58 protein-coding genes and 3 pseudogenes (1 of these 61 cut by a window edge) are annotated in these 53,695 nt (G+C 63.3%); 31 read left to right on the top strand and 30 right to left on the bottom strand.

From position 1 onward, the window contains the following. A protein-coding gene (gene rsmI / locus NKJ55_RS23145; protein WP_352451878.1) for a 16S rRNA (cytidine(1402)-2'-O)-methyltransferase crosses the window boundary here: on the bottom strand, positions 1-154 show its start. Its footprint begins 773 nt before the window's first position; the window shows 154 of its 927 coding nt (coding positions 1-154); it begins with the start codon at positions 152-154; its stop codon lies off the left edge, out of view. 176 nt (positions 155-330) lie between these two features. Here rsmI and NKJ55_RS23140 point away from each other — a divergent pair, with 176 nt between their 5' ends. Next, the gene (locus NKJ55_RS23140) at positions 331-516 is read left to right on the top strand and encodes a hypothetical protein (protein WP_023678975.1); all 186 of its coding nucleotides are present in this window, start codon (positions 331-333) and stop codon (positions 514-516) included. A gap of 7 nt (positions 517-523) precedes the next feature. Next, positions 524-709 (top strand): hypothetical protein, encoded by a 186-nt coding sequence (locus NKJ55_RS23135; protein WP_023678976.1) that lies wholly within the window; start codon positions 524-526, stop codon positions 707-709. Between the two features lie 70 nt (positions 710-779). Here NKJ55_RS23135 and NKJ55_RS23130 read toward each other — a convergent pair whose 3' ends face one another. Genes NKJ55_RS23130 through rph form a run of 5 tightly spaced genes read right to left on the bottom strand, consistent with a single transcriptional unit; the run spans position 780 to position 4,089 of the window. Then, positions 780-1,103 (bottom strand): low molecular weight protein tyrosine phosphatase family protein, encoded by a 324-nt coding sequence (locus NKJ55_RS23130; protein ID WP_023678977.1) that lies wholly within the window; start codon positions 1,101-1,103, stop codon positions 780-782. 4 nt (positions 1,104-1,107) lie between these two features. Then, a complete protein-coding gene (hemW, locus tag NKJ55_RS23125) occupies positions 1,108-2,271 on the bottom strand; it encodes a radical SAM family heme chaperone HemW (RefSeq protein ID WP_352451877.1) in 1,164 nt (387 codons plus the stop codon). Then, positions 2,268-2,930, bottom strand: coding sequence for an RdgB/HAM1 family non-canonical purine NTP pyrophosphatase (gene rdgB, locus NKJ55_RS23120; RefSeq protein WP_352451876.1), 663 nt, complete (start codon positions 2,928-2,930; stop codon positions 2,268-2,270). The genes hemW and rdgB overlap by 4 nt, the downstream gene beginning before the upstream one ends. After that, positions 2,930-3,340, bottom strand: a complete 411-nt coding sequence (locus NKJ55_RS23115) for a VOC family protein (RefSeq protein ID WP_023678980.1) — start codon at positions 3,338-3,340, stop codon at positions 2,930-2,932. Before NKJ55_RS23115 ends, rdgB begins: the two co-directional genes overlap by 1 nt. Positions 3,341-3,372: 32 nt before the next feature. Continuing rightward, positions 3,373-4,089, bottom strand: a complete 717-nt coding sequence (rph, locus tag NKJ55_RS23110; protein WP_352451875.1) for a ribonuclease PH — start codon at positions 4,087-4,089, stop codon at positions 3,373-3,375. 146 nt (positions 4,090-4,235) lie between these two features. Here rph and hrcA point away from each other — a divergent pair, with 146 nt between their 5' ends. The 6 genes from hrcA to NKJ55_RS23080 all read left to right on the top strand — a co-directional run bounded on the left by hrcA (position 4,236) and on the right by NKJ55_RS23080 (position 9,644). Next, complete coding sequence (gene hrcA, locus NKJ55_RS23105; protein WP_036239090.1) at positions 4,236-5,348, top strand: heat-inducible transcriptional repressor HrcA; 1,113 nt, start codon at positions 4,236-4,238, stop codon at positions 5,346-5,348. A gap of 36 nt (positions 5,349-5,384) precedes the next feature. Next, positions 5,385-5,582 carry a hypothetical protein gene (locus NKJ55_RS23100; RefSeq protein ID WP_352451874.1) on the top strand — a complete coding sequence of 66 codons (198 nt, stop codon included), beginning with the start codon at positions 5,385-5,387 and terminating at the stop codon, positions 5,580-5,582. Between the two features lie 99 nt (positions 5,583-5,681). Next, the gene (locus NKJ55_RS23095; protein ID WP_352451873.1) at positions 5,682-7,037 is read left to right on the top strand and encodes a PQQ-dependent sugar dehydrogenase; all 1,356 of its coding nucleotides are present in this window, start codon (positions 5,682-5,684) and stop codon (positions 7,035-7,037) included. 87 nt (positions 7,038-7,124) lie between these two features. Further along, complete coding sequence (locus NKJ55_RS23090; RefSeq protein ID WP_352451872.1) at positions 7,125-7,742, top strand: LysE family translocator; 618 nt, start codon at positions 7,125-7,127, stop codon at positions 7,740-7,742. 166 nt (positions 7,743-7,908) lie between these two features. After that, entirely contained in the window at positions 7,909-8,889 is a 981-nt protein-coding gene (gene cysK, locus NKJ55_RS23085; RefSeq protein ID WP_352451871.1) for a cysteine synthase A, read from the top strand. A 134-nt stretch (positions 8,890-9,023) separates the two neighbouring features. Further along, positions 9,024-9,644 carry a glutathione S-transferase family protein gene (locus tag NKJ55_RS23080; RefSeq protein ID WP_352451870.1) on the top strand — a complete coding sequence of 207 codons (621 nt, stop codon included), beginning with the start codon at positions 9,024-9,026 and terminating at the stop codon, positions 9,642-9,644. A gap of 15 nt (positions 9,645-9,659) precedes the next feature. Here the strand turns inward: NKJ55_RS23080 and NKJ55_RS23075 are convergent, their stop codons facing one another. Beyond that, entirely contained in the window at positions 9,660-10,916 is a 1,257-nt protein-coding gene (locus NKJ55_RS23075; protein ID WP_352451869.1) for an RNA polymerase sigma factor, read from the bottom strand. Then, a complete protein-coding gene (locus NKJ55_RS23070) occupies positions 10,916-11,269 on the bottom strand; it encodes a YciI family protein (protein ID WP_352451868.1) in 354 nt (117 codons plus the stop codon). The genes NKJ55_RS23075 and NKJ55_RS23070 overlap by 1 nt, the downstream gene beginning before the upstream one ends. 253 nt (positions 11,270-11,522) lie before the next feature. Here NKJ55_RS23070 and NKJ55_RS23065 point away from each other — a divergent pair, with 253 nt between their 5' ends. The 3 genes from NKJ55_RS23065 to NKJ55_RS23055 all read left to right on the top strand — a co-directional run bounded on the left by NKJ55_RS23065 (position 11,523) and on the right by NKJ55_RS23055 (position 15,120). Beyond that, complete coding sequence (locus tag NKJ55_RS23065; RefSeq protein WP_352451867.1) at positions 11,523-12,482, top strand: TAXI family TRAP transporter solute-binding subunit; 960 nt, start codon at positions 11,523-11,525, stop codon at positions 12,480-12,482. A gap of 161 nt (positions 12,483-12,643) precedes the next feature. Then, positions 12,644-14,740 carry a TRAP transporter permease gene (locus NKJ55_RS23060; protein ID WP_352451866.1) on the top strand — a complete coding sequence of 699 codons (2,097 nt, stop codon included), beginning with the start codon at positions 12,644-12,646 and terminating at the stop codon, positions 14,738-14,740. After that, on the top strand, positions 14,737-15,120 hold the full coding sequence (locus tag NKJ55_RS23055) for a DUF1850 domain-containing protein (protein ID WP_352451865.1): 384 nt from the start codon (positions 14,737-14,739) through the stop codon (positions 15,118-15,120). The genes NKJ55_RS23060 and NKJ55_RS23055 overlap by 4 nt, the downstream gene beginning before the upstream one ends. On the opposite strand, the gene NKJ55_RS23050 is transcribed toward NKJ55_RS23055, so the two are convergent. From NKJ55_RS23050 to NKJ55_RS23035, 4 genes are all read right to left on the bottom strand, one after another. Continuing rightward, the gene (locus tag NKJ55_RS23050) at positions 15,009-16,031 is read right to left on the bottom strand and encodes a DUF4166 domain-containing protein (RefSeq protein WP_352451864.1); all 1,023 of its coding nucleotides are present in this window, start codon (positions 16,029-16,031) and stop codon (positions 15,009-15,011) included. The genes NKJ55_RS23055 and NKJ55_RS23050 overlap by 112 nt on opposite strands. Then, a complete protein-coding gene (locus NKJ55_RS23045; protein ID WP_352451863.1) occupies positions 15,989-16,744 on the bottom strand; it encodes a saccharopine dehydrogenase NADP-binding domain-containing protein in 756 nt (251 codons plus the stop codon). Before NKJ55_RS23045 ends, NKJ55_RS23050 begins: the two co-directional genes overlap by 43 nt. Positions 16,745-16,793: 49 nt before the next feature. Continuing rightward, positions 16,794-17,174 carry a thiol-disulfide oxidoreductase DCC family protein gene (locus tag NKJ55_RS23040; RefSeq protein ID WP_245274773.1) on the bottom strand — a complete coding sequence of 127 codons (381 nt, stop codon included), beginning with the start codon at positions 17,172-17,174 and terminating at the stop codon, positions 16,794-16,796. 257 nt (positions 17,175-17,431) lie between these two features. Continuing rightward, positions 17,432-17,578 carry a hypothetical protein gene (locus NKJ55_RS23035; protein ID WP_023678994.1) on the bottom strand — a complete coding sequence of 49 codons (147 nt, stop codon included), beginning with the start codon at positions 17,576-17,578 and terminating at the stop codon, positions 17,432-17,434. Positions 17,579-17,985: 407 nt separating this feature from the next. On the opposite strand from NKJ55_RS23035, the gene NKJ55_RS23030 reads away from it, so the two are divergent. The 3 genes from NKJ55_RS23030 to ligD all read left to right on the top strand — a co-directional run bounded on the left by NKJ55_RS23030 (position 17,986) and on the right by ligD (position 21,991). Then, positions 17,986-18,492 carry a YciE/YciF ferroxidase family protein gene (locus NKJ55_RS23030; RefSeq protein ID WP_352451918.1) on the top strand — a complete coding sequence of 169 codons (507 nt, stop codon included), beginning with the start codon at positions 17,986-17,988 and terminating at the stop codon, positions 18,490-18,492. Positions 18,493-18,628: 136 nt separating this feature from the next. After that, the gene (gene ku, locus NKJ55_RS23025) at positions 18,629-19,480 is read left to right on the top strand and encodes a non-homologous end joining protein Ku (protein ID WP_352451862.1); all 852 of its coding nucleotides are present in this window, start codon (positions 18,629-18,631) and stop codon (positions 19,478-19,480) included. Between the two features lie 9 nt (positions 19,481-19,489). Further along, on the top strand, positions 19,490-21,991 hold the full coding sequence (ligD, locus tag NKJ55_RS23020) for a DNA ligase D (protein ID WP_352451861.1): 2,502 nt from the start codon (positions 19,490-19,492) through the stop codon (positions 21,989-21,991). A 119-nt stretch (positions 21,992-22,110) separates the two neighbouring features. On the opposite strand, the gene NKJ55_RS23015 is transcribed toward ligD, so the two are convergent. Continuing rightward, positions 22,111-22,785: an ArsR/SmtB family transcription factor gene (locus NKJ55_RS23015; protein ID WP_352451860.1), complete on the bottom strand. Its 675-nt coding sequence runs from the start codon at positions 22,783-22,785 to the stop codon at positions 22,111-22,113. A 69-nt stretch (positions 22,786-22,854) separates the two neighbouring features. On the opposite strand from NKJ55_RS23015, the gene NKJ55_RS23010 reads away from it, so the two are divergent. The 3 genes from NKJ55_RS23010 to NKJ55_RS23000 all read left to right on the top strand — a co-directional run bounded on the left by NKJ55_RS23010 (position 22,855) and on the right by NKJ55_RS23000 (position 23,840). Beyond that, positions 22,855-23,070: a DUF1127 domain-containing protein gene (locus NKJ55_RS23010; protein WP_352451859.1), complete on the top strand. Its 216-nt coding sequence runs from the start codon at positions 22,855-22,857 to the stop codon at positions 23,068-23,070. A 96-nt stretch (positions 23,071-23,166) separates the two neighbouring features. Continuing rightward, positions 23,167-23,499, top strand: a complete 333-nt coding sequence (locus tag NKJ55_RS23005; RefSeq protein ID WP_352451858.1) for an NIPSNAP family protein — start codon at positions 23,167-23,169, stop codon at positions 23,497-23,499. Continuing rightward, complete coding sequence (locus NKJ55_RS23000) at positions 23,496-23,840, top strand: antibiotic biosynthesis monooxygenase family protein (RefSeq protein ID WP_352451857.1); 345 nt, start codon at positions 23,496-23,498, stop codon at positions 23,838-23,840. Before NKJ55_RS23005 ends, NKJ55_RS23000 begins: the two co-directional genes overlap by 4 nt. Positions 23,841-23,845: 5 nt before the next feature. On the opposite strand, the gene mbfA is transcribed toward NKJ55_RS23000, so the two are convergent. Beyond that, positions 23,846-24,829, bottom strand: coding sequence for an iron exporter MbfA (gene mbfA, locus NKJ55_RS22995; protein ID WP_352451856.1), 984 nt, complete (start codon positions 24,827-24,829; stop codon positions 23,846-23,848). Positions 24,830-25,007: 178 nt separating this feature from the next. Here mbfA and NKJ55_RS22990 point away from each other — a divergent pair, with 178 nt between their 5' ends. From NKJ55_RS22990 to NKJ55_RS22980, 3 genes and pseudogenes are all read left to right on the top strand, one after another. Next, on the top strand, positions 25,008-25,325 hold the full coding sequence (locus NKJ55_RS22990) for a hypothetical protein (RefSeq protein ID WP_352451855.1): 318 nt from the start codon (positions 25,008-25,010) through the stop codon (positions 25,323-25,325). Positions 25,326-25,520: 195 nt separating this feature from the next. Beyond that, entirely contained in the window at positions 25,521-26,498 is a 978-nt protein-coding gene (locus tag NKJ55_RS22985; protein ID WP_352451854.1) for a threonine/serine dehydratase family protein, read from the top strand. 92 nt (positions 26,499-26,590) lie between these two features. Further along, positions 26,591-27,239 (top strand): annotated as a pseudogene (locus tag NKJ55_RS22980) (glutathione S-transferase family protein). 36 nt (positions 27,240-27,275) lie between these two features. Here the strand turns inward: NKJ55_RS22980 and NKJ55_RS22975 are convergent. The 4 genes from NKJ55_RS22975 to NKJ55_RS22960 are packed head-to-tail and all read right to left on the bottom strand — an operon-like array spanning position 27,276 to position 31,004. Next, on the bottom strand, positions 27,276-28,412 hold the full coding sequence (locus NKJ55_RS22975; protein WP_352451917.1) for an ABC transporter permease: 1,137 nt from the start codon (positions 28,410-28,412) through the stop codon (positions 27,276-27,278). An 8-nt stretch (positions 28,413-28,420) separates the two neighbouring features. After that, entirely contained in the window at positions 28,421-29,341 is a 921-nt protein-coding gene (locus tag NKJ55_RS22970; RefSeq protein ID WP_352451853.1) for an ABC transporter ATP-binding protein, read from the bottom strand. Further along, complete coding sequence (locus NKJ55_RS22965; protein ID WP_352451852.1) at positions 29,338-30,291, bottom strand: HlyD family secretion protein; 954 nt, start codon at positions 30,289-30,291, stop codon at positions 29,338-29,340. The genes NKJ55_RS22970 and NKJ55_RS22965 overlap by 4 nt, the downstream gene beginning before the upstream one ends. Then, entirely contained in the window at positions 30,288-31,004 is a 717-nt protein-coding gene (locus NKJ55_RS22960; protein ID WP_352451915.1) for a CerR family C-terminal domain-containing protein, read from the bottom strand. Before NKJ55_RS22960 ends, NKJ55_RS22965 begins: the two co-directional genes overlap by 4 nt. An 88-nt stretch (positions 31,005-31,092) precedes the next feature. On the opposite strand from NKJ55_RS22960, the gene NKJ55_RS22955 reads away from it, so the two are divergent. From NKJ55_RS22955 to NKJ55_RS22945, 3 genes and pseudogenes are all read left to right on the top strand, one after another. Continuing rightward, positions 31,093-31,566, top strand: a complete 474-nt coding sequence (locus NKJ55_RS22955) for a CYTH domain-containing protein (protein ID WP_023679010.1) — start codon at positions 31,093-31,095, stop codon at positions 31,564-31,566. Further along, positions 31,563-32,504: a CHAD domain-containing protein gene (locus tag NKJ55_RS22950; protein ID WP_352451851.1), complete on the top strand. Its 942-nt coding sequence runs from the start codon at positions 31,563-31,565 to the stop codon at positions 32,502-32,504. The genes NKJ55_RS22955 and NKJ55_RS22950 overlap by 4 nt, the downstream gene beginning before the upstream one ends. A 41-nt stretch (positions 32,505-32,545) precedes the next feature. Further along, positions 32,546-33,342: pseudogene (locus NKJ55_RS22945) on the top strand (C40 family peptidase). A gap of 98 nt (positions 33,343-33,440) precedes the next feature. Here the strand turns inward: NKJ55_RS22945 and NKJ55_RS22940 are convergent. Further along, positions 33,441-34,244, bottom strand: a complete 804-nt coding sequence (locus NKJ55_RS22940; protein WP_352451850.1) for a helix-turn-helix domain-containing protein — start codon at positions 34,242-34,244, stop codon at positions 33,441-33,443. A gap of 115 nt (positions 34,245-34,359) precedes the next feature. Between NKJ55_RS22940 and NKJ55_RS22935 the strand changes: the two genes are divergently transcribed. Next, positions 34,360-35,220, top strand: a complete 861-nt coding sequence (locus NKJ55_RS22935; protein ID WP_352451849.1) for an SMP-30/gluconolactonase/LRE family protein — start codon at positions 34,360-34,362, stop codon at positions 35,218-35,220. Positions 35,221-35,256: 36 nt separating this feature from the next. Here NKJ55_RS22935 and NKJ55_RS22930 read toward each other — a convergent pair. The 3 genes and pseudogenes from NKJ55_RS22930 to NKJ55_RS22920 form a co-directional block, all read right to left on the bottom strand. Beyond that, positions 35,257-35,481: pseudogene (locus NKJ55_RS22930) on the bottom strand (sodium-independent anion transporter); the annotation flags it as partial. A gap of 259 nt (positions 35,482-35,740) precedes the next feature. Further along, a complete protein-coding gene (locus NKJ55_RS22925) occupies positions 35,741-36,442 on the bottom strand; it encodes a phosphatase PAP2 family protein (RefSeq protein WP_352451848.1) in 702 nt (233 codons plus the stop codon). Between the two features lie 14 nt (positions 36,443-36,456). Continuing rightward, positions 36,457-36,795, bottom strand: a complete 339-nt coding sequence (locus tag NKJ55_RS22920) for a hypothetical protein (protein WP_023679017.1) — start codon at positions 36,793-36,795, stop codon at positions 36,457-36,459. A 200-nt stretch (positions 36,796-36,995) separates the two neighbouring features. On the opposite strand from NKJ55_RS22920, the gene NKJ55_RS22915 reads away from it, so the two are divergent. Then, positions 36,996-38,987, top strand: a complete 1,992-nt coding sequence (locus tag NKJ55_RS22915; protein WP_352451847.1) for a PhoX family protein — start codon at positions 36,996-36,998, stop codon at positions 38,985-38,987. A 101-nt stretch (positions 38,988-39,088) separates the two neighbouring features. On the opposite strand, the gene NKJ55_RS22910 is transcribed toward NKJ55_RS22915, so the two are convergent. From NKJ55_RS22910 to NKJ55_RS22895, 4 genes are all read right to left on the bottom strand, one after another. After that, complete coding sequence (locus tag NKJ55_RS22910) at positions 39,089-39,769, bottom strand: GNAT family N-acetyltransferase (protein WP_352451846.1); 681 nt, start codon at positions 39,767-39,769, stop codon at positions 39,089-39,091. Then, the gene (locus tag NKJ55_RS22905; RefSeq protein WP_352451845.1) at positions 39,766-40,257 is read right to left on the bottom strand and encodes a MarR family winged helix-turn-helix transcriptional regulator; all 492 of its coding nucleotides are present in this window, start codon (positions 40,255-40,257) and stop codon (positions 39,766-39,768) included. The genes NKJ55_RS22910 and NKJ55_RS22905 overlap by 4 nt, the downstream gene beginning before the upstream one ends. A 170-nt stretch (positions 40,258-40,427) precedes the next feature. Next, complete coding sequence (locus NKJ55_RS22900) at positions 40,428-41,189, bottom strand: ABC transporter permease (RefSeq protein ID WP_352451914.1); 762 nt, start codon at positions 41,187-41,189, stop codon at positions 40,428-40,430. A 14-nt stretch (positions 41,190-41,203) separates the two neighbouring features. After that, positions 41,204-42,130 carry an ABC transporter ATP-binding protein gene (locus NKJ55_RS22895; protein ID WP_352451844.1) on the bottom strand — a complete coding sequence of 309 codons (927 nt, stop codon included), beginning with the start codon at positions 42,128-42,130 and terminating at the stop codon, positions 41,204-41,206. 263 nt (positions 42,131-42,393) lie between these two features. On the opposite strand from NKJ55_RS22895, the gene NKJ55_RS22890 reads away from it, so the two are divergent. From NKJ55_RS22890 to NKJ55_RS22875, 4 genes are all read left to right on the top strand, one after another. Continuing rightward, positions 42,394-43,767: a cytochrome ubiquinol oxidase subunit I gene (locus tag NKJ55_RS22890; protein ID WP_352451843.1), complete on the top strand. Its 1,374-nt coding sequence runs from the start codon at positions 42,394-42,396 to the stop codon at positions 43,765-43,767. Beyond that, positions 43,764-44,768 carry a cytochrome d ubiquinol oxidase subunit II gene (locus NKJ55_RS22885; RefSeq protein ID WP_352451842.1) on the top strand — a complete coding sequence of 335 codons (1,005 nt, stop codon included), beginning with the start codon at positions 43,764-43,766 and terminating at the stop codon, positions 44,766-44,768. The genes NKJ55_RS22890 and NKJ55_RS22885 overlap by 4 nt, the downstream gene beginning before the upstream one ends. A gap of 102 nt (positions 44,769-44,870) precedes the next feature. After that, positions 44,871-45,749 carry a hypothetical protein gene (locus NKJ55_RS22880; RefSeq protein ID WP_352451841.1) on the top strand — a complete coding sequence of 293 codons (879 nt, stop codon included), beginning with the start codon at positions 44,871-44,873 and terminating at the stop codon, positions 45,747-45,749. Continuing rightward, the gene (locus NKJ55_RS22875) at positions 45,692-47,404 is read left to right on the top strand and encodes a mechanosensitive ion channel family protein (protein WP_352451840.1); all 1,713 of its coding nucleotides are present in this window, start codon (positions 45,692-45,694) and stop codon (positions 47,402-47,404) included. Before NKJ55_RS22880 ends, NKJ55_RS22875 begins: the two co-directional genes overlap by 58 nt. Positions 47,405-47,596: 192 nt before the next feature. Here NKJ55_RS22875 and msrA read toward each other — a convergent pair whose 3' ends face one another. From msrA to NKJ55_RS22855, 4 genes are all read right to left on the bottom strand, one after another. Further along, complete coding sequence (gene msrA, locus NKJ55_RS22870; RefSeq protein ID WP_352451839.1) at positions 47,597-48,325, bottom strand: peptide-methionine (S)-S-oxide reductase MsrA; 729 nt, start codon at positions 48,323-48,325, stop codon at positions 47,597-47,599. Positions 48,326-48,398: 73 nt separating this feature from the next. Beyond that, the gene (locus NKJ55_RS22865; RefSeq protein WP_352451838.1) at positions 48,399-48,734 is read right to left on the bottom strand and encodes a hypothetical protein; all 336 of its coding nucleotides are present in this window, start codon (positions 48,732-48,734) and stop codon (positions 48,399-48,401) included. Between the two features lie 78 nt (positions 48,735-48,812). Then, the gene (locus NKJ55_RS22860) at positions 48,813-49,523 is read right to left on the bottom strand and encodes a DUF1223 domain-containing protein (protein WP_352451837.1); all 711 of its coding nucleotides are present in this window, start codon (positions 49,521-49,523) and stop codon (positions 48,813-48,815) included. Positions 49,524-49,744: 221 nt separating this feature from the next. Further along, positions 49,745-50,809, bottom strand: coding sequence for a TadE/TadG family type IV pilus assembly protein (locus tag NKJ55_RS22855; protein WP_352451836.1), 1,065 nt, complete (start codon positions 50,807-50,809; stop codon positions 49,745-49,747). 159 nt (positions 50,810-50,968) lie between these two features. Here NKJ55_RS22855 and lepA point away from each other — a divergent pair, with 159 nt between their 5' ends. Continuing rightward, positions 50,969-52,774 carry a translation elongation factor 4 gene (gene lepA, locus NKJ55_RS22850; RefSeq protein WP_352451835.1) on the top strand — a complete coding sequence of 602 codons (1,806 nt, stop codon included), beginning with the start codon at positions 50,969-50,971 and terminating at the stop codon, positions 52,772-52,774. 267 nt (positions 52,775-53,041) lie between these two features. Further along, positions 53,042-53,554, top strand: a complete 513-nt coding sequence (locus NKJ55_RS22845; RefSeq protein WP_352451834.1) for a hypothetical protein — start codon at positions 53,042-53,044, stop codon at positions 53,552-53,554. The last annotated feature ends 141 nt before the right edge of the window (positions 53,555-53,695 follow it).

The raw sequence follows: 53,695 nt of genomic DNA, 5'->3' as shown, positions 1-53,695 counted from the left end.
TATCGGCGGCGGCGAGCGTTTCCAGCGCGCGCAACGTGATGTCGGCGAGATTGCCGATAGGCGTCGCCACCAGGTAGAGCGCCGGCTCGAGCGGCCGGGCGGCGATTTCGGTCAGCCCGACCACATAACTGCGTTTGGCCGATTCGCCGGTCACCTGCACAACTCCGTTCGACCCTGTTTGGCACGGCTCACGCTTGGTTGCAAAAGCCTGGGTTGCAAAGGCCCTGGTTCCAAAAGGGATGCCGACGTGAACCAGCCGCCATGCCTTCGCCATAGTAGGGAACGAAACCGTTGCCGGCGAATTTTACACCTGATCTCGGGAGGAGCAGGATGAACAGCCTGACGATACAGGACGTTTTCGAACCCTACTATGCCGGCCGCAAACGCTTCGCCGCGCCATGCGACAAGAGCCTGCCTGCCGAAGCCGCAGATGGCAGAGCCAAGAAGCCGCTTGCACGCCAGCGATCGGCAGAGAGCAAGCCCGCAAACGAAACCGACCGCACGATGGAGCACTGACCGGACGATGCCCAATCGCTTCGACATTTTCATCACCCGCCTTGAAACAAAAAGCGCCCGCGATGGCGCAGCGTCACATTCCACAGACGACCAGCACCATGCCTCACGCGACAAAAGCGAGATCAAGCCGGCCCGTTCCGGAGAGACCAGCGAAAAAGATCGCGCCAAACACCGCCACAAGCACGAGGCTTGACCCCGCAAACCTTAGCGATCGGTCGAGACAGTTCTCGAAGCGCGGTTGCGAATGCTCCGCGATGTATCATTCAACCCAGATACTTCGAGACACGCGCCTCCAGCAGGCCCACCAGAGCCGGGTCCATGAATGCATAGTCGTCGGGAATATCGAGGCAGATTACTCGAGCCTTTTTCAGGCTTGTCTTGAATTTCTGCTGCAGTTTGGCGCGGTGCGTTTTTTCCATCACGAAGATGATGTCGGCCCAGGCGACGAGTTCATGCGTCAACGGAATGTCGGCATCGTGATTAGTGCCGGCCGAAGCGACCTCGATGTCCCGCCGCTTGGAAAACACCTGCTCCGCCGTCGGGCTGCGCAAGCGATTCTGGCTGCAGATGAAGAGAACGTTCTTCAACGTGCTATCTGGCCAAATCCGCCACGACCGCATCGAGCACGATCATGCCGGCCGGCGTGGCGCGCAGGCGGGCATTGCCGATCGGCGCCACCAGGCCTTCGTCCTGCAGCACCGACAGCCGTGCCGTCGACAGGCCACGCCCTGAAAATGCCTCGTAGCGGGAAAGGTCGATGCCCTCCGCCAGCCTCAGCCCCATCAGCAGGAACTCGTCGGCCTCTTCCGACCGCGTCAGGACCTCGCCGCCGGTAACGCCATGACCCTTGGCCTCGACCAGATTGGCCCAGGTCTCCGGCATTTTCTCGGCGATCGTCACCACGCGGCGGCCATTTTCGACGAACCGGCCATGCGCGCCGGGACCGACGCCGACATATTCGCCATAACGCCAGTAGGTGAGATTGTGCCGGCTTTCGGCGCCGGGCCTGGCGTGGTTGGAAATCTCGTAGGCCGGCAGTCCGCGCGCGGTGGTGATCTCCTGCGTTAACGCGTAGAGATCGGCGGCAAGCTCATTGTCTGGAATGATGAATTTCCTTGCCGCATGCAGTGCATGGAACGGCGTGCCTTCCTCGATGGTCAGCTGATAGAGCGACAGATGGTCTGCGGCGTGGCCGATCGCCTGCTCGAGCTCCGCCTGCCACGCTTCCGGCGTCTGACCGGGCCGCGCGTAGATCAGGTCGAACGACAGCCGTGGGAAAATCTCGCGCGCTAGGCCGATCGCATGCAGGGCCTCATCGACATTGTGCAAACGGCCGAGGAAGCGCAGATCCTTGTCGTTCAGCGCCTGCACGCCAAGCGATACCCGGTTGACGCCGGCCGCGCGATAGCCGCGAAAGCGCTCGGCCTCGACGGAGGAGGGATTGGCCTCCAGTGTCACCTCGATGCCGTCAGGCACCGTCCAGTTCTTCGCCACTGCATCCAGCACCGCCGCCACGGTCTGCGGTTTCATCAGCGATGGCGTGCCGCCGCCAAGAAAGATACTGGTCACCTCGCGCGGCCCGGTGCGGCCGCGCATCGTCGCCAGCTCGGTCTCGAAAGCGCGGGCAAAACGCTCTTGGTCGACCGGCTGGTGGCGGACATGGCTGTTGAAGTCGCAATACGGGCATTTGGCCGCGCAGAACGGCCAGTGGACGTAGACGCCGAAACCAGGCCTGCGGTCGAGCAGCATGGTCATACGGCGGCCAATCGGGCTTGCGCGAATTTCTGGAAGGCGCGGGCACGGTGCGACAATGCGGTTGGCTGGCCGGGCTTCCAGCCATGCTTTTCCTTCGCGCTCATCTCGCCGAAGGTCTTTTCGAACCCGTTGGGCAAGAACACCGGATCGTAGCCGAAGCCGAGCTCGCCGCGTGGCGGCCATACCAGCGTGCCCTCGACCTCACCGCGAAAATATTCCGCCTGGCCATCGGGAAAGGCCAGGCAGATGACCGCGACAAAGCGGCCCTTGCGCTGGGCAGGCGTGATCGCGCCAACTTCTTGCAAGGCCACTTCCGTGCGCTGCATGGCCATGCCGAAGTCGCGGGAGCCGTCCGGCGTCTCGGCCCAGTTGGCGGTGTAGACGCCGGGTGCGCCGTCGAGCGCATCGACACACAGGCCGGAATCGTCCGACAGCGCCGGCAATCCAGTGGCCTTGGCGGCGGCCAAGGCTTTTATGAGGGCGTTCTGCTCGAAAGTGGTGCCGGTCTCGTCTGGCTCCGGCAAGCCGTATTCCTTTGCGGACTTCGCTTCTATGCCGAATGGCGCCATCAGATCGGCGAATTCCCGCAATTTACCGATGTTATGGCTGGCGACGACGATCTTATGCCCGTCAAGCGAATGAACAGTTGGCGAATGCATCAGATGCCCCAGATTCTTGGCTCGGCGAATTCGATCGAATTGCCCGACGGGTCGCGAATATAGATCGAGCGGCCGCCCTGCGGCCATTCGAACTCGCTTTCGATGGCGATTTTCTTCGCCTCAAGATGCGCTTTCCAGCGTGGGATTTCATCCGCGCTTGCGGCGAAGCAAAGATGGCCCTGGCCGACCGCGCCATGCGGCGGTACTTTGAGCTTGGCGTCGGCCGGCGGCGGCACTTTGGTCGCCTCGGCATTGAACATAAGCAGCACGCTGTCGCCGCAGCGGAAGAAGAGATGCCTGCCATCGACCTTGCCGAGCAGATCGAGCCCGAGCACGCCCGAATAGAACCGTTCCGCGGCAGCAAGGTCCGTCACGTAGAGTGCTGATTCCAGGATTGCAGAAGGAGTCACAGGATCGCCAATCTCATCAATATTGACCGCAGCTAAGCCACCGCCATTTGCTGCAAGCTGACCAGGCGCTGAATACCTTTCTTGGCGAGCCCCATCAGCGCCGCGAACTGCTCTTCCGAGAACGGCTCGCCCTCGGCCGTGCCTTGGATCTCGACGATGCCGCCCTTGCCGGTCATGACGAAATTGGCGTCGGTGCCGGCCGAGGAATCCTCGATATAGTCGAGGTCGATGACCGGCTGGCCATCATGGATGCCGCAGGAGATCGCCGCAACGTGATCCTTCAGCACCTTGCCCAGGCTCGCCATCTGGCGGGTTTCCATCCAGCGCAGGCAGTCGTAGAGCGCCACCCAGCCGCCGGTGATCGAAGCGGTGCGCGTGCCGCCGTCGGCCTGGATCACGTCGCAGTCGACGGTGATCTGCTGCTCGCCGAGCGCCTGCAGATCGACCACGGCGCGCAGGGAGCGGCCGATCAGCCGCTGGATTTCCAGCGTGCGGCCGCCTTGTTTGCCGGCCGAAGCCTCGCGGCGCATGCGCTCGCCGGTCGAACGCGGCAGCATGCCGTATTCCGCCGTCACCCAGCCCTTGCCGGAGTTGCGCAGCCAGCCCGGCACCTTTTCCTCCAGGCTGGCCGTACACAGCACATGCGTGTCGCCGAACTTCACCAGGCACGAGCCTTCCGCATGCTTGGAGACGCCGCGCTCGAAGGAGATGGGGCGCATTTCGTCGAATTGGCGTTTGGAAGGGCGCATTCAGGCTTCTTTCTTTCTTCGGAATCTTGGCCGGGGAATCTTGGCCGGCTTGTAGCCGCACGGGGCGTGAGGCGCAAAGGAAAATGGACCGGTTGCGCCGACACCGCGGAAGTCTATATCTTCGGGGCGGAGGTTTTTGGCTCGAAATGACAAAGGCAGTCGATCCCGGTTTGCAGTCGCACGTGCTCCCGTCGCACGCGCTGCAATCGCCCGCGCTTCAATCGCTCGACATGCGTTCGCGCGACATCTTCCGGCGCATCGTCGATTCCTATTTGAGGGATGGCGAGCCGGTCGGTTCGCGCAGCCTGTCGCGCATCCTGCCGTCGTCGCTGTCGCCGGCCACCATCCGCAACGTGATGAGCGACCTTGAGCATCTCGGCCTGATCTATGCGCCGCACATTTCGGCTGGCCGGCTGCCGACTCAGGCAGGCCTGCGCTTCTTCGTCGATGCTTTCATGGAACTTGGTGACCTCTCCGACGAGGAGCGCCGCACCATCGAGGCCCAGGTGCGCGCCTCCGGCTCGGGCGCGACGCTGGAGCATATGCTGACCGAGGCCAGCCAGATGCTGTCCGGCATGTCGCGCGGCGCCGGCCTCGTGCTCGCCGCCAAGAATGAGGTGGCGCTTAAGCACATCGAATTCATCCAGCTCGAGCCGACCAAGGCGCTGGCCGTGCTGGTCTCGCAGAACGGCGACGTCGAAAATCGCGTCATCGATCTGCCCGCCGGCATCACCATCTCGCAATTGCACGAAGCCTCCAACTTCCTCAACGCCCATATCCGCGGTCGCACCCTGGCCGAGGCGCGGGTCGAGATCGCCCGCATCAAGGAAGAGACCAGGGCAGCCCTCGACACGCTGTCGCAGGATCTGGTCGAGAAGGGCCTGGCGGTCTGGGCAGGCGCTGAAAGCGGCGTGCCTGGGCGGCTTATCGTGCGCGGCCGCGCCAATCTCCTGGAAAACGTCACTGCCCAGGCCGACATAGAATTGCTGCGGCATCTGTTTGAGGATCTGGAGACGCAGGATGGGCTGATCCAGCTTCTCGACCTCGCCGAGGCAGGCCCAGGCGTGCGCATATTCATCGGTTCGGAAAACAAGCTGTTTTCGCTGTCTGGCTCCTCGCTGGTGGTGGCACCCTATCGCGACAAGGACGCGCGCGTCGTCGGTGCGCTCGGCGTCATCGGGCCGACGCGGCTGAATTATGCGCGCATAGTACCGATGGTCGACTATACCGCGCAGCTGATTTCGCGCATGCTGAGCTAGGAGCCGCCGCGGGCCTGCCGCAAGGAGGAGAAAAGAATGGCGCTGGAATCGTTCAAGGCCCAGATCGGTCTGCTGCTCGAAGAAATGATCAACCAGCCAGAGGATCAGCACGAGGTGCAAGAGCAATTGCGCGAGAAGCTGCAAGAGATGCGGGCGATGGGTTTGCCGCTGCCGGCCGATCTGGTCGCGCTGGAAAAGCGCCTCGACGACGACTTTTACGCCTCTGGCAACTGAACGGGTTCGGCTTCAAATCCTCGTGTGCTGGACGGCCGCTTGGAACGATCAATACCTGATGCCGTTTGCCCTGTTCGAGGCGAATCCCGGAGGACGTTGATGATCCGATCTGGCGGCTTTGCGGCCGTTGCCGCTGCCCTCCTTGTTGCGACACCGGCAGCCGCCCAGCAGGCGGACCAGAATGTGCTCAAAGGCGAAGCCGCGTTTGGCGATTGGCAAGCCGACAGGCCTGGCGTCCGACGCCTGATTGGGCCGCGAGACATGCCGGCAGCCGACCCCGCCCAATCCGCTTCGAACGGCGCCGGCGTGGCGGAACGGCCCGAAAGCGCCAAGCCAGAATTGCCGTCGGGCTTTTCGGCTGAAATGATCGCATCCGGCATCGTCAATCCACGTGTCGTGCGCGTCGCTCCGAATGGCGACCTGCTTGTTGCCAACAGCCATGCCGACCAAATACGCGTCTATCGTCTCGCCGAGGGCAGCGCCAAGCCCATCGAGAAAGCGATCTTCGCCAAGGGGCTCAATTATCCCTACGGCATCGCCTTCTATCCGCCAGGAGACAAACCGCAATGGGTCTATGTCGCGAACAGCGACAGCATCGTCCGCTTCCCCTATCGCGATGGCGACTTGAAGACATCCGGAAAACCAGAAACCATTGTCGCCCAAATCCCGTCGGGTGGTCACACGACCCGCGACATCGCCTTCTCGCAGGACGGCAAAACGCTTTATTTGTCGGTTGGCTCCGCCTCGAACGTCGCCGAGGATATAGGCAAGGAGCCGGATAGCGGCCTCGACGCCTGGGCCAAATCAAAGCCGCTCGGGGCGGCCTGGGGCTCCGAGGACGGCCGTGCCGATGTGCTCGCCTTTGACCCGGATGGGAAAAATCCCCGAACTGTCGCCACCGGCCTGCGCAACTGTACGGGCATGACCGTGCAGCCCGCCACCGGCGCATTGTGGTGCGTCGTCAATGAGCGCGACGAGCTCGGCGACAATGTGCCGTTCGAATTTGCAACAGCGGTCAAGGACGGCGGATTCTATGGCTGGCCTTGGTACTACATCGGCAATAACGAGGATCCGCGCCATCAGGGCGAGCGGCCAGACCTCGCCGGCAAGGCCACTGTCCCCGATGTATTGATGCAGGCGCATTCGGCGCCGATGAATATAGCCTTCTACGACGGCAAGAACTTCCCGGCGGATTATCAGGGTGACGCCTTCGTCGCCATGCATGGTTCGTGGAACCGTGGCGCCAGGACCGGCTACAAGGTGGTAAGGCTCAAATTCAGGGATGGCAAGCCGACCGGCGAATATGAGGACTTCATGACCGGCTTCGTCATCTCGAACGACGCCGTCTGGGGCCGCCCGGTCGGTGTCGCGATGGCCAAGGACGGCTCGCTGATCGTCACCGAGGACGGTAATGGCACCATCTGGCGCGTTACCTACGAAGACGGCCGCTCCTGAACGGCGGTGTCGCCTGCTGCGCTGGCGCAATCGAATCCGGGCCGAGGGAATTCACCCAACTTCAACATTGTGCGACAAGCGCGAATCATGACACTCACCGGGTTTCTCGCCTATAGCGCCGCCCTCGGCATCGCCGCGGCCATCCCCGGCCCCGGCGTCACCGCGCTCGTTGCGCGTGCGCTGGGTTCCGGCTTCCGCTCGTCGCTGGCCATGTCGTTCGGGCTGATGCTCGGCGACCTGACCTATCTCACTGCCGTGGTGCTCGGCCTGGCTTTCGTCGCACAAACTTTCGGCATGGTCTTCCTGGCGATCAAATGGCTGGGTGTCGCCTACCTCGCCTTTCTTGGCTGGCGTTTCTGGACGAGCGGCATCACGCCGGAGACGGTGGAGGCGAAGAAAGGCAAGGGCGGCTTGGCATCCAGCTTTGTAGCCGGCCTCGCCGTCACGCTCGGCAATCCGAAGACGATGATCTTCTATCTTGCCATCACCCCGACCATCGTCGATCTGAAGACGATCACGCTGGCCGATTACGGCATCCTCGTCGCGCTCACCATCGTCGTCCTGCTCGTGGTGCTGGTGCCCTATCTGGCGCTGGCGGCCAAGGCGCGCTGGTTCCTGAAGTCGCCGCGGGCGCTGAGGGTACTCAACCGCACCGCCGCGGGCTTCATGGTCGGTGCGGCGGCGGCAATTGCCGCCCGCCAATAGATCTCTTTCGCCAATCCGCCCAAGGATTGCCACGCCTTGCAAGGGCGGGGGTACTCAGCACGAACTTCACTCGGATATTTTTCGGTCGACAGCCTATCTTGCGCGGCGGATGGCTCTATCCTAGGCCCCGCCCGACTCTTGCCGCTTGACCTCTGGGAGGAAATCAATGAACAAGCCCGCCACCCCCGCACAAGTGCCCGGCCGCGGCCGCATCTACAATTCGATCACCGAGACGATCGGCGACACGCCGCTGGTGCGGCTTGATAAATTCGCCAGGGAGAAGGGTGTCGTCGCCAATCTGCTGGCCAAGCTCGAATTCTTCAACCCGATCGCCTCGGTCAAGGACCGCATCGGCGTGTCGATGATCGAGGCATTGGAGGCTTCGGGCAGGATTACGCCCGGCAAGACCACCCTGATCGAGCCGACCTCGGGCAATACCGGCATCGCGCTCGCCTTTGCCGCCGCTGCCAAGGGCTACAAGCTGATCCTGACCATGCCGGAAACCATGTCCGTCGAACGCCGCAAGATGCTGGCTCTGCTCGGTGCCGAACTGGTGCTGACCGAAGGGCCGAAAGGCATGAAGGGCGCCATCGCCAAGGCGGACGAGCTGGCGGCAACGCTGCCCGACGCTGTCATTCCGCAGCAATTCGAAAACCCGGCCAATCCGGAAATCCATCGCCGCACCACGGCCGAGGAAATCTGGAACGACACCCATGGGGAAGTCGATATCTTCGTTGCCGGCATCGGAACCGGCGGCACCATCACCGGCGTCGGCCAGGTGCTGAAGAAGCGCAAGCCCTCGGTGCATGTCGTCGCGGTCGAACCGGAAGCCTCGCCGGTGCTGTCGGGCGGTCAGCCAGGCCCGCACAAGATCCAGGGCATTGGCGCCGGCTTCGCGCCAAAAATCCTCGATACGACGATCTACGACGAGATCGTCAAGGTCTCGAACGAGGATTCGGTTGCCAATGCACGGCTCGTCGCTCGGCTCGAAGGTGTGCCGGTCGGCATCTCGTCGGGTGCCGCCCTGCAAGCAGCGATCGTCGTCGGCTCGCGGCCCGAGAACAAGGGCAAGAACCTCGTCGTCGTCATCCCCTCCTTCGCCGAGCGCTATCTCTCGACGATCCTGTTCGAGGGGTTGGGGACTTAGGGTCTGGACACGAGTAGCGATCCCTTCGCGCTGCCCTCCGGCGGGCCGCTGAAAATACCTGTAGCGACATCGTTCGCTGGAGCGGCGGGTCCCTTCCGTATCAAATCGTCGCTGCCCGGCAGGTGGAGGACTTCATGTACAAGCTCTATACGCGTGCCAATACCGGCGGCTTTGTCATCGAGGCGGCGCTCGCTTTGGCGGGCGTGCCTTTCGACCAGATCGACGTTCCGAAGGGCCGACCCGACCAGGCCTTTTTAGATATCAGCCCCTTGAACCAGGTGCCGGTCCTGATCTTGCCGGACGGACGCTCGATGACCGAATCGGCGGCGATCTGCATCCTGCTGGCCGAGCGCCACCCGGAAGCAGGACTGGCGCCCGCTGCAAGTTCGGCTGACCGTGCCGACTTCCTGCGCTGGATGTTTTTCATGTCCTCCATCTATTCGGCTGACCTGCGGTTCTTCTACGCTCATCGCTACACGACCGATCCCCGCGGCGTGGACGCTGTCAAACAGGCGGCGGTCTCGGAAATGGATCGCAGCTTCGCCATTCTCGATGCCGCCCTCGCAGGCCATCACTGGCTGGCCGGCGACCGGCTCTCGCTGGCCGACATCTATCTCGTCATGTTGGTGGCCTGGCATCCGGAGGTCGCGAAGGTTCCAACCGCTTGGCCGAATATCGAACGCCTGTGGGCCAATTTGCGGGAACATCGAGTGATAAAGAGGCTGAATGCTTCCCACGACATGTGGCCGGCCTAAGCACTCCGCCTTGTCTCAGTGTCTTTCCGCGTGGCCGAGCCATGCCCGTCGTTCCTGCAGGAACCGGCGCACGGCCGGATCGCGTTCGAGGCCGATAGCCCGGTCATAGGCCTCGCTCGCTTGCGGAACTTTGCCGAGTCTGGCCAGCAGGCCCGCGCGGGCGGCCCAGTAAGGTTGATAGTCATACAGCCGCTTGTCGCCGCTGAGTTGATCAAGCGCGCCCAATCCTGCTGAAGCACCTTCGGCCTCGGCAATCGCCACCGCACGGTTGATCGACACCACCGGCGAGCCGGCAATCACCGACAGCGCGTCGTAGAGCTCCTTGATCGCGACCCAGTCGGTACAACCGGTCAGCCGCCGTGTCGTATGGGCGGATTGCACGGCGGCCTCGAGCTGGTAGCGGCCGACAACACCCTCGGCGGCCGCGCGCCCGAGCAGCGTCTCCGCTTCATCGATCAGGGTGTCGTCCCACAATGCAAGATCCTGCTCGGCCAGCGGCACATAGTCACCCGCCGCATTGCGCCGGGCTGCACGCCGCGCCTCGGCGAACAGCATCAGCGCCAGCAGGCCGAGTGCTTCCGGCTCATCCGGCATCAGCGAGGCGATCAGACGGCCGAGCCAGATGCCTTCGGTCGCGAGATTGCGGCGCCGCGTTTCGGTGCCGGCCGGGTCGGACCAACCTTCGGCAAACGCCGCGTAGATCGCTTCCAGAACGGTGCTCAGCCGCTCGCCGAGCTCGGCCCGCTCCGGCACGCGGAACGGAATGCCTGTCTCGCGAATTCGCGTCTTGGCGCGCACCAGGCGCTGGCTCATCGTGGCTGGCGAGACAAGAAAAGCCGAGGCGATGGTCGCTGCGTCGAAGCCCAGGACCGTCTGCAGGATCAGCGGTGCTCGCACGCCGGCCTCAATCGCGGGATGGGCGCAGGCAAACATCAGCCTGAGCCGCTCGTCCGGCAGGTCTTCCTCGGCCATGCGCGCCTCCATCTCCTCGGCGATCAGTCTGAGGTGGTCGCGGCCCGCCTCGCGTGTCAGCCGCCGTCTGACCGCGTCGACGCGGCGCTTGCGTGCCACCGCCAGCAGCCAGGCTTCCGGCTTATCGGGCACGCCCGCCTGTGGCCAACGCTCGAGCGCCGCTGCAAAGGCATCGGCCAATGCGTCCTCGGCAGCGGCCACGTCGCGCGTGCGCGCGGCGAGATAAGCGACCAGCTTGCCGTAGCTTTGCCGGGCGGCCGCTTCCGCCGCCGCCCGCGCAGTATCGGGCAATTCCGGCATCACATGGTGAGTTCCCAGATCGGCCGCACCTCTACCGTGCCGGTGCTGGCGCCCGGGCAGCGCGCCGCCCAGGCAATAGCGGCGTCGACGTCCTCCGCTTCGATCATATAGAAGCCGGCAAGCTGCTCCTTGGTGTCGGCATAGGGGCCGTCGAGCACGTTGGACTTGCCATTGGCCATCCGCACCGAGGTAGCGGATTGCGTCGGCTTCAGCCGGTCGCCGGCGAGCCAGGCTCCGGATTTCTTCAACGCTTCGGTGTAGGCGACGTACGCGCTCGACATCTGTGTCACCGCATCTGCTGGCGCGGCTGCCATCCCCGCTTCGTTTCCATAGATCAAAAGCATGTATCGCATGGTCTTCTCCCGTTTCTCGAAGGCCGCATCGTTGCGAGCCGGACTTATGTCGCGCGGCCCTGCCGGATTTCGACAAGCGCTGGAAAAATCTTTCTGCCGCGATGCGACCTCGCGCAAGCGCCAACGTGTTGCGGCACTGCTTAACCGTTCGTCTAATCGCTGCTATTGCGGGTTGGCATTTCCCGCCCGCTGTCTAAACTCGCTTCGTGCCGCCGAGGAGGGCACGGCGGCGAATTTTCAGGGAGGAAATCGCATGCTCAATTTCAGGACGAAATTTATTGCGGCCGGTGTGCTGGCGCTGTCGCTTGGCCTTGGCGCGGTATCGGTCAAGGCGCAGGAATTCATCAACGTGCTGACTGGCGGCACGTCCGGCGTCTACTATCCGCTCGGCGTCGCGCTGTCGGAAATCTACGGCAAGGGCATCGAAGGCGCGCGCACCCAGGTGCAGGCGACGAAAGCGTCGGTCGAAAACCTCAACCTGCTGCAGCAGGGCAAGGGCGAGATCGCCTTTGCGCTCGGCGATTCCGTCAAGCTGGCCGCCGAAGGCAACACCGAAGCAGGCTTCCCAGGCAAGCTCGACAAGCTGCGCGGCATTGCCGCCATCTATCCCAATTACATCCAGATCGTCGCCAGCAAGGAATCCGGCATCAAGACGCTCGCCGATCTCAAGGGCAAGAGCCTTTCGGTCGGCGCGCCGGCCTCAGGCACCGAGCTCAACGCCCGCACGATATTTGCCGCTGCCGGGCTGAAATACGAAGACCTCGGGCGGATCGAATATCTGCCCTTCGCCGAATCGGTGGAGCTGATCAAGAACCGCCAGCTCGACGCCACGCTGCAGTCGGCTGGCCTTGGGGTCGCGTCGATCCGTGACCTCGCCACCTCAGTGCCGGTAAACATCGTTGCCGTGCCGGCGGAGGACGTCGCCAAGATCGGCTCGCCCTATCTTTCCGTGGTCATCCCCAAGGGCACCTACGAGGGCCAGACCGAGGGTGTTGCGACCGCCGCCGTCGGCAATTTCCTGATCACCAGCGCCGATGTCTCCGACGAGACCGCCTACCAGATGACGAAACTGCTGTTCGAGCATCTCGACCAGCTCACCGCTGCCCACGCCGCCGCCAAGGCGATCGACCCGGCCAAGGCGCTCGACGGCATGCCGGTGCCGCTGCATCCAGGCGCCGAGAGGTATTACAAGGAAAAGGGATTGGTGAAGTAAGGAGCCATCCCTCCCCCTTGAGGAGAAGGTGAACAGCTGCCGAAGGCGAATGGACGGGTAGGGTCGGTTGAGGCCGCGCACTGCCGCACCGACCCCACCCGCCTCGCTTCGCTCGGCACCCTCCCCTCGAGGAGGGGACCGCCCCGCCAGGAACCCCGCTAATGACCGTAATCCCGACCGTTCTTTCCCCCACAGCGGAAGCTCCTGTCGAAGGATTGCCGCCTGGCTTCGGCGAAGGCATCGCCGGCAAGGCGGCTTTTTTTATCGCCATCGCCTTCTCCATCTTCCAAATCTACATCGCCGCCTATGGCAGCCTGCCGAGCCAGGTCATACGCGCCATGCATGTCGGCTTCCTGCTGCTGCTCGGCTTTGCCCTAATCGCCAATCTGCGCGCCAAAAGCGTCCCGGCGAAAGCAGTGTTCTGGACGCTCGGCCTGCTTGGTTTCGCCACCGGTCTGTACAATTGGGTGTTCTATGCCGACCTCATCCGCCGCTCCGGCTTTCTCACCACGCCTGACCTGATCGTCGGCGCGGTGCTGGTCGTGCTGGTCTTCGAGGCGGCGCGGCGGTTAATGGGGCTGCCGCTTGCCGTCATTGCCTTTATCTTTCTCGCCTACGCATTTGCCGGCAATCATCTGCCGCCGCCGTTCATCCATCGCGGTTATGATTTCGCCCAGCTCGTCGACACCTTCGCCTATGGCACCGAAGGCATCTACGGCACGCCGATCTATGTCTCGGCCGCCTACATCTTCATCTTCGTCGTTTTCGCCGCCTTTCTTGAGCGCGCCGGCATGATCGCGCTGTTCAACGATTTTGCGCTTGGCCTGGTCGGCTCATGGCGCGGCGGCCCGGCGCAAGTCTGCGTGCTGTCCTCGGCGCTGATGGGCACCATTTCCGGCTCCGGCGTCGCCAATGTGGTGGCCAGCGGCCAGTTCACCATCCCGCTGATGAAGCGCTTCGGTTTCCGCTCGGCCTTCGCCGGCGCCGTCGAGGCGACCTCGTCGATGGGCGGCCAGATCATGCCGCCGGTGATGGGAGCGGTTGCCTTTATCATGGCCGAGACCCTGAACATCCCCTATGCCGCGGTGGTCAAGGCGGCGATCATTCCGGCGCTGCTCTATTTCGGCGCCTGTTTCTGGCAGGTGCACCTGGAAGCCGGCAAGGCCGGCCTGCACGGCATGGCCAAGGCTGACCTGCCCAATCCGTGGGATGCGGTGAGACAACATTGGCCGCTGGTACTGCCTCTCGCAGCACTGATCTACCTGCTGTTTGCCGGCTACACACCGGTGTTCGCCGGCACCATGGGCCTGGCGTTGACCATTGTGCTTATCCTCGGCACGCCGCTGGCAGCATCGATCGGGCCGCTCGCCTTCCGCATCGTCTTCTGGCTGGCGCTCGGGCTTGCCGCGGCTTCCTTCATGAAATTCGGCGTCAACATCCTCAGCCTAGTCATCGCCGTGCTGGTCGCCGCCTGCCTCACCTTCAAGGGCGGGCGCGAGACGCTGCGCATATGCGTGGATTCCCTTGCCGAAGGAGCAAAGAACGCGCTGCCGGTCGGCATTGCCTGCGCCATTGTCGGCATCGTCATCGGCACGTTGACGCTTACCGGCATCGCCTCGACCTTCATCGGCTGGATCATCTCGATCGGCGAGAACAATCTGTTCCTGTCGCTGCTTTTGACCATGCTCACCTGCCTGGTGCTCGGCATGGGCATACCGACCATTCCCAACTACATCATCACTTCGTCGCTGGCCGGGCCAGCGCTGCTGTCGCTCGGCGTGCCGTTGGTGGTCAGCCATATGTTCGTCTTCTATTTCGGCATCATGGCCGATCTCACCCCGCCTGTGGCGCTGGCCGCCTTCGCCGCCGCACCCATGGCCAAGGAAAGCGGCCTCAAGATCGGCATCCAGGCCACCAAGCTTGCCATTGCTGGCTTCGTTGTGCCGTTCATGGCGGTCTATACCCCGGCGCTGATGCTGCAGGACCCCGGCCCGATCGCCGCCCAGTTCGGCTATCCCGTCGAGGTCGCCTATATCGTCATCAAAGCCTGCATGGGTATCGTCCTGTGGGGCGCCGCGGCGGTCGGATTTCTCGACCGGCGCATGGCCTGGTGGGAACGCCTCGTCGCCTTCGCCGCCGGCGTGCTGCTGGTTGCGGCGCTGCCGCTCACCGACGAGGCGGGCTGGGCGCTGTCCCTAGCCTGGATCGGCTGGCACTGCTGGCGCGCGCGGCAGGCTTCGCTGGCTAATTCAGCATGAGCCTCTGCATCGTCGCGGCCGGCAAGACGGTGACGCTCGCGGTCGCTGCCTTCACGCTCTCCTGGGTGCATTCGGTGGAGAAGACCCAGTGGCAGGAAGACTGGAAGGTGCTGCCGTCCGGCCTGCAGCTGGTCGAGGCCCGCATCAAGGGATCGGGCGCCGGGATGGAGCCGCCGCAAGGCTCGGTGCTGAGAAACGGCTGGTGGGTCTATGCGCCCAAGGTCGGGCCACAGCGGCGCCTCGCGCTCGCCGCCTCGGGCGCCACGGGTCAGGGCTGGACGCTGTGCACGGCGCAGGACTGTCGCGAACTGGCCAAGCTGGCAGGCGGCACGATCTCGCTGGAGCCGTGCGGGCCGGAGGGCTCCAGCCAGCCGCGGTAGCGGGCGATCATGCCGGCAAGCGGATGCGAGATCTCGACATGGAAGCGGAAGCGGCCATCCTTCACCGATTCGTAGGAAGTCGAGCGTGGACCGAGCCACATCGGAAGCGGCAGGCCAAAAAAACTCCAGCGGCGCAAGACCAGCGCCAGCCGGCCGTCATCGGCAACCAGCGCCATCGCGAAGGTCAGCGGGCCGAAGCGTTCGCACAGCAAGCGCTGCGATCGACCCCGGCCTGCGGACTGTAGGCTCGAAAAACTGTGCTTGCCGAATGTCCGGGTCCAGGTCTCGCCGTCCTTGTCGGTGTCGAAGCGGACATGAACCGGGATGTCCTCGCTTGCCCCGGGGAAGCCGACCGTCCAGGCCATTAGCCGGCCAAGAACATTGCGCCCGCGTTCGACGCGCGCGCGGCCTGCGGCCGTGATCGTACGGTCATGCATTGACCTAATTGCCTCGGGAAGGCCTTGCCAGGCGGCACCGAGCAGCTCGGCATAAAGCGGCTTGTCCTCGTCCGCCGCCCCGTTCCTGAAGCCGGTGTAGATTGTCCGCCCGGCGAACAGGGCATCATAATCCCGGAGCTCCAAATCGCGCACCCCCGCCCGTGCGCCCGGCGCGGGCTGATGTCCGGCCAGCGCTTTGCGGGCCAGTGCTTCGACCGCCATCGACGGGATCAGCGGCCCGTCATTGCCCTCGGCCAAGAGATGCCACGAGCGCTTGACGATGGCGCCCGCCCGGCCCGATCCCTCCACCTCGACGAACATGCCGCCGCGATGCTCGCCCCAGCGCAGCCGGTTCGTTGCCTGATGCATCAGCAGCGCCAGCGGCGAAAGCGAACCGATCAATCCGGTGCGCACCAGCCAGGCGAGGCCGATCAGGGCGCGGTGCAGCATTTCGGGAACCGGCCCGGCGCGCATCCAGATGGTCCTCGCCTCCGGCCAAAGCGCGGCCAAGGCGCGCAGGTCCGGAACGTCGACCAGAGAAAACAGCGTGTTTCGAAGCGGCAGCCGGCCCGGCGGCGCGATAGTGTAGCGCAGCTGCCCGGTAAACGGACGGCCTTGTTCGGGACGGCCATTGCGAACAAGCCGCACCGGCCGATAGCCCGGATGACGTTCCCGCCGACGCCGGCAAAGGGCGAAGGCGCGATGCCGCCGCGAATGCCGTCGACCCGCGTCAGGTCCGAAGACAGGCGACGCACCACCGCCGCCGTCAGCACCGGAAAGCTCGAGACGCCGGACAGCACGAAGACGCCGGCGTTTCGCGCCGCCTCGTCGAACGCAGAGACACCGGCGACGAAATCCGAGCCGTCGGCTAGATCGAGATAGTTGATGCGCCGGGCGATGCAGGCCTCGATCAGGCGATAGCGTCCCTCGCCATAGGCCTGGAACGGACCGCTCGCGTCGACTACAATATCAGGCTCAAATGCAGCGAGTTGCGCGGCGAGATCGCCGTCACGGTCGAACAGTGCCGGCACCAGCTGGGCTGCTGTCGGGGCGCGCTTCTTGCAATACGCGTCAGCCTTGGCGAGCGAGCGCCCGGCGACAAAGAGGATCAGATGCGGCTCGCCCTCCAAAAGCTCGACGGTGCGACCGCCAAAGGTGCCGTAGCCGCCGACGACAAGAACCTTCATCCGCAGTTCCCCCAAAATGCCCCGCCCGCTCCCGGCCACGGCAACGAACCTAACCGATCAATCTTGCCCTCACCTCGGCGGAAGGGATTTCGCAATTGTCCTTCTTGCCGAACAGGGCGTAGCGGTTCTTTGCGATACGGTCGTAGAGCCAGTCGCGAAGCGGGCGCGGCAACAGCAGCAGGATCCGCGCCGCCCGCCACGGCCAGCCGAGTTCGGCCATGACGGCAACGAAACTGTCCAGGCGGGTGAAAGCCGCGCCATCGACGATGACGAGATTGGTCTCGTAGCGATCCGTCCGCAGCCCGTATTTCTTGAACAGCATCTCGCCGAAGGGCGACTGCGCCGTTACGAAATGGAAACGGCCCTTGCGGTCGAGCTTCACCACCATGCGCACAAAGCCCGAGCACAACACGCAAATACCGTCGAACACGATCAACGGGCGACTTGATTCGAATTCTGGCGGCTCAGGAGAATGGTTCGGCTTGACGATCACGTGACGCCCGGCAGCTGGTGTCAGGCGACACTAGGCCTGCCGGCGGCTGGATCAAAGCCCGGAATGCTAGAGGCTTGGCGTTGTCGCACGCCGTCTGTCGGTCAGCGCAGGCCGCTCGGCGCGATAGGTCGTTGACCGATTGTCGGCGTCGGGCCGGCAGATTCGGCTGTCGTGACGGCTCTCCATGCTCATCATCAGCGCACGCTGATCCCAAGCGTGTTGCCACGGCGCGCGCAGGCGGGGCCTGGGCCGCGCATATAATAGCGCTCAGGCCGATAGGTCGGCGCGACGAATTCGCGGATGGCGGCGGCATAGCCGGCGATTTGATTCCAGAAGCTCATTTTACTCGGTCCCTGTCCCGTTTCGGATGTCCCTTCCGAATTGCGGGGATCATAGCGTCCAGGCGTGAATAGTCGGTGAACGCGATGTTAATCTCTGGTCGAAAATGCCTTTGTTCATGGCTGGAATGCGGCTGATTCGCGGTGTTTCCATGCAGTCCGGCGGCATTTCGTCCAGTGTGACTTTTGCATCACATATGTTTCGCCTGAATGTCGCAGAGGCGCGGTTTTGTTTCAGGTTTTGCCGGACCGCGAAATTTCCGTGCACGCGGCCGGAAAACCAGGAACCGGCCCGTCAGCCGCACGTTGATTCCCAGTGCCGGGACGAACCGGCGCCGCAGGCTGTGGTGCTCGGGTGGGCCGCAGCCAAAAAAATCCGAAACTGCAAGAGCAATGGAAAGGCAAAGGCCATGGGTTTCTTTTCGAAGGATATCAAAACCCTCGACGACCTCTTCGTGCACACGCTGCGCGACATCTATTACGCTGAAAAACAGATCGAGAAATCGCTGCCGAAGATGATCGACAAGGCGAGTGATGCGCAGCTGAAAGCCGGCTTTGAGAAACATCTCGCTCAGACCAAGGGTCATATCCAGCGTGTCGAGCAGGTGTTCGAACTGCACGGCGTGAAGGCCAAGCAGGTCGACTGCCCGGCCATCGACGGCATTCTCGAAGAAGCCGACGACGTCAGCGGCGACATCGCCGACAAGGAGGTCCTCGACGCTGCGCTGATCGCCTCCGCCCAGGCGGTCGAGCATTATGAGATGACCCGTTACGGCACCCTGATTGCTTGGGCCAAGCAACTGGGCCGCAGCGACTGCGCCAATGTGTTGGCCAACAACCTCAAGGAGGAGCAGGCAACCGACCGCAAGCTTACCGAAATAGCGGAAAGCAAGGTCAACCTGCAAGCCGCCGAGTAGGGCAGCGAGCGAGAACAAGGCAAGGCTGGGTTGAAAGCTCGGACTTGCCTTTTGCGCCGCCGGAACCGGAACGGACTTTGGCCGTTCTCGGTTGAACGCCGTTATCGGTTGAACATTGTCGCGCAGGGAGTTTGTCATGGCGCCGCGACCCGCCTGGAGAGGGTATCTCAAGCTTTCGCTGGTCACTTGCGCCGTCGAACTGACCAATGTCGTCACCCAGGCCGAGAAAGTCTCGTTCCGCGTGCTCAACCGCAAGACCGGCAATACCGTCAAGCGCGTCTATGTCGATTCGGCAAGCGGCAAGCCGCTCGATGAAGGCGACGAGATCAAGGGCTACGAGATCGGCGACGGCGACTTCGTCCAAATCGAGGAGGAGGAGATCGAAGCCGTGCAGATCGAATCCTCGCATACGATGAGCCTCGATGGTTTCATCGAAAAATCCTCGATCCAGCAGATCTATCTCGATGCGCCCTATTATGTGACGCCTGCGGACGAGGTCTCGGAAGAGGCCTTCGCCGTCATCCGCGACGCCATGGCCGCCAAGAAGACGGCGGGGCTAGCCCGCATTGTGCTCTATCGCCGCGAACGTCCGGTGGTCATCGAGCCGTTGGGCAAGGGTCTGCTGCTGACGACCCTGCGCTATGGCGATACGGTTCGCAGGCCCGAGATGGTGTTCGGCGACATCAAGCCGGTGAAGACCGACGCCGAGATGATCAGGCTGGCCGAACACATCGTCGATGAGAAACAGGCGAAGTTCGATCCTTCCGAATTCGAGGACAAATACGAAAGCGCCCTGATGGAGCTGGTCCGCGCCAAGAAGGCCGGCAAGAAGGCACCGAAGACCAAGGCGGAACCACGGCCCTCCAACGTCGTCAACCTCTTCGATGCGCTGAAGAAGAGCCTTTCGTCGGAAGCCGGTGCGCCGGCAAAGACCGGACGCCCGGCAAAAGGCGCCAAGTCCAAAGCCGCCCGGCGCAAATCTGCTTAGGATCCGCCCATGGCCGGCCTCGAGCAGTATCACGCCAAGCGCAATTTCAAGAAGACGGCCGAACCAGCCGGCAAGGTTTCGCGCGGCAAGAAAGCCGTGCCGGGTGGCATCTTCGTCATCCACAAGCATGCCGCCACCAGGCTTCACTACGACCTTCGTCTCGAGCACGGCGGCGTGCTGTGGAGCTGGGCGGTGACGCGAGGCCCGAGCCTCGACCCGCACGAAAAGCGGCTCGCCGTGCATGTCGAGAACCACCCGATCGACTATGCGCCGTTTGAAGGCACCATCCCGAAGGACCAATATGGCGGCGGCTCGGTCATTGTCTGGGATGAGGGAACTTGGGTCCCCGATGGCGACCCGGCAAAGGCGATGAAGAAAGGCCATATCAGTTTCGAACTGCATGGCCACAAATTGCATGGCGCATGGCATCTGGTGCGGCTGAAGCCGCGTCCGGGCGAAAAGCGTGACAACTGGTTGCTGATCAAATCCGACGATGCCGCCGCGCGTCCGGGCGAGGACATTTTGCAGGAGGCGCCGCAATCGGTGAAATCCGGCCTGACCATCGAGGAGGTCGGCCAAGGCAAGACCGCCGACGGCAAGAAGCCAAGCGTCTGGCAGTCCGACAGGCCGGCTACCGGCAAGAAGGCAGTCGCGGCAAGGCGGCTCGAATTCATCGAACCGGCGCTCGCAACGCTGGAGCGGGACGCGCCGCCCGGCAAGGACTGGCTGCATGAGGTGAAGTTCGACGGCTATCGCATGCAGGCGCAGCTTGCCGGTACCGAGGTGCGGCTTTTGACGCGCACCGGCCTCGACTGGACCGACAAATTCGGTGGCGCGATTGTCGCCGCACTTGGCGGCCTGAAATGCACCGACGCCATCATCGACGGCGAAATCGTCGTGCTGGCGGATAATGGCGTGTCGTCATTCTCGCTGCTGCAGCAAGATCTGTCGGCGGGCCGCACGGATCGTTTCATCTACTACGTTTTCGACCTGTTGCGTCTCAACGGTGAGGATATCCGTTCCGAGCCGCTGGTCGAGCGCAAGGAAAGGCTGCGCACTTTGCTCGCCGGACAGGCCGAGGATCAGGCTGTGCGCTTCAGCGACCACTTTGCCGAGCCCGGCAAGATCATGCTGGAGCATGCTTGCCGGCTGGGGCTCGAAGGCGTCGTCTCCAAGCGTGCCGATGCGCCCTACCGCAGCGGTCGTGTTCCCTCGTGGGTGAAGTCGAAATGCACGGCGCGCCAGGAATTCGTCATCGGCGGCTATATGCCGTCGGACAAGACCGGGCGCGGCCTGCGCTCGCTGCTGGTCGGCTATCACGAGGGCGGCAAGCTGCGCTATGCCGGCCGCGTCGGCACCGGCTTCACGGCCAAAAGCACCAACGAGTTGAAGAAGAGGCTTGATGCGCTAAAGACGACGTCCTCGCCCTTCGACAGGGCGGTGCCAAGGGGCAAGGGGCTGGTCTGGGTCAAGCCCGAACTTGTCGGCGAAGTGGAGTTTCGCAGTTGGACGTCGGACCGTATAATACGCCACGCGTCGTTCCAGGGATTGCGCGAGGACAAGCCGGCGGAGGAAGTCGTGCAGGAGAAACCGAAAGCACGCTCAGCTCCGGCAGAGCAGCCCAAGGCAAAGCCCGCCAAACCCGCCGGGACGGCGAAAACGTCGGTTACGCTGTCTCGCCCGGACAAGCTTCTGTGGCCGCAGGAGGAGGTGTCAAAGCAGGATCTAGTCGACCATTACGCACTGGTCTGGCCGCGCATGAAGCAATTCATCATCAACCGGCCGCTCAGCCTCGTGCGGGCGCCGGACGGCGTTGGCGGCCCACGGTTTTTCCAGAAGCATGCCTCAGCGGGCATGAGTGAAAAAATAGCCGTGATGAAGGATCCGACGGACGGCGAGGAAATCCTGTTCGTCCGCGATTTCGACGGCGTCGCGGCGCTGGTGCAACTGGGCGTCGTCGAGATCCACATCTGGGGCTCGACCACCAACGATCTGGAAAAACCCGACCAGATCATCTTCGATCTTGATCCGGACGAGGGCGTCGACGTGAAGGCGGTGCGCGCGGCGGCGCTCGATATCCGCGGCCGGCTCGACGAACTGTCCCTGCCGAATTTCGTCAAGACGTCAGGTGGCAAGGGCTATCATGTCGTCGTGCCGCTGAAGCCGTCGGCGGATTGGGACGAGGTCAAAGGCTTCGCCCATGAGTTCGCCCGAGCGCTCGAACAGGCCGCGCCCGACCGCTACACGGCGACGCTGTCGAAGAGGGCGCGCACCGGCAAGATTTTCGTCGATTATCTGCGCAACGGCCGCGGCGCCACCACGGTTGCGCCTTATTCGTCGCGCGCCAAAAAAGGCGCCACGATATCGATGCCAGTGACCTGGGCGGAAATCGAGGCCGGATTGCCGCCGAACGCCTTTCCGATCGGCGACAAGACGACGCTGAAGCGGCTCGGGCAAGCCGATCCCTGGGCGGATTTTTTCAAGCAGGCTAAGCCGCTCAAGCGCGGCTAATGCATGTCGCGCAAAAATGTGCAGCGGTTTGCGACAACGACATGCTTCAAAACAAAAAGATACAGCGGTTCGGCGTTTCCGTGAAACGACGAACCGTTCTAGCGCATTGAAGCGAGCCGTCAGGCGAGAAACGTCGTCTCGAAGGCCTGCTTGCCTACCGGTGAAAAGATCACGGCACGGCTGTCCTTCTCGCGCCGCGCCCATTTCTCGGCGAGGATCTTGTCGAGAATGGCGGCGCCCAGCGTGCCGGCGAGGTGCGAACGCCGCACGCTCCAGTCGAGGCAGGCGCGGCACACCGGTCGCCGCGCTTTGGTATGGATGTCCATGCCGATCGCGGCGAAATGCGAGGCGGCCGACGGCCCAAGCTGGATCACCTTGTCGTCGCGCAGGAGCACTTGTCGAGCCACAAGACGGTCCAGCATCGCCACCGCCCGCTCGCCGGCGAGGTGATCGTAGCAGACCCGCGCCACGCGCATGGCCGCGTCGCGAGGGCCGGGTCGCACCCTCTGCGGTCCGACCGCAGCGGCAACGCCGGTGATGGCTTCGATCATTCCCGCCACCTGCGGGCCGGCGAGGCCGTAATAGCGGTGCCGCCCCTGGCTCGCCAGTGTCAGCAGCCCGCCTTCCATCAGCTTCGACAGATGCGAGCTCGCTGTCGGAAGCGACACCCCGGCTTCGAGTGCCAGTTCGCTCGCCGTCAGTGCCGTGCCGCCCATCAATACGGACAGCATGTTTGCCCGCGCCGGATCGCCCACCAGGCTGGCAATGCGGGCTATGTCAGGTCCTTCGCGCATAGTTCGTTCCTCATCGAAGCATCCTCGTCAGATAAAGCATTAGTCTCGATGCAAATCAAGGAGACAACGATGCCTGCAAGGACCATTCTCAGCGCCGCGCCTGCTCGCCGGCCGTTCCCGTTCATTGTCTTGCGCCGCTTGCGGCTGCGGCTCCTGAAGCAGTGGTACGACCGTCATTTGCAGCGTCTCGACCTCGCCGAGATTGACGATCATCTGCTGCGTGACCTTGGCCTGACACCTGAAGACGTCCGCCGCGAATGCGCGAAATCGTTCTGGCAGGCATGATCAGCGAGGGATTTGCCTAGCATATCGATCTTCGGAACGTTTCGATCCGGCTCGAACTGTGACCGCAAGAAAACATCCACCGCCAAGGAGGCGAAAATGACCATCACCTGCTTCATCCGCTACGAGATCGATCCGTTCGGCAAGGCGGCATTCGAGGAATATGCACGCAATTGGGGGCAGGCGATCCCGCGCTGCGGCGCCGATCTGGTCGGCTATTTCGCGCCGCACGAAGGCTCGGCCACCACGGCTTATGCCGCCTACAACATCGACAGTCTTGCGGCCTACGAAGCCTACCGCGCCCGGCTCGCCGCCGATCCCGCCGGCAAGGCGAACTACGAGTTCGCCCGACGGGAAAAATTCATTCTGAAGGAGGACCGCATCTTCCTCAAGCTGGCCTCCGGGCCGCATGCTCCTTTGGTGAAGCCATGATCGCCGTCATCTTCGAGGTCGAGCCGGCGGCGGGCAAGCGCGATGCCTATCTCGGCATCGCCGCCGACCTGCGCCCACTGCTCGACGGCATCGACGGTTTCCTGTCGATCGAGCGCTTCCAGAGCCTTGCCGATCCGAACCGCATCCTGTCGCTGTCCTTCTGGCGCGACGAGGACGCGGTGAAGACCTGGCGCAACACGCAGGAACACCGGCAGGCGCAAAAGGCCGGCCGCGGCGGTATCTTTGCCGGCTACCGTTTGCGCATCGCCCAAGTCGTGCGCGACTATGGCCTCACCGAACGCGCCGAGACGCCGGCGGACAGCAGAATGGTGAATGGATAGGGCAGTTACGCATTGCCTATCAGCACCCCTGCCGCAAACACCAGCGCGCCACCCAGCACCACCTGGAAGGCGGCGCGCCAGAATGGCGTCTGCATGTAGCGGTTCTGCACGAAGGCGATCGCCCACAGCTCGAAGAAAACCACCACGGCGGCGACAATGGTCGCCGTCCAAAAAAGCGGGATTAGATAGGGCAGCGCATGGCCGAGCCCGCCCAGCGTCGTCATGACGCCGACGGTCAGCCCGCGTTTTGCCGGCGAGCCGCGGCCCGATAATTTGCCGTCGTCGGAAGCCACCTCGGTGAAACCCATCGAGATGCCAGCGCCGATCGAGGCGGCAAGCCCGACCAGAAAGGTCTGGAACGTATCATGCGTGGCAAAGGCGGCGGCAAAGATCGGCGCCAGCGTCGACACCGAGCCATCCATCAGCCCGGCCAGCCCCGGTTGGACATAGGTCAGGATGAACTGGCGCTGCTCGGCTGCCGTTTCTTCGTCCTTGACCGCGCCCGGCACATGCTTTTGCTCCAGCCGCTGCGCCAGTGTCTCGTGGCCCTGTTCTGCGATCGCCAGGTCGTCGAGCAGCTTTCGCGTCGACGCATCGCCTGTGCGTTTGGCCGCCTCGATATAGAACAGGTAGGCCTGCCTCTCCATGGCCTCGGCTTGGCTGCGCACATGATCGATGCCGAGCGGCCTCACCAGCCAGTCCGGCTTGCGCTCGTAATAGCCCTTCACATGTTCGCGCCGGATCAGCGGTATGCGCTCGCCGAAGCGCTTGCGGTAAAGCTCGATCAGCGAATCGCGATGGCCGTCCTCCTCCTCCGCCATCTCCTCGAACACCTTGGCCGATTGCGGAAAGCTCTCCGCCAGCCCGTCGGCATAGGCGCGATAGATGCGCCCGTCATCCTCCTCGGAGGAGATGGCGAGCGCCAGGATCTCCTGTTCCGAGAGCGATTCGAAGGGACGGCGGCCGAAGCCGAAAACGCGGGAAAGCATGAGAAATTCACCCTAGTTTAGAATAGTTCTAAACTATGGCTTCGCGCGTCGCCGGTCAATCGTGTGCGCTCCACTCGTCTGCTCAAAAGTATCGACTTCGAAACCGAACGAGGCATCGTTGCTATCGGCAAACGTTCACCTATATAATCGAATCTGAACCAAGAGAAAGGAACCGCAGATGCTGGAAAAACAGCAGCCGTTTGACCCCAAGCCGGTTCTCGACCTGATCGCTAACATCGAGGCGGACTTGCAGCGCCTGAAAGGGTTGGTCGAGCAGCAGGTCGAAAAATTTGATCCCGCCAATCCGCATAACAAGGCTCCCGACGGCAAGTTGACCGAGGAGGGCGTCGAGTGCTGCTATCGCCTGTTCGACGAGGGAAAGTCGCGCTATTCGGTTGCTCAGCAGATGAAGATCTCCTTCGCCGCTGCCACCCATCGCTTCAACACCTGGCGCAAGATCGGCGGCCCCAAACGGCAAAAGACGCTGTTGGGGTGAGGGGCGGCCGGCAATGCCGGTAAATCGGCAGCGATTTGTCGAAATGACGAAGCATGGCGGAGGGCGGAGGAGAGGTGGGTGACAGTCACGCCCACTCCTGCTTCCAAGTCGAATTGTAACGGTCACATTTTTTCATTGGTGCGCGGCTTCCCTTTCCGTGCACATAGGCAGTCTCATCTCTTGCAGGACCCAGCCATGATCACCCCTCCCGGCATCGCCGATATTCACAGTGCAGCAGCGCGATTGTCCGGACTGATCGTCGAAACGCCGCTGATCGAATCGCCGGAGTTGAACAATCGCTTCGGCGCCAGGATCCTGTTCAAGCCGGAGACGTTGCAGCGCACCGGCTCGTTCAAGTTCCGCGGTGCATACAACAAGCTCTCCTCGCTCTCGGCGGAAGAACGCGCCCGCGGCGTCGTCGCCTTCTCGTCGGGTAATCACGCGCAAGGCGTTGCCGCCGCAGCGGCGATGTTCGGCGTCAAGGCCGTCATCGCCATGCCCGCCGATGCGCCGGCGATGAAAGTCAGCAATGTCAGGAAGATGGGCGCGGAAGTGATCACCTTCGACCGGGTCCGCGACGATCGCACTGCCGTCGTCCGTTCTTACGTGGAAAAGGGCATGGTCCTGGTGCCGCCCTACGACGATCCGGCCATCATCGCCGGCCAGGGCACGATCGGCCTCGAATTGATCCGCCAAGCAAGAGCGCTTGGCGTCAGCCTCGATGCGGTAGTGGTTCCCTGCGGCGGCGGCGGGTTGAGCAGCGGCATTTCGATCGCGGTCAAGGACGCCTCGCCGGGCACCGCCGTCTGGGCCGTGGAACCCGAGCATTTCGACGACACACGCCGCTCGCTGATCAAAGGCGCCAGGGTGTCGAACACGCCCGGCCACACCTCGATCTGCGATGCCCTTCTCGTCGCCGAGCCGGGCGCCATCACTTTCGAAATCAACCGCAAGAATCTCGCCGGCGCCATCGCCGTTTCCGACAAGGCGGTGGCACAGGCGATGCGCGATGCGATGGCTTGCTTGAAGCTGGTCGTCGAACCCGGCGGTTGCGTCGGCTTGGCCGCGCTGTCGTCAGGCGAGATCGACCTTGCCGGCAAATGCATTGCCGTGGTGCTCTCCGGCGGCAATGTCGATCTCAGCACCTATGCCGAGATCATTGCTGCTGGCTAGGATAGCAACCAGTTCCAGCTCATGTGCCGATTCGAGGTGCTCAAGCGTCCGTTGCGCCCAGCCGAACCTGTACCCTTCAAAGACTGAGATCAATGAAACTGTTCTTCAGCCGCAATCCCAATCCTCGCCTCGCGGTTGGCACGGTATCTCAACGCCAAGGTCGAGTTTGAATTCGCCTCTCCCCTCGCTCCGGGCCAGGCCGAGCGATTTCGGCCGCTCAATCCAAATCTTTCATTGCCCATCCTTATAGGTTCGGGAAAAAGCCTCTGGGAGGCCGACGCCATAGCCTGTCGGCTTTCGCGCGATATGCATTCGGATTTCTGGCGCGCTGGCGACGACGAGCCCGAGATGATCCGATGGCTGAGTTGGGGGAAAGAGAACTTCGCAAGAGCCTGCGATGTCGTGCATTTCGAACGCGGGACCAAACAGCGCTATGGGCTCGGCCCGATAGATCAGGCGCGGGTTGAGGAGGGCCTGAGCGACTTCCGCACGGCCGCTGCCATGCTTGATGCCGCGCTCTCCCAGCGAGAATGGCTGGTCGGCGCTTCGGTTTCCGATGCCGACTTTCGAATGGCGACGTTTCTGCCCTTCAACGATGTCGCCCGATTGCCGCTCGATGACTATCCCTCTGTCAGTCGCAGGTATCTTCAACTCGAAGAAATCGACGCCTGGCGCGATCCCTTCGAAGGGCTCGATGCGCCTGAATTGACACCGGTCCCGGGCCAGGCCAAGTCCGTGTAAATCTCGATCATTTGCACAAGCGGATCGAGTTCGACCCTAATCCAGCGTCCGGCGGAACCGCACCAGCGCAATACCGGCGAACAGCGCCACGAACACCAACAGCCAGCCGATTTCCGTTGCCACCGCCGGCAGCTCGGCGCCCTTCAGCATCACCGCGCGGATGATGCGCAGGAAATGCGTCAGCGGCAGCACCTCGCCGAAAACCTGCGCCCAGTCCGGCATGCCGCGATAGGGGAACATGAAGCCGGACAGCATGATCGACGGCAAGAAGAAGAAGAAGGTGAGCTGCAGGGCCTGCATTTGCGTGCGGGCGATCGTCGAGATCGTGTAGCCGAGCAGCACCAGCGCCAAGACGAAGATAAGGACCGCCGTCAACAGCAGCGACATCGACCCGGTGAAGGGGATGGCAAACAGAAGCTTCGAGGCTGCCAGCACCACCAGCACCTGCACGGCGCCGACCGCCAGATAGGGCAGCACCTTGCCCAGCATGATCTCGAGCGGGCTGGATGGCATCGCCAGAAGGTTCTCCATCGTGCCGCGCTCGGTCTCGCGCGTCAGCGCGATTGAGGTCATCATCACCATCGTCATCTGCAGGATGACGCCGAGCAGGCCGGGCACGATGTTGTATTGCGAGACGGCTTCCGGATTGTAGCGCCGGTGCACTACGACCTGGAGCTGGCCCCGGGCAGCTTCGGCCGCCGTCTCCTGCATGCCGCGTGCCCTGAGCAGCGCCTGGTTGGCGACGGTGCCGAGCGTCGAGATGGCGCCGCTGGCCACGGCCGGGTCGGTCGCATCCGCCTCGATCAGAATCTGCGGGCTATCGCCACGCTCGACCCGCCGGGCAAAATCGGCGGGAATGGTGACGACGAAGGCGACGTCGCCGCGCGCCATCAGGAATTCCGCCTCAGCGGCACTTTGCGCGACATGGTCGAAGCGGTAGTAGCCGGTGGTCTGCAGTGCCGAAACCATGGCTCGTGTGTAAGGATCGCTGCTCATCGCCACCAGCGCTGCCGGCAGGCTCTTCGGATCGTTGTTGATGGCATAGCCGAACAGCACCAGCTGCATCAACGGCACGCCGAGCATCATGGCGAAGGTGATGCGGTCGCGCCGCATCTGGATGAACTCCTTGATCAGCAGCGCGCCTAGCCTGGCGAACGAAAAGATGCTGTTTATCCCATTTTTCATCCCATATTGTCCTTCGAACCGGACATGAACTGGATGAACACATCCTCCAGGCTGGTCTCGCCGGGCGTCACCGTAACGCCCTCGTGCTCCTTTTCGACATCGGCGAGCGCTGCCTGAATTGCCGTCCTGTCGGAGCCGACGACATGCAGCGTCGCGCCGAACGGCGCCACCTGGTCGACGCCGGGGCGGCCATGAAGTGCGGCAGCGACCTGATCGAGCCGCGGCCCTTGCAGAACGAAGGTGGTCAGCCCGGCATTCCTCACCACGTCCTCGACCGTGCCGGTGGCCAGCATCTTGCCGTAGGAGATGTAGCTGATGCGATGGCAGCGCTCGGCCTCATCCATGTAATGGGTGGAGACCAGCACGGTCAGGCCGCCGCTCGCCAGCCGGTGGATCTCGTCCCAGAATTCGCGTCGCGCTTTCGGGTCGACGCCCGCCGTCGGTTCATCGAGCAGCAGCAGTTTCGGCTTGTGCATGATGCAGGCGGCCAGCGCCAGCCGCTGCTTCCAGCCGCCGGACAGGGTACCGGCCAACTGGTTCCTGCGCGATGTCAGGCCGAGCTCCTCAAGCGTCTTAGCCACGTGCCCGTCGAGCGGCTTCAGCCGGTACAGCCGTGCCACGAATTCGAGATTCTCGCCGATCGTCAGATCTTCGTAGAACGAGAATCTCTGCGTCATGTAGCCGACTTCGCGTTTGATCCGCAGGCTGTCGGTGCGGATGTCGAAGCCCAGAACCGTGCCTTCGCCCTCATCCGGCGTCAGCAAGCCGCACATGATGCGGATGGTCGTCGTCTTGCCCGAGCCGTTCGGCCCGAGGAAGCCGACGATCTCGCCCTCGGCCACAGCCATAGTCACATGATCGACGACGGTCTTGTCGCCGAAGCGCTTGACCAGGCCGTGCACGTCGATGACGTTCATTTTCTGATGTCCGCCACATCGACGTCGACGATCTGCCCGGGCTGCAATGCGCTGGCGTCGCCCTCCGGCCGCGCTTCGACCAGATAGACCAGCTTTTGCCGGGTCTCGAGCGAGTAGATCACCGGCGGCGTGAATTCCGGATCCGGCGACACGTAGCTGACGCGAGCCGTCACGCCCGATCCGCAGCCGTCGCAATGGACGTTGAGCAGCGTGCCGACATCGACCGAGGAGAACGCGCTTTCCGGCACATAGACGCTGAGCTTCACCGCGCCATCCGGCAGTATGGAGATGACCGGCGCGGTCGGCCCGGCCGTGTCGCCAGGATAGCGGATGACATCGTTGACCCGGCCGGGCGAGGGCGCCGTCAGCACGCGCTTCGACAGCCGCCATTGCGCTTGCTCCAGCGCCGACTGCGCCTGCCTGACCTGATTGTCGGCGGCCTTGATCGTCTCCGGCCGTGCCGGCAGGCCACCGACGGCGAGATTGGCCTCCGCCTGGCCGACCTGCGCGTTGGCCGTCTCCAGCGTCGCGGAAGCCGTGTCGTAGTCGGCCTGCGTGCCGGTGCCGCGTTTGAACAGATCGCTGGCGCGGATGTAACGGCGTTTGGCGTCGGCGGCTTGCGCCTTGGCCATGTCCACCTGCGCCTTGAGCACCGCAATCTCTTCCGGCCGCTTGCCGACCTGCAGGTCGGCAAGTTGCGCCTGGGCCTGCGCAAGGGCCGCCTCGGCTTGTGCGATGGCGATCTTGGCGTCGGCGTTTTCCAGCGTCACCACCGGCGTGCCGGGCGCGACGCGGTCGCCGCGCTTGACCGCAATCGTCTCGACCTGCGCCACCTCGATCGGCGCCAGCAGGACATAATCGCCCTCGACGTAGCCGACGGCGAGCGGTGCTGCCGGCGCGCAGGCGCTGAAAACCTGGGCGGCAAGCGGCAAAGAACAGAGCAGGCTCATGATCCACGATCCTTTCGGGCAGCCAAATCGCGCCGAGCCAAAATCGCGCTGAGATTATCCGTCACCACCGCCGCGATCTTTCCGGCCTCGTCATTGCCGATCTCGCGCCAGCCCATCCGGCGCATAACCGCCTCGCGGCCGATGCGGAAATAGACGACCTGGCCAATCAGCGTGAACACAGTGAGTTTTGTGCGCTCGCTCTCGGCCGGCTCGCCCGTCGCCTGTTCCCAGATCAGGCAGAGTCGGTGATGCGCCGGTTCGAACACGCCATCATAGATACGGTCGAGCGCGGCGGTTGGATGCGACAGCTCACGCAGGACGAACTGTACAATCTCGCCGGCTTCCGGCCTTGCCGCGATGAAGGCGACCATCCGCTCCAGTGCGACGGCCAAATGCGCCCGCGCGGCCTCGGTGTCCGCCAATGCCGCGGCCGGCGCTTGCAGATTGCCGATCGCTTGGCCGGCAACGATCTGGATGGTGTCGACGATGTAGTCGGCCGCCGCGTTGCGGAGCCCTTCCTTGCCGCCGAAATGATAGGCGATCGAGCCGATATTGGCCTTGGCCTCGGCCGCGATCTGGCGCGTTGACGTGCCGTCGAAACCCTGGCGTCCGAACAGCTTCAGCGCCGCGCGCACGAGTGCCGTCCGCGTCACATCCGCGGCGGTCTTGGGCGCCTCATGAGGAAGGCCGCTGGCGCTGGGCGATTTGATCATGGTCAACAATTTAATCAATCGAATGATTAAAGTCAAGTGCGGTCAAGCGGCTTGCCAACTCTGGCCGTGCGCGCTTTAGTGCCTGGCCATGGGCAAGGAAATCGAGCGTAAGTTCCTGGTCTCAGGTGAGGAATGGCGGGCAATGGTCGAGGCGGACATTCATATCCGTCAATTCTATCTAGTCGCCGAACCCAGCCGCACGGTGCGTGTGCGCATCAGCAACGATGCGGCCGCCAAGCTGACGCTCAAGTTCGGCAGCCAGGCACGCGAGCGCGATGAATTCGAATATCCGGTACCTTTGGCGGAGGCGCAGGAGATGCAGGCCTTTGCCATCGGACATGTCATCGAGAAGACACGCCACCATGTTAGACACCGCGGCTATCGCTACGAAGTCGATGTCTTCGGCGGGACGCTTGCGGGGTTGGTGATCGCCGAGCTCGAGACGCCGGATGATGTACAGGACGAAATGCTGCCACATTGGCTCGGCCGTGAAGTCACCGGCGAGCCAAGATTTTACAACGCGTCGCTCGCCCTTGGGGGGATTCCGGAGATCGTCGCATGAGCTTTCGTATCGATCCGCGCATGTCGCTGACCGGAGAGGTCAGGCGCATCCTCGCCGAGGAGATCGGCAAGGCGCTTGTCCATCTGGACGCCGCGCGTGACAGGCCCGAACAGGGGCTGCACAAATGCCGCAAACGGCTGAAGAACGTCCGCGCCTTGCTGCGTCTTGTCCGTTCCGGAGGCGAAACATTCTGCGTGACGGAGAATCAGTGCTACCGCCAGGTGGCGGCCCTGCTTGCCGGCCCGCGCGAGGCGACCGCACTGGTGGAAACAATCGACCGGCTGGCGGCAAGCTTTTCCGAGCAAAGTGCCGGCGATGGCCTCGGTGCCGTGCGTGACAGGCTCGTCGCGCGCCAGCATGAACTGCATGGCGGAGCAGGCCTCGATGCTGCGATAGGCGCGGCGATTTCCGTTTGCGAGGAAGGTGTCGCCCGGATCGACAAGCTCGCTCTGCCCGACCAGCCGGAGCAGGCTGCCGACGTGCTCGCCGAAGGCGCGCGCACCACTTTGCGCCGCGCCAGGAAAGCGCTGGACAAGGCGGCTTCGCGCGGCGAAGCCGATGACTTTCACGATCTGCGCAAGGCGGCCAAGACGCATGGCATGCACCTGTCGCTGCTCGGCAGGCTGTGGCCGACGCCGATCAAGACGCGGCGCAAGGCCGTCAACGAGTTGGGCGAGCGGCTTGGCGAGCTGCACGATGTGTTCGTCATGCGCGCGCTTCTAGATGCCGAGGACCAGCCGCTCGGTCCTGCTGAAGAGACGCGGTTGCTTGCCAAGCTGCTGAAGCGTTCGGAAAAGAGCCTGAAAAAGACCTGCCTCGCCGAGGCGGTCGAGCTTTTCGGCGACAGCCCGAAGCGCTCGACGAGGAAGCTCGCCCGTAAGGCGCGCGAAGATCTCACAGTTGCGCACCAAGACGCCGGCACGCCTGGCGTGGGCTGATCATGGTCTAACTTGCCGCCCTGTGGTAATCGCCGTCTGGCATGACCGAGCCCGGCGACACGCTTCTGGACCGACTGGCCGCTGGCTTGCCGGCCGGCTGCAGGAGGAATCGTCCGGCTACTAGCCTTACACGCCGTCGGACGCCGAAACGTTGCGCCGCACGCTCGAGCCCGGCGACATCCTGCTCATCGAAGGCAACCAGAAGATCTCGGCGGCGATCAAATACCTCACCCAGTCGACCTGGTCGCATGCCGCCTTCTATGTCGGCGATGCATTACCGGAGCCGGAGGACGGATCGGAGCGGCGGCGCCTGATCGAGGTCACGCTCGGCGATGGCTGCATCGCCGTGCCGCTGTCGCGCTATCGCAGCTACAACACCCGCATCTGCCGTGCGAGTGGCCTGGCTCCGGATGACCGCGAAGCGGTCGTCGCGTTCATGATCGGCAGGCTCGGTTTCAGATACGATCTCAAGAACATATTCGACATGCTGCGCTACTTCTTGCCGACGCCGCCGGTGCCGGTGCGCTGGCGCCGCCGCATGCTGGCTTTCGGTTCCGGCGACCCGACGCGCGCCATCTGCTCGTCGCTGATCGCCGAGGCGTATGGCCTGATCCGCTACCCGATCCTGCCGGAGATTACCCGGGCGCCTGGCCGTGCCTCGGCCCAATCGAGCTATTCGCGCAGGGAAATCCTGCACATCCGCCATCACTCGCTCTACACGCCGCGCGATTTCGACCTGTCGCCCTATTTCCGTATTGTCAAGCCGACGCTGGAATACGGCTTCGACTACCGGCAGATGGTCTGGGATGACAAGGTCGCGAACAAGACCGCCGAATAGCCGCTCGATCTTGTGTTTGCGGCCGATACTCAGGGGTAAGAAGCTCAGTCAGACTGGCTGCCGCCAACAGCCCGGACTCGGTCGTTCTGCATTTTGACCTAGGCCGGCAGACGTCGTCCGTTTGCGGCAGCCGCAACTCGATCGTCGGTCCGTGCGCCTGCGTCGCGCGGATGCGGCCCGATCGGCATGATCACCGGGAACGGCGTTGCGCCGAACGCAAACGTCCATTTGTAGCCGACCAGTCGGTCTTCAGGCGTCGTGTGCTGGTCGTGATGAGCAAGCAATTTGGCGCGCTCCGCCAATTCCTCCGCCTCGCGCCTGACCATTTCCGCCGTTTCCGGCCGCATCCGCCTGGAGAAGCTGACGAACGTCGACTCGCGCTCAAGATGGGTGATGGCCCAGCCGATGAAATTCTTGTTGGTCGTCTCGAACAGCGGCCGCAATGGCCCCTCGAAATTCCACTGGATCGGCGCCTCGATCAGCAGCCTTGCCGACAGGCCGCGACCGAGCGCGACCAGGCCGAGTTCCTCGAGCTCGCGCAGATAGAGGAACATCGAAGCCTCGCTCAGCCCTTGTGAGCGCATGATGCCTTCGGGCGTGAATTTCTCGGAAAGCATGACAAAGACGAACAGCAGTGCCGGCCGCCCGGCGAGCTTGCGCTCGATCTCCGGCGCGATCTGGTTGGCGGGTCCTGGTCCTCTGTTCATAGAGCCGAGCACGTTCTCCAACTCTACGCCGGCGGCAGTGCAGATCTCCATCAGCCGGTCGAGCTTGCAGTTGCGCTCGTGGAAGATGCGCTTCACCGTCGGCTCGGAAACACCCATCCGCTCGGCAAGGACGCGATAGGTGATGCCCTTTGCCTTAAGCGTCCGCTTCAGCGCTTCGAAGATCAGGCCGTTCATGGGATGCACCTCTTTTGCACGATTTGGTATCAGCCTTCGGTACTAGTCCTGATAGCTCTTCCCGAAAAGTATCGAAAGGCCTAGCTCTCCGCCAGTCCATTACAGGAGACTAGCCATGAAGAGCCTCTTCACCTCGATACTTCTCGCCCTGGTCGGCATCGCGGCCGCGCCGGCAGTTCAGGCCGCTGAACTCTGGCGCACCGGCGGCCTCGAGCAGCCTGAATCGGCGCTGTTCGACGCCGCCGGCCAGCGCGTTGTCGTCTCGAACATCGTCGGCAATCCCGGCGAAGCCGACGGCAACGGCTATCTGTCGATCCTGTCGATGGACGGCAAGCTAGTCACGCAACACTGGACCGACGGCATGGACGCGCCCAAGGGCATGGCGATTGTCGGCGGCAAACTCTACGTCGCCGACCTCACCCATGTGCGCGTCGTCGATCTCGCAAGCGGCAAGCTAACATCGACGATCGACGTGCCGAACGCGGTCTTCCTCAACGACGTGACCGCCGACGCGTCCGGCAAGATCTATGTCACGGATATGCTTGCCGATACGATCTATCGCATCGACGGCGACCGGCCCGAACTGTTCGTCAGGGATGCGGCGCTTGCTTCGCCGAATGGCATCTTCGCCGATGGCGGCCGGCTGATCGTCGCTTCCTGGGGCAAGGGCATCAAGCCCGACTTCAGCACCGCGGAGCCGGGCGGCCTGCTCTCGGTCGATCTTGCCACCAAGGCCGTTTCGCCACTGCCCGGCGCGGAAAAATTTGCCAACCTCGATGGCGTCGTTGCCATCGGCGGCAGCATCTACGCCACCGCGTATATGACCGGCACGCTCTACCGCTACAAAGCCGGCGGCACGCCGCAAGCGGTTGCGACGTTCAAGCCGGGCAGCGCCGACATCGGCACCGACGGCAAGTCGACAATCTTCGTGCCGCTGATGAACGACGGCGAGATAGCGGCATTGGGCCTCGACTAAGCCAGCCATCGGCTCAGGCGGCGGGCGCGGCTTTCTTCAGCTGCGCCCGCGATCCGTGATCGAGGCGGTATAAGTCACCAGCGGCCGCTTGACGCCGTGGTTGATCAGCATGCGGCGTATCTGCGGCGAAGCGCCTGATATAATGAAGCGAACGCCGGCGCGGCTCGCCTTGTGGGCCGCACCCTCGATGACATTGGCCGCCGTTGAATCGAAGAACGGCATCGCCGAACAGTCGAGGATGAAGTTCCTGCGCTGGCGCGGTCGGCGACGTCTTCCTGCACCAAGGATTGATGGTCTGCCTCCAAACATGCAGCACTCTTTGCCAGCCGATGCACTGTGATGCTACAAACCTCGGCATCGTTTGGCGGGACATCCACTGCGATCCCGATTTCACAGGCACGACTTCAAAAGGATGAGCGGGTGAAGATATTCAAAGCGTTGGCAACCTCGACAGCCTTGCTGTCGATGGTTTTCCTGCTGGCAGGCTGCGGTCATGGCCTGATCAACAGGCTGATTTGAGTCAGGTGCCGTCGGCCCGCCCAAGCCATCGCTGCAGGAACCGTGCCGCAAGCCAGCACAGCATCGCCCAGGCAAAGCCGGCGCACCAGCCGGCCAATACGTCGGACGGCCAGTGGACGCCGAGATAGATGCGGCTGATGCCGACCACCACTGTCGTCAGCACCGCCAGCCCGAGTACATAGATCTTCGTTGTGCGCCCGGGCAAAACCCGCGCCGCCATGCTGCCCAGCGTCAAATACGTCACCGCCGACAGCATGGCGTGGCCGCTCGGAAACGAAAGCGATGCCACATCGGCGAGATGCGAGACCAGATCGGGGCGCGGCCGGTCGATATCGAATTTCAGCACGCTTGACAGGAGCTGGCCGCCCGCTACCGCGACGAACATGAGAAGCGCCGCGCCTGGCCTGCGGATAAGAAGCAGATAGACGATCATTGCTGCCGTGATCAGCAGCAGTACGCTGGCGCTGCCGAGGCTGGTGATGTCGCGCATCGCCCCTTCCAGCCACGCCGGTCCGATCGGATTGTCGGGCTGGCCGGCCTTGCGGAAGGCAAGCAGGATTTCGGTGTCGAAGGCATGCGGCGTGGTCGCCCGCGCCAGCTCCATCAGCTCCTCGAACCCCCACAGCCCGCCGGCAATGACCAGCCCGGCCAGCAGAACCGGGAACTCCAGCCAGTTGGGCAGTCTGCTTGCAATCTTCTTCATCGGCCCGATCGCAGTTACAGCCTTTGCAGATAGGGCCCGAGCGTGATCAGCGCCACAGCTGCGATGGCAAGCACGATGCCGGTTGCCTGCAAGGCATTGACGCGCTCGCCGAAGAAGACCAGCGCCACCACATTCACCGACACCAGCTGGATCACCGCCGACAGGCTGAACGACACCGACATGCCGAATTCACGGATCAGCCTCAGCATGATCAGATTGCCCAGCGAATAGAGCGCCAACGTCAGCACAATCTTGCCGAGGCTCGGCGCCAGCCCCCACTGTTTTGCGGCCATCGCCGCCAGCAGGAAGATCACCGTCGAAACGCAGAGCTGCCCAAGTCCCCAGAAACTCACTTTTGTTCCTCCCGATGCGGTCCCTACCGCCTGCCGCAGCTCTTGTTTCCGAAGCGCCGGTCGCGGTCAAGCGGGGCCGATGTTGGATACGAAATCGCAGGTGGCAATTAGCCGGCATGTCATCAAACTGTGACCTGCCGGTAATACCGGATTGGCCAGGCAACACGCTCCAGCAATCCATCCAGCCAGAGGCAGGCCCTATGACCGAACATCGCACCCCTGACGCCCATTTCCGCACCAGCCTGCTCGAGGAAAACGATGGGCCAGGAGCCAATCCCACCGACAACCGCACCATGGGTGAGATCATCGCCGCGCGGTTCTCACGCCGCGGCTTCCTCAAGGGTTCGCTTGCCGTCTCGGCCATAGCCGCTACCGTCAGCCCGCTGGCGCTGATCACCGCCGACAATGCCCGCGCCGCCGAAGGCTCCGCCTTCGCTTTTGACGAGCTCGAGGCCGGCATCGACGACAAGCATCACGTCGCACCCGGCTATGACGCCGATGTACTGCTGCGCTGGGGCGATCCGCTGTTCGCCGATTCGCCGGAATTCGATCCGACAAAACAGTCGGCGGAAGCCCAGGCCAGACAATTCGGCTACAACAACGACTATGTCGGCTATATCCCGATCGACGGCTCGGCCGAGCACGGCCTGCTGGTGGTCAACCACGAATACACCAATCCGCACCTGATGTTTCCGGGCCTCGTCACCATCATCGACGGCAAGGCCAAGCAGGCGCCCCTCAGCAAGGAACAAGTCGACGTCGAGATGACGGCGCATGGCGGCACTATCGTCGAGATACGCAAGGTATCAGGCAAATGGCAGGTCGTTCGCGACGGCAAGCTCAACCGCCGCATCACCTCCAACACCGAGATCGCGCTCTCCGGCCCGGTCGCCGGCCACGACCGCGTCAAGACCAGCGCCGATCCGACCGGCACGAAAATCATCGGCACCATCAACAATTGCGCCGGCGGCGTCACGCCATGGGGCACCTATGTCATGGCCGAGGAGAACATCCACGGCTATTTCTCGGGCGAGCTGCCGCAGGGGCATAAGGAAGCCGCCAATTACAAGCGCCTCGGCATTCCCGAAGGTGCCTATGAATGGGCAGCGCATTACGACCGTTTCGATATCGGCAAGGAGCCGAACGAGCCGAACCGCTTCGGCTGGATCGTCGAGGTCGACGTCCAGGATCCGACTTCGGCGCCGAGGAAGCGCACCGCGATGGGGCGCTTCAAGCATGAGGGCGCCGAATCGATCGTCGCCAAGGATGGCCGTGTCGTCTTCTATCTCGGCGACGACGAGCGCTTCGATTATGTCTATAAGTTCGTCACCACAGGCAAGTTCGATCCGGACGACCGCGCCGCCAACATGGATTTGCTCGACGACGGCACCTTGCATGTCGCCAAGTTTGCCGACGACGGTTCGGTCGAGTGGCTGCCGATCGTCTTCGGCCAGGGGCCGCTGACGGCGGAGAACGGCTTCGACAGCCAGGCCGACGTGCTGATCGAGACGCGCCGCGCCGCCGACCTGCTCGGCGCCACCAAGATGGACCGCCCGGAAGACATCCAGCCCAATGCCACCAACGGCAAGGTCTACGTCATGCTGACCAACAATTCGAAGCGCAAGGCCGACCAGGTCGACGCCGCCAACCCGCGTGCCGAGAACGCCTTTGGCCACATCATCGAGATCGTCGAGGACGGCGGTGATTTCACCGCGACAAAGGGTAGGTGGGAAATCCTGCTGAAATGCGGCGATCCCGCTGTGGCCGACGTCGGCGCCACCTTCTCGACCGCAACCACCGCCAATGGCTGGTTCGGCATGCCGGACAATTGCACGGTAGATTCGGCCGGCCGCCTCTGGGTCGCCACCGACGGCCAGGGCCCGAAAGCCACCGGCCGCACCGACGGTCTGTGGGCTGTCGATACGGAAGGGACGGCACGGGCGACATCAAAGCTGTTCTTCCGCGTGCCGATCGGCGCCGAAATGTGCGGTCCCCTGTTTGCGCCGGACGACCAGACCGCCTTCGTTGCCGTCCAGCATCCGGGCGACGGCGGCGAGGACTGGGAGGCTTTCGGCCGTCCGTCCTATTATGAGGATTTGTCGACGCGCTGGCCCGACTTCAAGCCGGACATGCCGGTGCGCCCGGCGGTCGTTGCCATCACCAGGCAAGGCGGCGGCAAGATCGCGGTCTGACACGCAGCAAGATCTTGCAGTCTCAAGGAAGGATTTCGGCCGTACGAAATCCTTCCTTCCGATACGGGATGAATCCATGCTGCGCATCATGCGCCGACTAATCATTCGGTGCGCTGAACCACGGCCACATTCATTGTGCTTCGCAACCTGAAGCCGATGGACTCGTATAACGCTATGGCCGCGGCGTTGCTGGCATAGGCGTGGAGATAGGGAACTTCGCCGCGCGCCACTATCCGGTTTGCCACGAATAGGGACAGCAGCTTTCCTAGGCCACCGCCGCGAAATTCCGGATGTGAGCACACCCCGCTGAGTTCGGTATAACCAGGTTGCTTCATGCGCTCGCCGGCCATTGCCGCAAGCCTGCCCTCGATTTTCACACCCCAAAAATCGCCCAGGCTCAAGGCTTCGAGCGTGAATGGGCCAGGCTTGGTGAGCAATGCCAGGGCGAGCATCTCAGCAGCATCGTCTCGGGTCAGACGATGCACGCGCGGGTCGGAGACGATCTGCAATGGCTGCTCGGCGATCATCTGAACCCCGGCTGCGGTCGAAGTCGCGGAAAGCCCCGTGGGCAGAGCAATCGCGTCCGCTTGAAGCAGGATCACACTCTCGCCCGGGGAGACAAGGTTTTCGAGCGCCCGCAGGCTTTCCGGGTCGTCCGCGCCAGTGGCGGCGAAAGGGACGATCGACGGCCGATATCGCATGGCGAGGTTGTCACCCTCCGCGAAGGCCCGATGTCGCGTCTGAAGCGCGCTCCAGATAGGGCGGTCGAGCAGATGTCTCATTGCGCGGCACCCTCAGGCTTATTTACACGACGGTCGAGAGGGGCAGCGGCGAGGCCGTCCTCGATGGCAGCCAGCTGCTCAAGAAGCGGCCCCGAAAAACCTGCGCACAAATCCGCGACCACGTTCTCGATGCAAGGCCAGACGTCGCGCTTTGCGACATCGACCAGCCGCCGGCCGTCCCGAGTAAGCGAGACGATCCTGCGCCGCTGGTCATCGTTCGACGGACTGACCTCGAGCAATCCCAATCCGGCCAGAAGCGAGACGGTTCGCGTCACACCCGGCTGCGCGATCCCAAGGGATTGCGCCAGTTCCCCGACCGGCAGTGGGCCCAGCCTGTCGAGCGCGGCCAGCAGCGGGTATTGGCTCGCCTGAACCGGGACATCCAGCCTGTCGAGCAGGCGCTGCGCCTCCGCTTGCAGTTGCTCGCCTATACGCTTCAGCCTGCTGCCCAGGCACAGGAAGCCAAGCGATCGTATGACGTCTTCCATAGGTCAATTTTCATCCCCGTGAACATCGATAACATGATATATAACAATGCATGAAAAGCAAGATCGAGGCGTTCAAGCGCGAGTTCCAGGCATCGTGCGCAGGCCTATGTCGCCTTCGGCAAGGAAAGGTCGATCGATAAGGCTGCTTCGCCTGGACGAGGCCCGTTCGATCAGTTGCGCAGCCGGTAGCCGGTCCTGAAGATCCAGGCGACGATCGCTATGCAGATGAGCAGGAAGACCACCGTCATGCCGAGGCTGACGCCGACTGAAACATCGGACTTGCCGTAGAAGCTCCAGCGGAACCCACTGACCAGGTAGACCACCGGGTTGAACAGCGTCACCGTGCGCCAGATGCCGGGCAGCATGTTGATCGAATAGAAGCTGCCGCCGAGGAAGGTCAGCGGCGTGATGATCAGCAGCGGCACGAGCTGCAGCTGCTCGAAGCTCTTCGCCCAGATGCCGATGATAAAGCCGAACAGGCTGAAGGTCACCGCCGTCAGCACCAGGAAGGCGAGCATCCAGAACGGATGCTCGATCGTCAGCGGCACGAACAGCGAGGCCGTCGCCAGGATGATCAGGCCAAGCACGATCGACTTTGTCGCCGCGCCCCCGACATAGGCGATGACGATCTCCAGATAGGACACCGGCGCGGACAGCAATTCGTAGATCGAGCCGACGAATTTCGGAAAATAGATGGCGAAAGAGGCGTTGGAGATCGATTGCGTCAGCAGCGACAGCATGATCAGCCCCGGTACGATGAAGGCGCCGTAGCTGATGCCGTCGATCTCGGTGATGCGCGAGCCGATGGCCGAACCGAAGACGACGAAATAGAGCGACGTCGAAATGACCGGCGAAACGATGCTCTGCAGCACAGTGCGAAGGGCGCGCGCCATCTCCACCCGATAGATCGCCCATACCGCATGAAGATTCATGGCCGCGCGCGGGTTCATGCCGGTTTCCTCACCAGATTGACGAAGATCTCCTCGAGCGAGCTGTTTTCCGTATCGATGTCGCGGAACTGGATGCCGGCCGCCTCGAGCTCGCGGATCAGCGAGGCGACGCCCGGCCGTTCGCTCTGGTTGTCATAAGTATAGGTCAGCTGTCCGCCATCCGGCGAAAGCTCCAGCGCGTAGTGCGAAAAAGTATCGGGAACGGTGGCCAGGGGACTGCGCAGTTCCAGCACAAGCCGTTTGCGGCCAAGCTTGCGCATCAGCTCGGCCTTGTCCTCCACCAGCACGATCTCGCCGCGGTTGATGACGCCGACGCGGTCGGCCATCGCCTCGGCTTCTTCGATGTAATGCGTGGTCAGGATGATGGTGACGCCGTCTTCGCGCAGCCGGCGCACCATCGCCCACATGTCCTGGCGCAGCTCGACATCGACGCCTGCCGTCGGTTCGTCGAGGAACAGGATGCGCGGCTCGTGCGACAGCGCCTTGGCAATCATCAGCCGGCGCTTCATGCCGCCGGACAGCGTGATCGCCTTGGCGTCCTTCTTGTCCCAGAGCGACAGGTCGCGCAGCACCTTTTCGACGAACGCCTTGTCCGCCGGCTTGCCGAACAGGCCGCGGCTGTAGTTGACCGTCGCCCACACGCTCTCGAAGGCGTCGATGGTCAGTTCCTGCGGCACCAGCCCGATCAGACTGCGCGCGGCGCGGTAGTCGCGGTTGATGTCATGGCCGTCGACGGTGACGGAACCCGACGAGCGGTTGACGATGCCGCAGACGATCGAGATCAGCGTTGTCTTGCCGGCGCCATTCGGCCCGAGCAGCGCAAAGATCTCGCCGCGCACGATGTCGAGATTGATCTCCTTCAGCGCCTTGAAGCCGGTGGCGTAGGTCTTGGTGAGCCCGGAAATCGAGATGATCGGCTGCATGGCTGAAAACGACTGCTTGAAACAGAGTTGTTGATTTAGTCCGCTGAATGTCGGTTCGCAAATCCGGATGTCAATGGCGCTCCTGACAGTTCTGGACCATCGAGGTTCGCCGGAATAGGCAACACCTGCCCGGTCGTCCAGCCAAATTCCACGTAAAAGCAGATTAACCGCACTGCGGCGTTCCGCCTCGCGGCGGGACGCCGCTTTGACCGTCCGGTGCATCAAGCCTATCCTTCAACAAACAAGCAGCAGCCGGAGCCGCCATGGACCCGCTCATTCTGTCGCGCATACAGTTCGGCGCGAACATCTCGTTCCACATCCTGTTCCCGGCGATCACCATCGCGCTCGGCTGGGTGCTGCTGTTCTTCAAGCTCCGCTACAACGCGACAAACGATTCCGCCTGGATGCGCGCTTATTTCACCTGGGTTAAGGTATTCGCGCTGTCCTTCGCCATGGGCGTGGTTTCCGGCGTCACCATGAGTTTTCAGTTCGGCACCAACTGGCCGGGCTATATGGAGACGGTCGGCAACATTGCCGGCCCGCTGCTGGCCTACGAGATCCTGACCGCCTTCTTCCTCGAGGCGGCGTTCCTCGGCATCATGCTTTTCGGCTTCCGCCGTGTCTCGAACCGCGTCCATACACTGGCGACGGTGCTGGTGGCCGGCGGCACCACCTTGTCCGCCTTCTGGATCATCGCACTCAATTCGTGGATGCAGACGCCGGCCGGCTTCGAGATGCGCGATGGTGTAGCGCACGCCACCGACTGGTGGGCAGTTGTCTTCAATCCGTCCATGCCCTACCGGCTCGTCCATATGCTGCTTGCTTCGGGCCTGACCGTCTCGTTCCTGGTCGCCGGCCTGTCGGCGCTGCGCTATCTCTACGGCGATCGCTCGGAATCGATGTGGAAGGCGCTGCGCACCGGCGTCTTCACCGCCGCGATCCTGATCCCGATCCAGATCTTTGCCGGCGACCAGCACGGCCTCAACACGCTGGAACACCAGCCGCAGAAGATCGCCGCGATGGAGGCCAACTGGAACACCGGTCCCAACGTGCCGCTGGTGCTGTTTGCGGTTCCCGATGAAGCGGCCAAGGAGAACAGGTTCGAGCTCACCATTCCCGATGGCGCCAGCCTCATCCTCAGGCACAGCGCCGGCGGCATCGTGCCGGGGCTGAACGATTATGCCGGCAACCATCCCCCGGTATTTCCGGTGTTCTGGGGCTTTCGCATCATGGTCGGCACCGGCCTCCTGATGCTCGCCGTCTCTTGGTCGGCGGCCTTCTTCCTCAAGCGCCGCCACGGCCTGCCCAAGCCGCTGGCGCTCGTCATGGTGCCGATGGCGCTGTCCGGCTGGCTGGCGACGCTGGCCGGCTGGTACACCACCGAGATCGGCCGCCAGCCCTGGCTGGTCACCGGCGTGCTGCGTACCGCCGATGCTGTCGGGCCGGTCGCCGGCAGCCATGTCGCGCTGTCGCTCGCGGTCTATCTCATCCTCTATGTGCTGCTCTTGATCGCCTATCTCGGCGTGTTGGTGCATCTGGCATTGAAGGCGGCGAAGGATGGTGACACCTCGCCGCTGCCGGGCGTCATGAACAGGCCGCTGTCGCAGCCGGTTGCGCAACCAGGAGAAACATCATGAGCGTCGACTGGCCGACCCTGCTGCCTCTGATCTTCGCCGGCCTGATGGGCCTCGCTATCCTGATCTACGTCATCCTCGACGGCTTCGATCTCGGCATCGGCATCCTGTTCGCCGCGGCCGAAGAAACCGAGCAGGATACGATGATCGCCGCCATCGGCCCGTTCTGGGACGCCAACGAGACCTGGCTGGTGCTGGCGGTCGGCTTGCTGCTGGTCGCCTTCCCATTGGCGCACGGCACCATCCTGACGGCGCTCTACATTCCGGTCTTCGTGCTGCTGGTCGGCTTGATCCTGCGCGGCGTCGCCTTCGATTTCCGCGCCAAGGTGCCGGCCGGCAGGAAGCACCGCTGGAACCGCATCTTCTTCCTCGGCTCGGTCATCGCTTCGCTGGCGCAAGGTTATATGCTCGGCGTCTATGTGCTCGGCCTCGACGTCGGCCCTGGCGGCGTCGCTTTCGGCGCGCTGGTGGCGCTCTGCCTTGCCGCGGCCTACGCGGCGATGGGCGCGGCCTGGGTCATCTACAAGACCGAAGGCGATCTGCAGAAGAAGGCGGTGCTGTGGCTGCGCACGGCGTTGGTGCTGACCGCGCTCGGCATGGTCGCGGTATCGCTGGCCACGCCCTTTGCCAGCGCGCGCATCTTCGACAAATGGTTCGTCTGGCCGGCCATGCTCTATTTGTCGCCGCTGCCGACCCTGTCGGCAGTGCTGTTCCTGTGGCTGTGGCGCCAGACCTTCCATCTGCCGAAGCCCGACGACCGCCACGCGCTGCTCCCGTTCCTGACATTGGCCGCGATCTTCACGCTCGGCTTTGCCGGCCTCGCCTGGTCGTTCTACCCCTTCGTGGTGCCCGACCGGCTGACCATCTGGCAGGCTGCTTCGGCACCCGAAAGCCTGGCCGTCATCCTGGTCGGGACGGTCGTCGTGCTGCCGATCATCATCTTCTATTCGTTCTTTGCCTACCGGGTGTTCGCCGGCAAGGCGACGGATCTGACCTATGACTGACCGGCATCGCCGTCGCAGCCTGAAACAGAATATTCATCTTCAAGCGGAATAACCTTCTCTGGCCGGCCCAGCAGAATCGCCGGCAAGAAGAAGGGCAATAGAATGAACCCCTTTTCTGCGGCAGGAGAGGATCGGCTGCTGCTTTTGCTGATCCGGACGGTCGCGCTGATCGGCGCACTCGCGCTTGCCGGCCTGCTGCCGGCCATGCCGCAGGCGCATGCCCAGGACGCGGCCAACTGGACGGGCGTGTGGGACACGAAGTGGCGCGGCGGCGGCGCCCAGATCAAGTTCGAGCAGACGGGCACTGACGTAAAGGGCATGTACCCGCTTTATAACGGCCGTATCGAGGCCAAGGCCGAAGGCGACAAGCTTGTCGGCCACTGGTTCGAAGGCGACCGCCAGGGCGCCTTCACCTTCGTCCAATCGCCCGACGGCGGCAGCTTCATGGGCCGCTTCGATGCCGCCACCGCCGAATGGTGGACAGGCGTGCGCGTCAGCGCCGTCGAGGACGTCCGCGTCGACCAGTCGAGCCCGATGAGCACCATGCGCTCGTTCCTGCAGACGATGAACGAGAGCGGCGCCGACAACGTGCCGCGCGCCACCGGCGGCGGCATGGGTCTTGCCGGTCTGGCAGCGGGTCTCGTCGACGTCACCGAGGCCGACCGCGGCGGCCTCAACATGCCCGATTACACCAAGCTTCTGTTCACCGTCATCGACAACGCGACGTTCCGTCTGTGGAGCCTGCCGCATGATGCGATTTCCGGCGACGAGGTGACGGCGACGCTGCCGCAATACGGCACCAGGGTCTCCTTCGCCGTCACTTTTCGCCGCAAGAAGGCGACTGGTTCATCGTCGGGCCGCCACTTGGCCAGCTCCAGGCAAAGCTCGCCGAATTCCAGGAAGCGCGTGGCGAAGCCGTCGACATGGTCGACGATCCGAGCAGGCTCGCCTCGCCGCGCGACACGTTCAAGGTGCTGTTGAGCGGCCTCACCGAGGCCGGCGATCCGGCACAGGCGGCGCTCGACCTGCGCAACTACAGTCAGGCGGTGCGTGGCGACGAGGCGTTCCTGCTCGAGCGCTATCTCAAAAAGGTCATCGACCGCATCGGCTACGTCTATTGGCAGCAGATCCCCGACGATCCGAAGAGCAATACCCCCTTCGTCTATTTCGAGCATCCCGCCGGCAACATCGTCATCGGCCCGGTCGAGACTGAGAAGGACAAGATCTGGCAGTTCACGCCCGAGACGCTCGCCCACATCCGCGCGCTCTATGCCGATGTCGAAGACGTGCCGGTGGCGCCGGAATTCGCCGCCTTCGCCAGCACCGACCCGTTCTTCATCGCCCGTGGCCTCGCCCGCGAGATCAGCCCCGGCCTGCTCACCCGCGCCGGCCCGATGGAGCGCTGGCAATGGTCGATGCTCAGCCTTGCCGCGCTGGCCGGCATCGTCTTCGGCTTCATCGCCAATGCGCTGATTTCCTTGTTTGTGCGAAGGACGGACAGCCCGGCCTTCTTCCGCATTGTCGAATGGGCGGTGCGCTCGATCGTGCTTGGCTTCTTCCTGCTGTTGACGCTGCGCCCGCTCGGTCTGCCGCAAGTGGTCGCCGCCCCGGTCAAGGCAATCGCCTGGAGCCTGGTCGTGATTGGCGCCGTGCCGGTGGTCTGGCACCTGATCGGCAAGGTCGCCGACCATTACCGTGGACTGTGGCAGGTGCCCGGCTATCACGACACGCTGATTTCGCTGTCCACCGGCGTGGCGCGCGTCGCCGTGCTGGTCGTCGCCTTCCTGCTGCTGGCCGAATTGCTCGCCATCCCCTACGAAGGCGTCATTGCCGGTCTCGGCATCGGCGGTCTGGCGGTGGCGCTGGCGGCGCAGCCGACGCTGCAGAACTTCCTCTCCGGCCTGACGCTTTATGCCGACCGGCCGGTCAGCGTCGGCGACTTCTGCAAGTTTGGCGACCAGTCCGGCACGATCGAGCATATCGGCATGCGCTCCACCCGCATCCGGTCGCTCGACCGCACGATCATCTCGGTGCCAAACTCGGATTTCGCCGGCATGCAGATCGAGAACTACGCGCATCGCGACCGCACCCGGTTCGCGACGACGCTGCAGCTGCGCTACGAAACGACGCCCGATCAGCTACGTTACGTCCTGGCCGAGCTGCGCAAGCTGCTGATTGCCCATCCTCGCGTCATCGATGAGCCGTGCCGCGTGCGCTTTGCCGGCTTCGGCGCCTATTCGCTCGATATCGACGTGTTCACTTATATCAAAACCGCCGACGTGGCCGATTTTCAAGCCATCCGCGAGGACATCCTGTTGTCCATGATCAACATCATGGATGATGCCGGCGCGCAGTTCGCCTTCCCTTCGTCACTGGAATACAGAGCCACCGACCTTCCGGTCGACGACGAAAAACGCATCGCCGCGGAGAAAAGGGTCAGCGATTGGCGCGAGGCGCAAAATCTGCCTTTCCCCGACTTCAGCCAGATCGACAAATTCGCCCTCAACAACACACTTGCCTACCCGCCTGAGGGCTCGGCGCATTATCGCGAGACAGAGCCCGACCCGGACTCGGCCGAGGCAAAGGCGACGCTGGAGAAGGTGCGCTGGAGCCTGCCCTGGAAAAAGGGGGAGTAGTGCGAAGCGCGGAAACTGCTGATCTCCGGGGGAGATGTCGCTGAAAGCGACAGAGGGGGGTCGCCGCGCGTGGAGTGCAAACTTCGTCTTCCTCGATATGCCGGACCGCGTCGCGCCAACCGAACCGACCCCCTCTGGCCTGCCGGCCATCTCCCCCTCAAGAGGGGAGATCAGCAGGCCCCCCGCAAAAGCTCAGCTCTTGTTGGCGGCCAGCACCAGCACCGGCTTTTCGCTGTAGAGGTTGGGGAACAGCCGCTTCAGGTTCTCGACCTTGGGCAAATCGTTGTAGACGATATAGGGATAGGTCGGGTTGAGCGTCAGAAAATCCTGGTGATAGTCCTCGGCCGGATAGAAGGTCTTGCCAGTCTCCAGCGTCGTCACGATCGGCTTGGGAAACACCTTGGCCTTGTCGAGCTGGGCGATGTAGCTTTCGGCGATCTTTTTCTGTGCGTCGTTTTCGGCAAAGATCGTCGAACGGTACTGGGTGCCCGTGTCCGGGCCCTGGTAGTTCAGTTGCGTCGGGTTGTGCGCCACCGAGAAATACACCTGCAGCAGCTGGCCGTAGGTCACCTTGGACGGCTCGTAGGTGATCTCGACGGATTCGGCATGGCCCGTCCGGCTGGTGCCGACCATTTCATAGACGGCCGTGTCCTGGTCGCCGCCGGCATAGCCGGAAACGGCGCTGGTGACGCCCTTGATGTGCTGGAACACGCCTTGCACACCCCAGAAGCAGCCGCCGGCGAAGACCGCCTTTTCGGTGCCGGCGGTGGCCTTCTCGTCCATTGCCGGCGGCGGGATCACCACCGCGTCTTCGGCCGAGACTGCCGGCGTCTGCCAGAATACGGCCGCGGCGGCCGTGAGGATGAGCGCGGCAAGTGCTGCTTTTGCGAAAATCGACGATCGTTTCACGGCTCCGGTCATGTCTGATCTCCCATGATGCTGGTTTGGATTATACGACGGATCCGCCGGGCTCTCACATTGCTGTGCGCATCGCCTATTTGGCCGAGGCCATGGCATCGCAGGCCTTGGTCGCCTCTGTCTTCTTCATGGCGTCCGTCTCGGCGGCGGCCCTGTTCATGCAGTCGGCCTTCATCGGATCGCCCGCCTTCATCGCAGTCGTGGCCATCGCGTCAGCCGCCATGGCGCCGGCCGGCTTCATGGCATCCGTTGCCGGCTTCATGGCGCCCGTTGCCGGCTTCATGGCGTTTGTCGCCATCGCCGGCTTCATCGCATCTTCGGCCCGTGCAGCGCCTCCCGCAAACAGCGCCGTCGAGCAAAGTGCGAAGGCGAGTGCCGCCAGGGTCGGGCGATTGGTCAAACGATTGGTCATGATGATCTCCTAGGGTTCTGGCAGGGTTGATCGCATGCGGCGGCGCCGCTGCGCGTTGTGAAAATTTCGGCAGGGTTTCTAGTTGGTAGCGGCAGCAAGGATCGGCCCGCCGCCCGGCACCTGCACCAGCACCGCTGTGCTGAGGCCGCCCGTCGCCGCCGGCAGCGGCAGTGCGGTGGCGTCGCCGGTCCAACTGCCCAGCCTGGTCAGCGAATGCACGACATTGGCGTGCGGCAGCGTGCGGCCGGTGTTTTCGCCGCGCGCCACCGGCACCTCGACGATGCCCTTGCCGTAACGCACCAGCCAGACGTCGGCCTTGCCGCCGGGCACCGGACCGGCGCCGATGCTGACCTTTCCGCCGGCGAGCGACAGCGAAGGTCCGTCACCGTGGCCGCCGCTCGAAATCAGCTGCTCGATCTCGCCCGGCCTGGCGCCGACGGCATCGGCCCTGCCATTGACCACCACTTGCGGCGTGAACGGGCCGGAACGGCCGAGCGACGGTTCATAGCGGACCTGGCGCTGCGTGAATTCTTCTTTGCCGAATGTGTCCTTCCAGCCGAGATAGTCCCAGTAGGTGACGTTGAAGGACAGCGCCAGCACGCCGGGCCGGTCCTTGACCTTGATCAGATTGGCGTTGGCCGGCGGGCAGGACGAGCAGCCCTGGCTGGTGAACAGCTCTACGACGGTCAGCGTCTGTCCGGCGGCCGCGCTGGTTGCCGACAGCACAGTCGCGGAAAACAGTGCCGCGGCGAGCCCCATCAGGGCTGTGCGTCGTTTCGATCCGGTCATCGCTGTTCTCCTGTGCGGTTCCATGTCCACACTTCGCCGCCGACACACGGTTCGTTACAGCATCACCGCTTCGTGATCGTTCGCAGCTCTCCCGTCTCCCACAGGGGCGAAGGGAAGACGGTCGCTCGCAACCAACACGTCACCCGGTGTGACCGGGGCGGCGGTGTGATGGACGGGTAGCCTAAGCGGGCCGATATGCCCTCGCACTCAGCTGCGGCGGCCTATTGTGTCAACAGCGTTTCGGATGCCCGCTGATTGAAGGCGCATTTGCCGGTTACTGTGTAGAAAAAGTCCGCGTTGGAATCGGTGATGGTCGGAGATGTCGGCACCGACGATCCCCCGTCTTCCCACGCTTGTGTGCTGGTCTGGCCGCACGGCACCAGTGTGAAGATATCGACCGTTTGGCCACTGGCGATCTCGACGCCGTTCGCGTAGAGGCGGTTCGATGTTGCCGGATCGTTCGATTTGAGCACCGTTGGATTGCCTGACGGAACATCCATCTGCAGATATAGCTGGTCCATCTGGCTGACGTCGATCACCGCGCCGGCACCGGTCGCGGGATACATTGTGTTGACACAGGTGGTCGCGTATTTCCTGCCATATGAGTCGGTCTGGACGATCGTGGTGCTAGGCAAGCCGTAGAAGCTGAGCACCGTCGTGGTCGTACACACCTGCTGCTGGGCCATGGTGATCGTCGCTCCGTTGATGGTGGAGACGGTCGCCGTGCCATAGCCTTTCGGATCGCCATAACCGTTGTATGTGTAGGTGATCTTCATCAGCTTGTTGGCCACCGTGTCCCCGAATTTGGTGCCGTAGAGCGTCATTGTCTTGCCCCACCAGCCCGAGACCTTGGTCACCTTGAACGTGGCTTGCACCAACGCCGGCCGCTTTGTCACTGCCGACGCAACGCCGATCTGCACCGTGTTGATCCTGGCGATCTGCATGAAATTCGTCGGCATGGCAAAGCCGGCCGAAGCCTTGATGCTGGCGGCGCCGTCGGTGGCGACGACGAAGCTGTCGAGCTTGGCCGTGCCTTGCCCGCCATTGGCCAGATATGCCTCCTGCAGTTTTACCTGGCGGTCCGCCAGTGAGGTGTCCGTCGCAAGCGTCGTGATCGACAGCGACGCTGCATCGAGGGCGTTCTGCATCGATGCCCTGGTTGAAACCGCAGAGGTATAGTCGGTGGAAAAACCCAATGCGGCAACCATCGGGATAAGCAAGATGGCGAGCAATGGCGCGAACGAGCCGCTCACCGATCTGAGAAGTTTGCGTGCTGACAGCGGCATTCCGATCCCCCCGAAACGGCGATAGACCGGTGGGTTACCATGCCGGGCGCAAACTATGCTCTAATCTCATGGATCAAAGTTTAACGACTTTGCCGCCCGGCCGCCGCACCCGCGTCCCGCCGCTTGCCGATGTACCGTGCCCCTGCTAAAGCGCGCCGCATGACCACGCCGATCAAAAACATCCGCAACTTCTCCATCGTTGCCCATATCGACCATGGCAAATCCACGCTTGCCGACCGGCTGATCCAGTCGACCGGCGGGCTGGAGCTGCGCGACATGAAGGAGCAGGTGCTGGACTCGATGGACATCGAGCGCGAGCGCGGCATCACCATCAAGGCGCAGACGGTGCGGCTGAAATACCGCGCCAACAATGGCGAGGACTATATCCTCAACCTGATCGACACGCCCGGCCATGTCGACTTCGCCTATGAAGTGTCGCGCTCGCTCGCTGCCTGCGAAGGTTCGCTGCTGGTCGTCGACGCCTCGCAAGGCGTCGAGGCGCAGACGCTGGCCAATGTCTACCAGGCGATCGACAACAACCATGAGATCGTCGTGGTGCTGAACAAGGTCGACCTGCCCGCCGCCGAGCCCGAGCGCATCCGTGAACAGGTCGAGGAGGTGATCGGCATCGACGCCTCCAACGCCGTGCTGATCTCGGCCAAGACCGGGCTAGGCATTCCCGACGTGCTGGAAGCCATCGTCAACGATCTGCCGCCGCCGCGCGAGGGCGACATCACGGCCCCGCTGAAGGCGATGCTGGTCGACAGCTGGTACGACGCCTATCTCGGCGTCATCGTGCTGGTCCGCATTATCGACGGCGTGCTGAAGAAGGGCCAGACCATCCGCATGATGGGTACTGGCGCCAGGTACCTGGTCGAACGCACCGGCGTCTTTACGCCAGCCCGCATCAATGTCGACGAGCTCGGCCCCGGCGAGTTCGGCTTCTTCACCGGCTCGATCAAGGAGGTTGCCGACACCCGCGTCGGCGACACCATCACCGAGGACAAGCGCCCGACGGCACAGGCCCTGCCCGGCTTCAAGCCGGCGCAGCCGGTGGTGTTCTGCGGCCTGTTCCCGGTCGACGCCGCCGATTTCGAGGATCTGCGCGCCGCTGTCGGCAAGCTGCGCCTCAATGACGCGTCCTTCTCCTTTGAAATGGAAACCAGCGCCGCGCTCGGCTTCGGCTATCGCTGCGGCTTCCTCGGCCTGCTGCATCTCGAAATCATCCAGGAGCGGCTGGAGCGCGAGTTCAACCTCGACCTTATCGCCACCGCGCCTAGCGTCGTCTACCGCCTGCTGTTGAACGACGGCTCGGTCAAGGAACTGCACAACCCGGCCGACATGCCCGACGTCGTCAAGATTGCGGCCATCGAGGAGCCGTGGATCCGCGCCACCATCCTCACCCCCGACGACTATCTCGGCGGCATCCTGAAACTCTGCCAGGACCGGCGCGGCATCCAGGCCGACCTCTCCTATGTCGGCAAGCGCGCCATGCTGATCTACGATCTGCCGCTCAACGAGGTGGTCTTCGACTTCTACGACCGGCTGAAGTCGATCTCCAAGGGCTACGCCTCCTTCGACTATCACCTCACCGACTACAAGGAAGGCGACCTGGTGAAGATGTCGATCCTGGTCAATGAGGAGCCGGTCGATGCGCTGTCGATGCTGGTCCACCGTACGGCGGCGGAAAAGCGCGGCCGGCAGATGTGCGAGAAGCTGAAGGAGCTGATCCCGCATCATCTGTTCAAGATCCCGATCCAGGCGGCGATCGGCGGCAAGGTCATCGCCCGCGAAACGATCTCGGCGCTGCGCAAGGACGTCACCGCCAAATGCTACGGCGGCGATGTCTCACGTAAACGCAAGCTGCTCGACAAGCAGAAAGAGGGCAAGAAGCGGATGCGGCAGTTCGGCAAGGTGGATATCCCGCAGGAAGCGTTTATCCAGGCCTTGAAGATGGGCGATTGAGAAGCCGGTTGGCGCGCACAGCGCGCCAAGCCATCGATCCAGTGAATCGATGGCAGGCTTCGAAAGCGGGGGAGCTGCCGGAAGCAGTGGGCCCCCGCCAGCGCGGCGCTGAAGCTGCATGGTGGAGCATGGTGGAGATTGGGCAGAAGAGTGCGACAGGTCAGCAAGCTGGATACGCGCCGGCCATTGCGACCCTTCAGGACAGCGGACCATCATTGGAGAATGCCCCATCCCGAAGTATCCTCGCGTCGGCTTGGGGAGACATCAATGCGTTCCACCTTGGACACCATTGCCGCGATCGGCCTCGCCATCGGCGGCGCTCTGGGCCTCGCCGGCACCTTCGTCGAGAGCGCGCCACTCCGCGAAACGCTCTGGACGATCGACGGCGTGGCGCTCGTGGTGGCGACCGCGCTGCTGACGATGAAGTATCAGCGGCAGGGCAATGACTGGGTGGCGGCTGGATTTTTGACCTTTCTCGCCGGCGAAAGCCTGCTGCTCTCCGGCAATGCGGCCGGGCTTGAGGCCAGCGTGCCCTCCTATGTCGGCGGTATCTCGCTTTGGGCGGCGGCGCTGGTCATGGTCAGCGCGCCGAAAACCTTCGCGCTGTGGATGCGGCTTACCGCTGTCGTGGCGGCTGTGCTGTTTGTCGTCTCAGTGGGCCTGATCCTGTGGGGTGCGCCTTTGCTGCCGACCTCGACGCCGCTGCCCGCTGCCGGATATCCCTTCCTGGTGCTCACATTCATCGGCTGGATCTGGACGCTGCTGAAGCCCAGCCGGTGAGGCCAGTCGGACCGCCCCCTCTCCGGCCTTCGCGGCCACCTCTCCCCCACTTCGTGCTAGGCGATTCACACATTTCGAAGCGCCCATCCATGGGCGATGGACAGGAAGTGCTGCAATCCGTGTCGGAAGGTGATGGGTCCT

Origin of the sequence: Mesorhizobium sp. M0106, from assembly GCF_040322715.1 — a bacterium.
In the GTDB taxonomy this organism is placed as follows: domain Bacteria; phylum Pseudomonadota; class Alphaproteobacteria; order Rhizobiales; family Rhizobiaceae; genus Mesorhizobium.
The sequence above is the reverse complement of the archived record's forward strand: the minus strand, read 5'-3'. Positions and strand labels throughout refer to the sequence as shown.

Coding starts and splice junctions, on each gene's coding strand:
- NKJ55_RS23140 (WP_023678975.1), top strand. CDS start 331: ATGAACAGCCTGACGATACAGGACGTTTTCGAACCCTACTATGCCGGC.
- NKJ55_RS23135 (WP_023678976.1), top strand. CDS start 524: ATGCCCAATCGCTTCGACATTTTCATCACCCGCCTTGAAACAAAAAGC.
- hemW (WP_352451877.1), bottom strand. CDS start 2,271: ATGACCATGCTGCTCGACCGCAGGCCTGGTTTCGGCGTCTACGTCCAC.
- rdgB (WP_352451876.1), bottom strand. CDS start 2,930: ATGCATTCGCCAACTGTTCATTCGCTTGACGGGCATAAGATCGTCGTC.
- rph (WP_352451875.1), bottom strand. CDS start 4,089: ATGCGCCCTTCCAAACGCCAATTCGACGAAATGCGCCCCATCTCCTTC.
- hrcA (WP_036239090.1), top strand. CDS start 4,236: ATGACAAAGGCAGTCGATCCCGGTTTGCAGTCGCACGTGCTCCCGTCG.
- NKJ55_RS23100 (WP_352451874.1), top strand. CDS start 5,385: ATGGCGCTGGAATCGTTCAAGGCCCAGATCGGTCTGCTGCTCGAAGAA.
- NKJ55_RS23095 (WP_352451873.1), top strand. CDS start 5,682: ATGATCCGATCTGGCGGCTTTGCGGCCGTTGCCGCTGCCCTCCTTGTT.
- NKJ55_RS23090 (WP_352451872.1), top strand. CDS start 7,125: ATGACACTCACCGGGTTTCTCGCCTATAGCGCCGCCCTCGGCATCGCC.
- cysK (WP_352451871.1), top strand. CDS start 7,909: ATGAACAAGCCCGCCACCCCCGCACAAGTGCCCGGCCGCGGCCGCATC.
- NKJ55_RS23080 (WP_352451870.1), top strand. CDS start 9,024: ATGTACAAGCTCTATACGCGTGCCAATACCGGCGGCTTTGTCATCGAG.
- NKJ55_RS23075 (WP_352451869.1), bottom strand. CDS start 10,916: ATGCCGGAATTGCCCGATACTGCGCGGGCGGCGGCGGAAGCGGCCGCC.
- NKJ55_RS23070 (WP_352451868.1), bottom strand. CDS start 11,269: ATGCGATACATGCTTTTGATCTATGGAAACGAAGCGGGGATGGCAGCC.
- NKJ55_RS23065 (WP_352451867.1), top strand. CDS start 11,523: ATGCTCAATTTCAGGACGAAATTTATTGCGGCCGGTGTGCTGGCGCTG.
- NKJ55_RS23060 (WP_352451866.1), top strand. CDS start 12,644: ATGACCGTAATCCCGACCGTTCTTTCCCCCACAGCGGAAGCTCCTGTC.
- NKJ55_RS23055 (WP_352451865.1), top strand. CDS start 14,737: ATGAGCCTCTGCATCGTCGCGGCCGGCAAGACGGTGACGCTCGCGGTC.
- NKJ55_RS23050 (WP_352451864.1), bottom strand. CDS start 16,031: ATGCGCGCCGGGCCGGTTCCCGAAATGCTGCACCGCGCCCTGATCGGC.
- NKJ55_RS23045 (WP_352451863.1), bottom strand. CDS start 16,744: ATGAAGGTTCTTGTCGTCGGCGGCTACGGCACCTTTGGCGGTCGCACC.
- NKJ55_RS23035 (WP_023678994.1), bottom strand. CDS start 17,578: ATGAGCTTCTGGAATCAAATCGCCGGCTATGCCGCCGCCATCCGCGAA.
- NKJ55_RS23030 (WP_352451918.1), top strand. CDS start 17,986: ATGGGTTTCTTTTCGAAGGATATCAAAACCCTCGACGACCTCTTCGTG.
- ku (WP_352451862.1), top strand. CDS start 18,629: ATGGCGCCGCGACCCGCCTGGAGAGGGTATCTCAAGCTTTCGCTGGTC.
- ligD (WP_352451861.1), top strand. CDS start 19,490: ATGGCCGGCCTCGAGCAGTATCACGCCAAGCGCAATTTCAAGAAGACG.
- NKJ55_RS23015 (WP_352451860.1), bottom strand. CDS start 22,785: ATGCGCGAAGGACCTGACATAGCCCGCATTGCCAGCCTGGTGGGCGAT.
- NKJ55_RS23010 (WP_352451859.1), top strand. CDS start 22,855: ATGCCTGCAAGGACCATTCTCAGCGCCGCGCCTGCTCGCCGGCCGTTC.
- NKJ55_RS23005 (WP_352451858.1), top strand. CDS start 23,167: ATGACCATCACCTGCTTCATCCGCTACGAGATCGATCCGTTCGGCAAG.
- NKJ55_RS23000 (WP_352451857.1), top strand. CDS start 23,496: ATGATCGCCGTCATCTTCGAGGTCGAGCCGGCGGCGGGCAAGCGCGAT.
- mbfA (WP_352451856.1), bottom strand. CDS start 24,829: ATGCTTTCCCGCGTTTTCGGCTTCGGCCGCCGTCCCTTCGAATCGCTC.
- NKJ55_RS22990 (WP_352451855.1), top strand. CDS start 25,008: ATGCTGGAAAAACAGCAGCCGTTTGACCCCAAGCCGGTTCTCGACCTG.
- NKJ55_RS22985 (WP_352451854.1), top strand. CDS start 25,521: ATGATCACCCCTCCCGGCATCGCCGATATTCACAGTGCAGCAGCGCGA.
- NKJ55_RS22970 (WP_352451853.1), bottom strand. CDS start 29,341: ATGAACGTCATCGACGTGCACGGCCTGGTCAAGCGCTTCGGCGACAAG.
- NKJ55_RS22965 (WP_352451852.1), bottom strand. CDS start 30,291: ATGAGCCTGCTCTGTTCTTTGCCGCTTGCCGCCCAGGTTTTCAGCGCC.
- NKJ55_RS22960 (WP_352451915.1), bottom strand. CDS start 31,004: ATGATCAAATCGCCCAGCGCCAGCGGCCTTCCTCATGAGGCGCCCAAG.
- NKJ55_RS22955 (WP_023679010.1), top strand. CDS start 31,093: ATGGGCAAGGAAATCGAGCGTAAGTTCCTGGTCTCAGGTGAGGAATGG.
- NKJ55_RS22950 (WP_352451851.1), top strand. CDS start 31,563: ATGAGCTTTCGTATCGATCCGCGCATGTCGCTGACCGGAGAGGTCAGG.
- NKJ55_RS22940 (WP_352451850.1), bottom strand. CDS start 34,244: ATGAACGGCCTGATCTTCGAAGCGCTGAAGCGGACGCTTAAGGCAAAG.
- NKJ55_RS22935 (WP_352451849.1), top strand. CDS start 34,360: ATGAAGAGCCTCTTCACCTCGATACTTCTCGCCCTGGTCGGCATCGCG.
- NKJ55_RS22925 (WP_352451848.1), bottom strand. CDS start 36,442: ATGAAGAAGATTGCAAGCAGACTGCCCAACTGGCTGGAGTTCCCGGTT.
- NKJ55_RS22915 (WP_352451847.1), top strand. CDS start 36,996: ATGACCGAACATCGCACCCCTGACGCCCATTTCCGCACCAGCCTGCTC.
- NKJ55_RS22910 (WP_352451846.1), bottom strand. CDS start 39,769: ATGAGACATCTGCTCGACCGCCCTATCTGGAGCGCGCTTCAGACGCGA.
- NKJ55_RS22905 (WP_352451845.1), bottom strand. CDS start 40,257: ATGGAAGACGTCATACGATCGCTTGGCTTCCTGTGCCTGGGCAGCAGG.
- NKJ55_RS22900 (WP_352451914.1), bottom strand. CDS start 41,189: ATGAATCTTCATGCGGTATGGGCGATCTATCGGGTGGAGATGGCGCGC.
- NKJ55_RS22895 (WP_352451844.1), bottom strand. CDS start 42,130: ATGCAGCCGATCATCTCGATTTCCGGGCTCACCAAGACCTACGCCACC.
- NKJ55_RS22890 (WP_352451843.1), top strand. CDS start 42,394: ATGGACCCGCTCATTCTGTCGCGCATACAGTTCGGCGCGAACATCTCG.
- NKJ55_RS22885 (WP_352451842.1), top strand. CDS start 43,764: ATGAGCGTCGACTGGCCGACCCTGCTGCCTCTGATCTTCGCCGGCCTG.
- NKJ55_RS22880 (WP_352451841.1), top strand. CDS start 44,871: ATGAACCCCTTTTCTGCGGCAGGAGAGGATCGGCTGCTGCTTTTGCTG.
- NKJ55_RS22875 (WP_352451840.1), top strand. CDS start 45,692: ATGGTCGACGATCCGAGCAGGCTCGCCTCGCCGCGCGACACGTTCAAG.
- msrA (WP_352451839.1), bottom strand. CDS start 48,325: ATGACCGGAGCCGTGAAACGATCGTCGATTTTCGCAAAAGCAGCACTT.
- NKJ55_RS22865 (WP_352451838.1), bottom strand. CDS start 48,734: ATGACCAATCGTTTGACCAATCGCCCGACCCTGGCGGCACTCGCCTTC.
- NKJ55_RS22860 (WP_352451837.1), bottom strand. CDS start 49,523: ATGACCGGATCGAAACGACGCACAGCCCTGATGGGGCTCGCCGCGGCA.
- NKJ55_RS22855 (WP_352451836.1), bottom strand. CDS start 50,809: ATGCCGCTGTCAGCACGCAAACTTCTCAGATCGGTGAGCGGCTCGTTC.
- lepA (WP_352451835.1), top strand. CDS start 50,969: ATGACCACGCCGATCAAAAACATCCGCAACTTCTCCATCGTTGCCCAT.
- NKJ55_RS22845 (WP_352451834.1), top strand. CDS start 53,042: ATGCGTTCCACCTTGGACACCATTGCCGCGATCGGCCTCGCCATCGGC.